At 71.1% G+C, this 57,027-nt stretch carries 49 protein-coding genes (2 of these 49 running past the window's edge); 20 read left to right on the top strand and 29 right to left on the bottom strand.

Annotated elements, in window-relative coordinates; all coding sequences use genetic code 11:
• A protein-coding gene (gene dnaE / locus JHB91_RS03715; RefSeq protein WP_199471558.1) for a DNA polymerase III subunit alpha crosses the window boundary here: on the top strand, positions 1-1,613 show its 3' portion. The gene continues 1,948 nt to the left of window position 1, outside the view; only the last 1,613 of its 3,561 coding nucleotides appear in the window; its start codon lies beyond the left edge, outside the window; the stop codon is at positions 1,611-1,613.
• Between the two features lie 86 nt (positions 1,614-1,699).
• The gene (locus tag JHB91_RS03720; protein WP_199471560.1) at positions 1,700-2,659 is read left to right on the top strand and encodes an acetyl-CoA carboxylase carboxyltransferase subunit alpha; all 960 of its coding nucleotides are present in this window, start codon (positions 1,700-1,702) and stop codon (positions 2,657-2,659) included.
• Positions 2,660-2,685: 26 nt separating this feature from the next.
• Here JHB91_RS03720 and JHB91_RS03725 read toward each other — a convergent pair whose 3' ends face one another.
• Positions 2,686-3,753 carry an NADH:flavin oxidoreductase/NADH oxidase gene (locus JHB91_RS03725; RefSeq protein ID WP_199471562.1) on the bottom strand — a complete coding sequence of 356 codons (1,068 nt, stop codon included), beginning with the start codon at positions 3,751-3,753 and terminating at the stop codon, positions 2,686-2,688.
• 104 nt (positions 3,754-3,857) lie between these two features.
• On the opposite strand from JHB91_RS03725, the gene tilS reads away from it, so the two are divergent.
• From tilS to ispA, 3 genes are read left to right on the top strand one after another with little or no spacing between them, the layout of a single operon-like run.
• Positions 3,858-5,213, top strand: coding sequence for a tRNA lysidine(34) synthetase TilS (gene tilS, locus JHB91_RS03730; protein WP_199471564.1), 1,356 nt, complete (start codon positions 3,858-3,860; stop codon positions 5,211-5,213).
• 9 nt (positions 5,214-5,222) lie between these two features.
• Positions 5,223-5,492: an exodeoxyribonuclease VII small subunit gene (locus tag JHB91_RS03735; RefSeq protein WP_199471567.1), complete on the top strand. Its 270-nt coding sequence runs from the start codon at positions 5,223-5,225 to the stop codon at positions 5,490-5,492.
• Complete coding sequence (gene ispA, locus JHB91_RS03740; protein WP_199471570.1) at positions 5,485-6,378, top strand: (2E,6E)-farnesyl diphosphate synthase; 894 nt, start codon at positions 5,485-5,487, stop codon at positions 6,376-6,378. Before JHB91_RS03735 ends, ispA begins: the two co-directional genes overlap by 8 nt.
• A 10-nt stretch (positions 6,379-6,388) precedes the next feature.
• Here the strand turns inward: ispA and JHB91_RS03745 are convergent, their stop codons facing one another.
• On the bottom strand, positions 6,389-6,832 hold the full coding sequence (locus tag JHB91_RS03745; protein ID WP_199372522.1) for a DUF4870 domain-containing protein: 444 nt from the start codon (positions 6,830-6,832) through the stop codon (positions 6,389-6,391).
• Between the two features lie 114 nt (positions 6,833-6,946).
• Positions 6,947-8,260: a metalloprotease PmbA gene (gene pmbA / locus JHB91_RS03750; protein ID WP_233398596.1), complete on the bottom strand. Its 1,314-nt coding sequence runs from the start codon at positions 8,258-8,260 to the stop codon at positions 6,947-6,949.
• Between the two features lie 90 nt (positions 8,261-8,350).
• Between pmbA and yjgA the strand changes: the two genes are divergently transcribed.
• Positions 8,351-8,944 carry a ribosome biogenesis factor YjgA gene (gene yjgA, locus JHB91_RS03755; RefSeq protein WP_199471574.1) on the top strand — a complete coding sequence of 198 codons (594 nt, stop codon included), beginning with the start codon at positions 8,351-8,353 and terminating at the stop codon, positions 8,942-8,944.
• Positions 8,945-8,973: 29 nt separating this feature from the next.
• Here yjgA and tldD read toward each other — a convergent pair whose 3' ends face one another.
• From tldD to JHB91_RS03775, 4 genes are read right to left on the bottom strand one after another with little or no spacing between them, the layout of a single operon-like run.
• Positions 8,974-10,419, bottom strand: coding sequence for a metalloprotease TldD (gene tldD / locus JHB91_RS03760; protein WP_199472643.1), 1,446 nt, complete (start codon positions 10,417-10,419; stop codon positions 8,974-8,976).
• A gap of 50 nt (positions 10,420-10,469) precedes the next feature.
• Positions 10,470-14,333, bottom strand: coding sequence for a YhdP family protein (locus JHB91_RS03765; protein ID WP_199471576.1), 3,864 nt, complete (start codon positions 14,331-14,333; stop codon positions 10,470-10,472).
• A 27-nt stretch (positions 14,334-14,360) separates the two neighbouring features.
• Complete coding sequence (rng, locus tag JHB91_RS03770; RefSeq protein WP_199372519.1) at positions 14,361-15,842, bottom strand: ribonuclease G; 1,482 nt, start codon at positions 15,840-15,842, stop codon at positions 14,361-14,363.
• Positions 15,839-16,435, bottom strand: a complete 597-nt coding sequence (locus tag JHB91_RS03775; protein ID WP_199471578.1) for a Maf family nucleotide pyrophosphatase — start codon at positions 16,433-16,435, stop codon at positions 15,839-15,841. Before JHB91_RS03775 ends, rng begins: the two co-directional genes overlap by 4 nt.
• Before the next feature lie 121 nt (positions 16,436-16,556).
• Here JHB91_RS03775 and JHB91_RS03780 point away from each other — a divergent pair, with 121 nt between their 5' ends.
• From JHB91_RS03780 to JHB91_RS03790, 3 genes are all read left to right on the top strand, one after another.
• Entirely contained in the window at positions 16,557-17,288 is a 732-nt protein-coding gene (locus JHB91_RS03780; protein ID WP_199471580.1) for an SIMPL domain-containing protein, read from the top strand.
• Position 17,289: 1 nt separating this feature from the next.
• Complete coding sequence (locus JHB91_RS03785; RefSeq protein WP_199471582.1) at positions 17,290-17,478, top strand: hypothetical protein; 189 nt, start codon at positions 17,290-17,292, stop codon at positions 17,476-17,478.
• Between the two features lie 196 nt (positions 17,479-17,674).
• The gene (locus JHB91_RS03790; protein WP_199372515.1) at positions 17,675-18,346 is read left to right on the top strand and encodes an energy transducer TonB; all 672 of its coding nucleotides are present in this window, start codon (positions 17,675-17,677) and stop codon (positions 18,344-18,346) included.
• A gap of 12 nt (positions 18,347-18,358) precedes the next feature.
• Here the strand turns inward: JHB91_RS03790 and rlmH are convergent, their stop codons facing one another.
• The 6 genes from rlmH to leuS are packed head-to-tail and all read right to left on the bottom strand — an operon-like array spanning position 18,359 to position 24,455.
• Positions 18,359-18,829, bottom strand: coding sequence for a 23S rRNA (pseudouridine(1915)-N(3))-methyltransferase RlmH (rlmH, locus tag JHB91_RS03795; protein WP_199372514.1), 471 nt, complete (start codon positions 18,827-18,829; stop codon positions 18,359-18,361).
• Between the two features lie 31 nt (positions 18,830-18,860).
• The gene (rsfS, locus tag JHB91_RS03800) at positions 18,861-19,307 is read right to left on the bottom strand and encodes a ribosome silencing factor (RefSeq protein WP_199372513.1); all 447 of its coding nucleotides are present in this window, start codon (positions 19,305-19,307) and stop codon (positions 18,861-18,863) included.
• A gap of 28 nt (positions 19,308-19,335) precedes the next feature.
• Positions 19,336-20,019 (bottom strand): nicotinate-nucleotide adenylyltransferase, encoded by a 684-nt coding sequence (gene nadD, locus JHB91_RS03805; RefSeq protein WP_199372512.1) that lies wholly within the window; start codon positions 20,017-20,019, stop codon positions 19,336-19,338.
• Entirely contained in the window at positions 20,016-21,053 is a 1,038-nt protein-coding gene (holA, locus tag JHB91_RS03810; protein WP_199372511.1) for a DNA polymerase III subunit delta, read from the bottom strand. Before holA ends, nadD begins: the two co-directional genes overlap by 4 nt.
• Before the next feature lie 19 nt (positions 21,054-21,072).
• Positions 21,073-21,654: an LPS assembly lipoprotein LptE gene (gene lptE, locus JHB91_RS03815; RefSeq protein WP_199372510.1), complete on the bottom strand. Its 582-nt coding sequence runs from the start codon at positions 21,652-21,654 to the stop codon at positions 21,073-21,075.
• Between the two features lie 50 nt (positions 21,655-21,704).
• Complete coding sequence (leuS, locus tag JHB91_RS03820; protein WP_199471585.1) at positions 21,705-24,455, bottom strand: leucine--tRNA ligase; 2,751 nt, start codon at positions 24,453-24,455, stop codon at positions 21,705-21,707.
• 95 nt (positions 24,456-24,550) lie between these two features.
• On the opposite strand from leuS, the gene JHB91_RS03825 reads away from it, so the two are divergent.
• Positions 24,551-26,293, top strand: coding sequence for a diguanylate cyclase (locus JHB91_RS03825; RefSeq protein ID WP_199471588.1), 1,743 nt, complete (start codon positions 24,551-24,553; stop codon positions 26,291-26,293).
• Positions 26,294-26,303: 10 nt separating this feature from the next.
• On the opposite strand, the gene JHB91_RS03830 is transcribed toward JHB91_RS03825, so the two are convergent.
• Complete coding sequence (locus JHB91_RS03830) at positions 26,304-26,933, bottom strand: DUF998 domain-containing protein (protein WP_233398507.1); 630 nt, start codon at positions 26,931-26,933, stop codon at positions 26,304-26,306.
• 123 nt (positions 26,934-27,056) lie between these two features.
• On the opposite strand from JHB91_RS03830, the gene trxA reads away from it, so the two are divergent.
• From trxA to JHB91_RS03845, 3 genes are all read left to right on the top strand, one after another.
• Positions 27,057-27,929: a thioredoxin gene (gene trxA, locus JHB91_RS03835; protein ID WP_199471594.1), complete on the top strand. Its 873-nt coding sequence runs from the start codon at positions 27,057-27,059 to the stop codon at positions 27,927-27,929.
• A gap of 4 nt (positions 27,930-27,933) precedes the next feature.
• Complete coding sequence (locus JHB91_RS03840; RefSeq protein ID WP_199471597.1) at positions 27,934-28,401, top strand: DUF4442 domain-containing protein; 468 nt, start codon at positions 27,934-27,936, stop codon at positions 28,399-28,401.
• A 72-nt stretch (positions 28,402-28,473) separates the two neighbouring features.
• Entirely contained in the window at positions 28,474-30,543 is a 2,070-nt protein-coding gene (locus tag JHB91_RS03845) for a bifunctional serine/threonine-protein kinase/formylglycine-generating enzyme family protein (protein WP_199471600.1), read from the top strand.
• 82 nt (positions 30,544-30,625) lie between these two features.
• Here the strand turns inward: JHB91_RS03845 and JHB91_RS03850 are convergent, their stop codons facing one another.
• The gene (locus tag JHB91_RS03850) at positions 30,626-31,978 is read right to left on the bottom strand and encodes a DEAD/DEAH box helicase (protein ID WP_199471601.1); all 1,353 of its coding nucleotides are present in this window, start codon (positions 31,976-31,978) and stop codon (positions 30,626-30,628) included.
• A gap of 337 nt (positions 31,979-32,315) precedes the next feature.
• On the opposite strand from JHB91_RS03850, the gene JHB91_RS03855 reads away from it, so the two are divergent.
• The 3 genes from JHB91_RS03855 (at position 32,316) to JHB91_RS03865 (ending at position 38,548) form a co-directional block, all read left to right on the top strand.
• On the top strand, positions 32,316-34,187 hold the full coding sequence (locus tag JHB91_RS03855; protein WP_199471603.1) for a monovalent cation:proton antiporter-2 (CPA2) family protein: 1,872 nt from the start codon (positions 32,316-32,318) through the stop codon (positions 34,185-34,187).
• A gap of 133 nt (positions 34,188-34,320) precedes the next feature.
• Complete coding sequence (locus JHB91_RS03860) at positions 34,321-36,405, top strand: M13-type metalloendopeptidase (RefSeq protein ID WP_199472644.1); 2,085 nt, start codon at positions 34,321-34,323, stop codon at positions 36,403-36,405.
• 136 nt (positions 36,406-36,541) lie between these two features.
• The gene (locus JHB91_RS03865) at positions 36,542-38,548 is read left to right on the top strand and encodes a M13 family metallopeptidase (RefSeq protein WP_199471606.1); all 2,007 of its coding nucleotides are present in this window, start codon (positions 36,542-36,544) and stop codon (positions 38,546-38,548) included.
• 24 nt (positions 38,549-38,572) lie between these two features.
• Here JHB91_RS03865 and JHB91_RS03870 read toward each other — a convergent pair whose 3' ends face one another.
• Together JHB91_RS03870 and JHB91_RS03875 are read right to left on the bottom strand one after the other, a co-directional pair.
• A complete protein-coding gene (locus JHB91_RS03870) occupies positions 38,573-39,226 on the bottom strand; it encodes a rhomboid family intramembrane serine protease (RefSeq protein WP_199372500.1) in 654 nt (217 codons plus the stop codon).
• 64 nt (positions 39,227-39,290) lie between these two features.
• Positions 39,291-39,623, bottom strand: coding sequence for an MGMT family protein (locus tag JHB91_RS03875; protein ID WP_199372499.1), 333 nt, complete (start codon positions 39,621-39,623; stop codon positions 39,291-39,293).
• A 41-nt stretch (positions 39,624-39,664) separates the two neighbouring features.
• On the opposite strand from JHB91_RS03875, the gene JHB91_RS03880 reads away from it, so the two are divergent.
• Positions 39,665-40,075 carry a hypothetical protein gene (locus tag JHB91_RS03880; RefSeq protein WP_182821513.1) on the top strand — a complete coding sequence of 137 codons (411 nt, stop codon included), beginning with the start codon at positions 39,665-39,667 and terminating at the stop codon, positions 40,073-40,075.
• A 30-nt stretch (positions 40,076-40,105) separates the two neighbouring features.
• Here JHB91_RS03880 and JHB91_RS03885 read toward each other — a convergent pair whose 3' ends face one another.
• Together JHB91_RS03885 and JHB91_RS03890 are read right to left on the bottom strand one after the other, a co-directional pair.
• Positions 40,106-41,218 (bottom strand): inorganic phosphate transporter, encoded by a 1,113-nt coding sequence (locus JHB91_RS03885; protein ID WP_199372498.1) that lies wholly within the window; start codon positions 41,216-41,218, stop codon positions 40,106-40,108.
• Between the two features lie 9 nt (positions 41,219-41,227).
• Positions 41,228-41,854 carry a DUF47 family protein gene (locus JHB91_RS03890; RefSeq protein ID WP_199372497.1) on the bottom strand — a complete coding sequence of 209 codons (627 nt, stop codon included), beginning with the start codon at positions 41,852-41,854 and terminating at the stop codon, positions 41,228-41,230.
• Positions 41,855-42,130: 276 nt separating this feature from the next.
• Between JHB91_RS03890 and JHB91_RS03895 the strand changes: the two genes are divergently transcribed.
• Positions 42,131-43,441, top strand: coding sequence for a hemolysin family protein (locus JHB91_RS03895; protein ID WP_199372496.1), 1,311 nt, complete (start codon positions 42,131-42,133; stop codon positions 43,439-43,441).
• Positions 43,434-44,084 (top strand): exopolysaccharide biosynthesis protein, encoded by a 651-nt coding sequence (locus tag JHB91_RS03900; protein ID WP_199372495.1) that lies wholly within the window; start codon positions 43,434-43,436, stop codon positions 44,082-44,084. The genes JHB91_RS03895 and JHB91_RS03900 overlap by 8 nt, the downstream gene beginning before the upstream one ends.
• A 4-nt stretch (positions 44,085-44,088) precedes the next feature.
• On the opposite strand, the gene JHB91_RS03905 is transcribed toward JHB91_RS03900, so the two are convergent.
• The 3 genes from JHB91_RS03905 to JHB91_RS03915 form a co-directional block, all read right to left on the bottom strand.
• Positions 44,089-46,218 carry a GGDEF domain-containing phosphodiesterase gene (locus JHB91_RS03905; RefSeq protein ID WP_199372494.1) on the bottom strand — a complete coding sequence of 710 codons (2,130 nt, stop codon included), beginning with the start codon at positions 46,216-46,218 and terminating at the stop codon, positions 44,089-44,091.
• Positions 46,215-47,102, bottom strand: a complete 888-nt coding sequence (locus JHB91_RS03910) for a phosphate/phosphite/phosphonate ABC transporter substrate-binding protein (protein ID WP_199472645.1) — start codon at positions 47,100-47,102, stop codon at positions 46,215-46,217. The genes JHB91_RS03905 and JHB91_RS03910 overlap by 4 nt, the downstream gene beginning before the upstream one ends.
• A 113-nt stretch (positions 47,103-47,215) precedes the next feature.
• Positions 47,216-47,995, bottom strand: a complete 780-nt coding sequence (locus tag JHB91_RS03915; RefSeq protein ID WP_199471608.1) for an RNA methyltransferase — start codon at positions 47,993-47,995, stop codon at positions 47,216-47,218.
• 87 nt (positions 47,996-48,082) lie between these two features.
• Here JHB91_RS03915 and JHB91_RS03920 point away from each other — a divergent pair, with 87 nt between their 5' ends.
• Positions 48,083-48,907 carry an inositol monophosphatase family protein gene (locus JHB91_RS03920; protein WP_199372492.1) on the top strand — a complete coding sequence of 275 codons (825 nt, stop codon included), beginning with the start codon at positions 48,083-48,085 and terminating at the stop codon, positions 48,905-48,907.
• A gap of 426 nt (positions 48,908-49,333) precedes the next feature.
• Here the strand turns inward: JHB91_RS03920 and secF are convergent, their stop codons facing one another.
• The 7 genes from secF to JHB91_RS03955 form a co-directional block, all read right to left on the bottom strand.
• Entirely contained in the window at positions 49,334-50,299 is a 966-nt protein-coding gene (secF, locus tag JHB91_RS03925; RefSeq protein ID WP_199372491.1) for a protein translocase subunit SecF, read from the bottom strand.
• Positions 50,300-50,312: 13 nt separating this feature from the next.
• On the bottom strand, positions 50,313-52,175 hold the full coding sequence (gene secD / locus JHB91_RS03930; RefSeq protein ID WP_199471610.1) for a protein translocase subunit SecD: 1,863 nt from the start codon (positions 52,173-52,175) through the stop codon (positions 50,313-50,315).
• Between the two features lie 99 nt (positions 52,176-52,274).
• Positions 52,275-52,625, bottom strand: a complete 351-nt coding sequence (gene yajC / locus JHB91_RS03935) for a preprotein translocase subunit YajC (RefSeq protein ID WP_182821537.1) — start codon at positions 52,623-52,625, stop codon at positions 52,275-52,277.
• Between the two features lie 88 nt (positions 52,626-52,713).
• Positions 52,714-53,856: a tRNA guanosine(34) transglycosylase Tgt gene (gene tgt / locus JHB91_RS03940; RefSeq protein WP_199471612.1), complete on the bottom strand. Its 1,143-nt coding sequence runs from the start codon at positions 53,854-53,856 to the stop codon at positions 52,714-52,716.
• A 70-nt stretch (positions 53,857-53,926) separates the two neighbouring features.
• Entirely contained in the window at positions 53,927-54,919 is a 993-nt protein-coding gene (locus tag JHB91_RS03945; protein ID WP_199372488.1) for an ABC transporter ATP-binding protein, read from the bottom strand.
• On the bottom strand, positions 54,916-56,601 hold the full coding sequence (locus JHB91_RS03950) for an iron ABC transporter permease (RefSeq protein WP_199471614.1): 1,686 nt from the start codon (positions 56,599-56,601) through the stop codon (positions 54,916-54,918). Before JHB91_RS03950 ends, JHB91_RS03945 begins: the two co-directional genes overlap by 4 nt.
• Positions 56,602-56,645: 44 nt before the next feature.
• Positions 56,646-57,027, bottom strand: partial view of a Fe(3+) ABC transporter substrate-binding protein gene (locus tag JHB91_RS03955; protein WP_199471616.1) — the 3' portion only. The gene runs 710 nt beyond the window's last position; only the last 382 of its 1,092 coding nucleotides appear in the window; the start codon falls outside the window, past its right edge; the stop codon is at positions 56,646-56,648.

A 57,027-nucleotide genomic window follows, 5' to 3' on the forward strand; every position in this document is an offset into this window, starting at 1 on the left:
TCCGCCCCGGCCCGCTCGGTTCGGGCATGGACAAGGACTGGGTGGACCGCAAGCACGGCAATGCCGTGGTCACCTATCCGCATCCGTCGCTGGAAACGGTGCTCAAGCCGACCTATGGGGTGATCGTCTACCAGGAACAGGTGATGCAGATCGCCCAGGTCCTGGCCGGCTACTCGCTGGGCGGCGCGGACCTGCTGCGCCGCGCGATGGGCAAGAAGAACGCCGCGGAGATGGCGAAGGAGCGCGCCAAGTTCGAGGCCGGTGCCTCCGGCAACGGCGTCGACCCGAAGGTGGCGACGCAGATCTTCGACCTGATGGAGAAGTTCGCCGAGTACGGCTTCAACAAGTCGCACTCGGCCGCCTATGCGCTGGTCGCCTACCAGACCGCATGGCTGAAGGTGCACCACCCGGCGGAGTTCATGGCCGCGGTGCTGTCGTCGGACATGGACAACACCGACAAGGTGGTGATGTTCCTCGACGAGGCGCGCAAGCTCGGGCTGGACGTGCAGCCGCCGGACGTCAACGCGTCGGGGTACATGTTCGAAGCCATGGATGGCGGCACGCTGCGCTATGGGCTGGGCGCGGTGAAGGGCGTCGGCCAGGGCGCGTGCGAGGCGATCGCGGAGGAGCGCCGCAAGGGCGGTCCCTACGTGGACCTGCTCGACTTCTGCCGGCGCGTGGAATCCGCGCGCCTCAACCGGCGCACGCTGGAGGCGCTGGTCAATGCCGGTGCGCTCGACGCGCTGGGCCTCAACCGCGCTTCGCTGACCCTGCAGCTTCCGGAGGTGCTGAAGGCCACCGAACAGCTGGCGCGCGAGCGCGAGGCCGGGCAGGCCTCGCTGTTCGGCGGGTTCGCCGAGCCGCAGGCGGCGGCGCGCATCGAGCTGCGCGAGACCGCGGAATGGCCGCTGCAGCAGAAGCTGGCGGGCGAGCGCGAGACGCTTGGCCACTACCTGAGCGGCCATCCACTGGACCCGTACCGCGAAGAGCTGAAGGGCCTCGTCGGTTGCGACCTCGGCCAGCTCGATGCGCTGTGGGAGTCGGGCGCATCGTCACGCGGCGGCGGCAAGGATGGCGGCCGCGGCGGCTGGCGCCAGGAGGTCACGGTGGTGGTCGCCGGCCAGGTCGCCGGCATGCGCAAGCGCGGCGAGTCGCAGGCGTTCGTGCACATCGAGGACGGGCGCGGGCGCCTGGAATGCGCGTTCTTCTCCGAGGCCTGGTTCGAGAACGCGGCGCTGCTCACCCGCGATCGCATCGTGATCGTCGAAGGCGGGCTGCGCGAGGACGAGTTCAGCGGCGGGTTTTCGCTGCGCGCGCGCCGCGCCTGGGATTTCCAGCAGGTCTGCGAGCAGGCCGCGCAACGCATGTCGCTGCGCCTCGACCTGCGCGTGGCCGGCGTGCTGGAACGCGTCGAGACATTGCTGGCGCGCCACCGTCCCGGCCCCACTCCGCTGCGCTACGACCTGCTTCTCGCCAGCGGGGCGGCCGGCAGCCTCGACGTCAACGGCACGCAGTCGGTGCGCGTGGATCCGGCCATGGTCGGCGAGCTGCGCGCGCAGCCGGGCGTCAAGGCGGTGCGCGTGGCGGTGGGCCCGCGGCCCTGGTCGCAGTAGGCGACGCACTACCGACCGCACGCCCGGGTACGGCCTTCGCGGGCGCCGTCGGCTAGACTGGCCGCTTTCCCGCGCCAAGACTGTCGATGAACCCGAACTACCTCGACTTCGAACAACCCATCGCCGACCTCGAGGCGAGGATCCAGGACCTTCGCCGCGCCGGGTCCGGCTCGGCGGTCAACGTCGACGCCGAACTGCGCACGCTGCAGGACAAGCTGCGCCTGCGCACCGCGCAGATCTTCCGCGACCTGTCGCCGTGGCAGGTGTCGCAGCTCGCGCGCCACCCTGCGCGGCCGTACACCAACGACTACATCCGCTTCATCTGCGACGAGTTCCAGGAGCTGGCCGGTGACCGCGCGTACGCCGACGACCCGGCGATCGTCGGCGGGCTGGGCCGCATCAACGGCCGTTCGGTGATGATCATCGGCCACCAGAAAGGCCGCGACACCAAGGCCAAGGTGCGCCGCAACTTCGGCATGCCGCGCCCCGAGGGCTACCGCAAGGCGCTGCGCCTGATGAAGATGGCGGAGCGCTTCAAGCTGCCGCTGCTGACCTTCATCGACACGCCCGGCGCCTACCCCGGCATCGGCGCCGAAGAGCGCGGCCAGTCCGAGGCGATCGCCCGCAACCTGATGGAAATGGCCGAGCTGCGCACGCCCATCCTGTGCACGGTGATCGGCGAAGGCGGCTCCGGCGGCGCGCTCGCGGTCGGCGTGGGCGACCGCACGCTGATGCTGGAATACAGCACCTACTCGGTGATCTCGCCCGAGGGCTGCGCCTCGATCCTGTGGAAGGACGCCGGCAAGGCGCGCGACGCCGCCGAACAGCTGGGCCTCACCGCCAAGCGCCTGCTGGGCCTTGGCCTGGTGGACAAGCTGGTGCGCGAGCCGATCGGCGGCGCGCACCGCAATCCGAAGCAGATGGCCAAGCGCCTGAAGGCCGTGCTGCTCAACGAGCTCGACGCCTTCGAGGGCATGTCCAGCGACCAGCTGCTGGACAGGCGCTACAAGCGCCTGCGCAGCTACGGCGCCTACGAAGCCGCCTGATCGGTTGGCACGCGCGCCTGGGCCGCCTAGCCGCCCCACGCGCGCTGGTACTGCACCGGCACCACGGGCGTGACGCCCAGAAGCCTCGCGGCGCGCATCGGGAAGTACGGATCGCGCAGTGATTCGCGAGCCAACAGCACCACGTCGGCGTCGCCCGAGGCCACGATCCGCTCGGCCTGCGCCGCTTCGGTCACCAGGCCGACGGCGCCGGTGGCGATATCCGCCTCGCCGCGGATGCGCGCCGCGAACGGCACCTGGTAGCCGGGTCCGGGTTCGATCTGCTGGCGCCGGTCCAGTCCGCCGCTGGACGCGTCGATCAGGTCCACGCCCAGCGCCTTGACGCTGCGCGCCAGCTCCACGCTCTGCTCGACGTCCCAGCCGCCATCGACCCAATCGGTGGCCGAGATCCGCATCCACAGCGGCAGGCGTTCCGGCCAGACCTCGCGCACCGCAGACACCACGTCGCGGACGATCCGCGTGCGGCCCTCGAAGCCGCCGCCCCAGGCATCGCCGCGCCGGTTGGCGAGCGGCGACAGGAACTGATGCAGCAGGTAGCCGTGCGCGGCGTGGATCTCGACGAGCTTGAAGTCGGCTTCCAGCGCACGCGCCGCTGCGGCGCGGAAACCAGCGACCACGCGCGCGATTCCCTCCGCATCGAGCTCCTGCGGCTGCGGGTAGTGGTCGGCATAGGCCGCGGCCGACGGCGCCACGACCGTCCAGCCGCCGTCGGCGACCGGCACCGCGCCATCGCCACGCCACGGCGCGTGCGTGCTGGCCTTGCGCCCGGCATGCGCCAACTGCATCGCCGGCACCGCGCCCTGTGCGGCAATGAACCGCGCGATCGGCGCCCAGGCCGCGGCCTGGGCTTCGTTCCACATGCCGGCATCCTGCGGCGAGATGCGTCCCTCGGGGCAGACCGCGGCCGCCTCGGTCATCACCACGCCGGCGCCACCCGCGGCGCGGCTGCCGAGGTGCACCAGGTGCCAGTCGCCCGGCAGGCCGTCGACCGATGAGTACATGCACATCGGCGAGACGGCGATGCGGTTGCGCAGGACGATGTCGCGCTGGCGCAGTGGCTGGAACAGCTGGCTCATCGGGGTCTTCCGCGGACGTGGCGGACCACTGTAGGCCGAGTGCGCTCCCGGGCGTGCGGGCGCTGGCGGATCACTGCATCGCGGGCACATGGCAACATCGCGGGATGGCCTCGCCTCCGCCCTCCGACCGCATCGCCTTGCCCGATTGCCCGGTGGCCACCGGCGCGGTGCTGGTGGCCCTGAGCGGCGGGCTGGATTCCACGGTGCTGCTGCACCTGCTGGCCGCGGACGCCTCGATCCGCGCGCGCGGCCTGCGCGCGGTCCACGTCCACCACGGGCTGCACGCCGATGCCGACGCCTGGGCCGTCCACTGCGCGCGCGCCTGCACCGCGCTCGACGTGCCGCTGCAGGTGGCGCGGGTCGACGTGGCACGTGACGCCGGGCGCGGGCTGGAGGCTGCGGCGCGCGCGGCGCGGCACGCCGCTTTCGCCGACGCGCTGGGCCACGGCGAGGTGCTCGCGCTGGCGCACCATCGCGACGACCAGGCCGAGACGTTCCTGCTGCGCGCGCTGCGCGCGTCCGGCCCCGACGGCCTCGCGTCGATGCGTGCCTGGCGCGGCTTCGCGGCCGGCTGGCTGTGGCGCCCGCTGCTGGCGCTGCCGCGCGCCACGCTGCATGCCTGGGCCATGCGCCACGGCCTGGCGTGGCTTGAGGATCCGGCAAACGCGGACCCGGCCCACGACCGCAACTACCTGCGCCACCAGGTCATGCCGCTGCTGCGCGCACGCTGGCCGGAGGCCGATGCTGCGCTCGCGCGCTCGGCAACGCTGTCCGCCGAAGCGAGCGACCTTCTGGCCCAGGGTGACCACGCGGCCCTGGCTGCGGCGCGCGACGCCGGACAAACGGACCGCACACAGCGCGAAACCGCAGCCGCCCCGCCAGTCGACCCGGGCCTGTCCATCACCGTCCTGCAGGCGCTGCCCGCGGCGCGGCGCGCGCGCGTGCTGCGCGCCTGGATCATCGAGCTTGCACTGCCCCCGCTGCCGGCAACCGGCGTCGCGCAGATCACGGCCGACCTGCTGCACGCGCGCAACGACAGCGTGGCGGCCTTTGCATGGTCGGACGCCGTGGTCCACGCCTGGCGCGGCCGCCTGCATGCCGGCCAGCGGCTGCCTCCGCTTCCCGCGGACTGGGAGGCCGGGTGGGACGGGCGCGCGCCACTGCCGCTGCCCGGCGGCGGCGCGCTGTCCCTTGTCGGCGCGGAAGGTTTCGATACCCCGCTGAAAGCGCATGCGCGGCGCGGCGGCGAACGCATCGTGCTCCCTGGCCGCACGCATTCGCACGCGCTGAAAGACCTGCTCCAGGCAGGTGCGCTGCCGCCCTGGCAACGCGCGCGCATGCCGCTGCTGTCCGCGCCCGACGGCACCCTGCTCGCCGCCGGTGACGCAGTGCTCTCGGCACGCCTGGAGACGTGGCTTCGCGCCCGCGGCGCCGGCGTGCGCTGGTGGCACATGGCGTAAACTGGCGCCATGCCACGCAAGCCCGCCACCACCAACGACACCTCGCCCGTCGCCGACTTCGAAGCTTCGCTCGACCTGCTCGAGCAGCTCGTCGAGAAGATGGAACACGGCGAGATGAGCCTCGAGGATTCGCTCGCCGCGTATGAGCGCGGCGTCGGCCTCTACCGCCGCTGCCAGCAGGCGCTTGAACAGGCCGAGCTTCGCGTGCGCCTGCTTACCGATCCACAGCAGCCGGAGCGCGCAGAACCCTTCCCGGGCCGCGATATCGACGATGCCTGACCCGGAGGCGAGGGCGGCCCGGCTCGAGGCGTGGCGCCAGCGCATCGACGCCGTCCTCGAGCGCACACTGGACCAACACCCGGCTGCCGAACCACGCCTGCACGCGGCCATGCGCCATGCCGTGCTGCTCGGCGGCAAGCGCATGCGCCCGCTGCTGGTCTACGCCACCGGCACCGCGTTCGGCGCGGGCGAGGACGCGCTGGATGCCGCCGCCGCGGCGATCGAGCTGATGCACGCCTATTCGCTGGTGCATGACGACCTGCCGGCGATGGACGACGACGCCCTGCGGCGTGGCCAGCCGACCGTGCATGTCGCCTTCGACGAGGCCACCGCGATCCTCGCCGGCGACGCGCTGCAGGCGCTGGCGTTCGCGGTGCTGGCGGATGCCGCGGTGAACGACGCCTCGCGCGTGGCGATGCTGCGCGAGCTCGCCGCGGCGGCCGGTGGTGCCGGCATGTGTGGCGGGCAGGCGCTCGACCTCGCCGCCACGGGCGACACATCGGCCACGCTGGCCGCGCTGGAGCACCTGCATGCGCTCAAGACCGGCGCGCTGATCCGCGCGGCCGTGCGCATGGGGGCGATCGCCGCCGGCGCCGATGCCGACGCGCGCATGCGCCTGGATGCCTACGCCGACGCGCTCGGCCTGGCATTCCAGGTGCGCGACGACCTGCTCGATGTCGAAGGCGACAGCGCCACCCTCGGCAAGACCGCCGGCAAGGACGCGGCACAGGACAAGGTCACGTTCCCGGCGCTGGTCGGCCTCGATGCGTCACGCGAGCGCCTCGCCACGCTGGCGGCCGCGATCCGCTACGCGCTGGCGCCCTTCGGCCCGCGCGCGGCGATCCTCGCCACGCTCGCCGAGTTCGCGATCAAGCGCAGGCACTGACGCGCGCGGATCAGAACAGGCGCATTGTCAGCGGGTAGCGATAGGCCTCGCCGTTCCACGCCTTCACCGCGGCGATGATGCTGCACACCAGCCACATCAGCGCGATCGCGGCCATCGCGACCATCAGCACCAGGCCGGCAGGCGCGGTGAGGATGATGCCGATGCCGAGCGTAAGCACCGTGGCCCCGACCAGCACCACGCCGATCGCGAACGCGATGCAGGCGTAGATGAACATGCTGAGGTTGAAGTTCAGCGCCTCGCGGGCGTGGGTGGCGACAAACGAGGAATCGCCGCGCTTGAGCAGGTAGACGGCGCCCGCGCCCAGCATGCCGGCCACGCCGGCGATCCAGCTGGTGCACAGCGCAAGGACCAGGGCGGCAATGTGCGCCAGCGCCGCCCACTGGCGCTCGCTGCCGGTGGCGGGGGTGCTGGCGAGATGGGTGGTCTGTTGCATCGCGGTCTCCTGGCCGGTGCATCCGGCATCCCCATAGCATGGGGATGCCGCGATGGAGCGCAACCCAACCGATGGCACCCGGTGCCGCCGTGGCGTCAGGCGCGCGTCAGCGGCTCATTCACCCGCGACGGTCATGCCGCCGATGAGGATCGAACCCGTGCGGATGTGCGAGCGGGTGTCGACGTCGCGCCCCACCGCTTCGATGCCGGCGAACATCTCGCGCAGCTTGCCGGCGATGGTGATGCCGTCCACCGGGAAGGCGATCGCGCCGTCCTCGATCCAGAACCCCGCGGCGCCGCGCGAATAGTCGCCGGTGACGGTGTTCACGCCCTGCCCCATCAACTCGGTGACCAGCAGGCCGCGGCCCATGCCGCGCAGCATGTCGTCGAGGTCGCCGGCATTGGCGGCCACCTCCAAGTTGTGCACGCCGCCGGCGTTGCCCGTGGTCTGCAGCCCGAGCTTGCGCGCCGAATAGCTGCCAAGCACGTAGCGCTGCAGCACGCCGCCTGCGACCAGCGGCGATTCGCGGGTGGCCACGCCCTCGCTGTCGTAGGCCGACGAGCGCAGCCCGCGCTGCAGGAACGGCCGCTCGTCGATCGCGAACCAGTCGGGGAAGAGCTGCTCGCCGACGCTGTCCACCAGGAAGCTCGCACCGCGGTACAGCGCGCCGCCGGAGACCGCACCCAGCAGGTGTCCAACCAGCGAACGCGCGACCTCGGAGGCGAACAGCACCGGATAGCGGCCGGTGGCCAGCGGCCTGGGATCGAGGCGCGCGGCGGCGCGCTGCGCGGCGAGGCGGCCGATGGCGGCCGGCGACTGCAGATCGTCGGCGGCGAGCGCCACGCTGTACCAGCCGTCGCGCTGCATGGCATCGCCTTCGCCGGCGATCAGCGCGCAGCCGATGCTGTGGTGGCTGTCGCGCTCGGCGCCCACGAAGCCGTGGCTGTTGGCATAGACGCTGAGCGACGTGCCGCTGCCGACCGACGCACCGTCGGAGTTGGCGATGCGCGGATCGGCGTCACGGCCGGCCTGCTCGCAGGCCAGCGCCAGGTCGATCGCGTGGTCGGCGTCCAGCGCCCAGGGGTGCCAGGTGTCGAATTCGCGCACCTCGCGCGCCATCAACGCCGCGTCGGCGAGGCCGGCCGCGTCGTCATCCTCGGTATGGCGCGCGATCGCGCAGGCCTGCGCCACGGTTGCCTCCAGGCTCTCCGGCCGCAGGTCGGCGGTGCTCGCGCTGCCCTTGCGCTGGCCGAAGTACACGGTCACGCCGATGCCGCGGTCATGCGTGGATTCGACCGTCTCCACCGCGCCCATGCGCACGTTGACGTTCAGGCCGCGCTCCTCGGAACACGACACCTCGGCCTGGCTGGCGCCGGCGGCGCGCGCGCGGTCGAGCAGTTCCGCGGTGATGCCCTGGAGCTGCGCCAGGCGCTCGCGGCTGTCGTCCGTGGCGGGCGGGACTACGGTCGGCTGGGTCTGCAATGGATTATCCTTCATGGTCTATACGGGGTGCGGCACATGCGCGGAAAGAACGAAGACACCGGCGAATTCCTTGGCGAGAGCCGCAGCGCGCAGCGCCGCGAGGCGCTCGACGTGCTGGCGCTCGCGCAGCAGCTGGTGGCGCTGGACCCGGGCCGCCTGGACAAGCTGCCGCTGGGCGACGACCTGCCGGAGTTCATCGAACGGGCGCGGCGCATCACCTCGCACATCGCGCGCAAGCGCGAGATCGCATTCCTGGCCAAGCAGCTGCGCCGCGAGGACGACGAGGCGCTGGACGCGATCCGCGACGCGCTTGAAGTGGACGGTGAAGCCGCGCGCATCGATGCCGCGCGCCTGCACCGTGCCGAAGACTGGCGCGAGCGCCTGCTCGGCGACGACGGCGACGCCGCGCTGGCAGCGCTGCTGGAAGAATTCCCCGGCGCCGACCGCCAGCGCCTGCGGCAGCTGGTGCGCAACGCGCTGGCCGAACGCAAGGCGAACAAGCCGCCGCGCGCGTTCCGCGAGCTGTTCCGCGAAGTGCGCGCGCTGCTGCAGCCGGCCGACAGCCAGGACGACCACTTCGGTGAAGGTGACGGCGACGGCGACCGGGAAGGCGACGACACCACGCCCTGACGGGGTATCGCCGGGATCGCGCGCCGGCATCAGGCGCGCGTGCCGCCGACAGTGATGCCGTCCACGAGCAGCGACGGCTGGCCCACGCCCACCGGCACGCTCTGGCCGTCCTTGCCGCAGACGCCCACGCCGTCGTCCAGCGCCATGTCATGCCCGACCATGCGCACCTTCTGCATCGTTTCCGGGCCATTGCCGATCAGCGTGGCGCCCTTCACCGGCGCGGTGACCTTGCCGTCCTCGATCAGGTAGGCCTCGGTGGCCGAGAACACGTACTTGCCGCTGGTGATGTCGACCTGGCCGCCGCCGAAGTTGACCGCGTACAGGCCCTTCTTCACCGAACGGATCATGTCCGCCGGGTCGTCCTGGCCGGCGCGCATGTAGGTGTTGGTCATGCGCGGCATCACCAGGTGCGCGAAGGACTCGCGGCGGCCGTTGCCGGTGGGCGCCACGCCCATCAGGCGCGCGTTGAGCGTGTCCTGCATGTAGCCGGTGAGCACGCCGTCCTCGATCAGCGTGGTGCACTGCGTCGGCGTGCCCTCGTCGTCGACGTTGAGCGAGCCGCGGCGATTGTCCAGCGTGCCGTCGTCGACGATGGTCACGCCCGGCGCGGCGACGCGCTGGCCCATGCGCCCGGCATAGGTGCTGGTGCCCTTGCGGTTGAAGTCGCCCTCCAGGCCATGGCCGACCGCCTCGTGCAGCAGCACGCCGGGCCAGCCGGGGCCGAGCACGACCGGCATGATGCCGGCCGGCGCATCGATGGCGTCGAGGTTGACCAGCGCCTGGCGCAGCGCCTCGCGCGCGAACTGCTCCGGTCGGCCATCGCCGAGCAGTTCCTCGTAGGAGTAGCGGCCACCGTAGCCGGCGTAGCCGCTCTCGCGGCGGCCGCCCTGCTCCACGATCACCTGCACGTTGAGCCGCACCAGCGGACGCACGTCGCCGGCGACCACGCCGTCCGAGCGCGCCACGAGGATCGTGTCGACGCCGCCCGACAGGCTCACCATCACCTGCTTCACGCGCGGGTCGGCCGCGCGCAGCAGGCGGTCGACCCGCCGCAGCGCCTCGACCTTGGCGTCGTTGCCCATGGCATCGATCGGGTCGGTGGCCGCGTACAGCGAGCGCGTGCCCGCCGGCACCAGCGTCTTCGCCGCGTGCTCATGGCCGCTGCGCGCAATCGCGCGCGCCGACTGCGCCGCCGCAAGCAGCGCCGCGCCGTTGATGTCATCGGAATAGGCGAACCCGGTCTTCTCGCCGCTGATCGCGCGCACGCCCACGCCCTGCTCGATCGAATGCGAGCCGTCCTTGACGATGCCGTCCTCGACCGTCCAGCTCTCGCGGCGTGCGTGCTGGAAATACAGGTCGCCGAAATCGATGCCCGGCCCCAGCAGCTGGCCGAACGCGCGTTCGAGGCCCCCGCCGTCGAGGCCCGCGGGCAGCAGCAGGCGGGCTTCGGCAAGGGCAAGGGCTTGGGTCATCAGGTGGAGTCCGGGAAGGCGTTGCAGGGGAGATGCGGGCGTACGCCAGCGAATCAACCCGACGCGGGCACCACCGGACCCGCGCGCTCCGCTGGCGGCGGCTCGCGCACCTGCACCTCGACCTTCGGATCCTTCCACGGCCCGGTGACGTGGTAGACCTTGGCGCCCACGCGGCCCAGCGGCCGCTCGAACACCGCGTTGGCCACGGCACCCACGGCGGCACCGACCGGCCCGGCGGTGAGCGCACCGACCGCGGTGAGCAGACCGCCGGTGCGCGGCACCACCTCGATCACCTGGTCGTAGGTCTGCGCGCGCAGGTCGGCCGTGCCGCGGATGCTGATTTCAGCCGCGGCGCCATCGATCAGCATGTCGTCGCTGCGCGCCTGCCCGGCGCCGAACGCGACCGTGCCGCCGATGCGGTTGAACGCGAAGCCCTTGGCGAAGAAGTCGCGGAAGTCCAGGGTGAGGCGCCTCGGCAGTTCGGTGATGCTGAGCAGGCCGAGGACCCGGCCGGCGCCGGGCTCGACTTCCACCAGGCGGCCATCCTTCACCGTCAACGCCAGGCTGCCCTCGAGGGCGTCGAGCCGGAAACCGGCCGGGCCGCCCGGCCAGGTCGCGTCGAAGTCCGCTTCGCCTTCGCCACCGTCGAGGCGCTGGCCCAGGCCGAAGCCGGACAGCAGTGCGCCGAAGTCGCGACTTGCCAGCGACACCTTCACGCGCGTGCGCGCGGCCTGGCCGCGCCCCAGCCAATCGCCTTCGACCTCGACACGCTGCCTGCCCCGCACCGCATGGAACTCCTGCACCAGCAGCCCGTCCGCCGTCTGGCGCGTGCGCAGCCGGGCCGTGCCCAGCGCGGCAGCGCCGAACCGCAGGTCGTCGACGGTGATGTCCAGCGGCGGGATGCGCGCCGGGTCGATGTCATCGGCGGCCGCGGCCTCGCCCTCCCCGTCGGCGCTCGGCGTGCCACCGCCCGCGCGCGCACCGGGTGCGGGAAAATGCAGCCGCTGCAGGTGCGCGGTCAGCGCTGCGCCGGATCGTCGCGGCAGCAACAGGCCACCGGCCAGCGCCGGCCCGTCGAAGCGCACCGAGGTTCCCGCCGCCACCGGCTCGGCCAGCACGCGCGTCTGCGTGAAGCCGCTGCCCAGCAGCTGCAGGCGACCGGCCAACACGTCGATCCGGCGCAGTGCGAGCCCTTCGCCAGCGTCGGCGTCCGCGTCGCCACCACCCGCCAGGCTCGCCCAGTCGAGCGCGTCCAGCACCGGCGTGCTCCCGGTGACGACCAGGCCCGACGCCGGAGGCTCGCCGTCCATGCGCCCGCGGCCCAGCACCGCGCGCACCCCGGTCTGGTTGCCGCGGCTGCGCGCGCGCAAGGCGACCCGGTTGCCCAGGGCCACGTCCACGTCGCCCTCGCCCAGTGGCAGGTCGACATCGATGCGTGCCGCCAACGGCGTGGCCGCCGGCTTGTCGAGCGGCGCCGGCAGCATCAGCTGCGTGCCCACCAGGTCCGATCGCAGCTGCAGCCGTCCGCCGCCTCCGTCGCTGCCGGCATCCACCGGGATCGCCACTGCGAGTGTCCACTGCGATCGCCCGCGCAGGCGATCGCCGAGCCAGGCCAGCTGCGGCGCACGGGCGGCGAGTTCGGACGCGGCCAGGCTGGCGCCGAGCTCGGCCTCGAAGGCGTTGCCGCGATCGGCGACATGCCCGGTGCCGGCACGCAGGGCCAGCGTGCCGGCCAGGCCTTCGCGGCGCACGCGAAGCGCATTGGCAACGAAACCGTTCTGGTCGTAGCGTGCCTCGCCGCGGACATCGTCGAACGCGACGTCCCAGCGTTTTTCGCCCAGCGTCGCGCCTTCCAGCAGCACGCGCCCGGAAACCGCCGGCCGTATCGGGTGCTGGTGCAGCGGCAGGTCCAGGGCGAACGCCGCGCGCATGGGGCCGGCGGCGGACAGTCCCTGCAGCAGCGCTTCGCGGCCCTCGCGCAGCGGGCTGGCGCGCAGCAGCACGAGGACCGGCGCAGCATCGCCGGCGATGTCGGCGCGGACCAGCAGCGGCGCATCGCCGAAATGGGCGATGCGGCCGGACAGTGTCGGCAGCGGCACTCCGGCCAGCTGCGCACGTCCCGACACCGAAAATCCATCGGCGATGAAGTCGACCACGCCGTCGAGGCCGTTCGCGGCCGGCCAGTCGGGATCGAAGCGCAGCACCACGTCGTCGAGCCCCGCGCGCGCGTGGAACAGCCCAGGACCGGCGGTCTTGCCCGCGGCGCTGAACGGCCAGTCGTCGAGGTCGCCGGACAGCACGGCACGCCCGCCGCGCACGTGGCCGCCGACCAGGGCCGTGTCCAGCCAGTCCACCGCCGCCCGCGGCATGCGGTGGCGGACCCAGAAGCGCTTGGCCACCGGGATGTGGGCATCGTCGATGGCCGCCGCCAGATCCACGCGCGGGCGCGTGCCGTCGCCCTGGAAGACCAGGCCACCGCGCACATCGGCGCCGTAGCCTTCGCCGCTGACGCGCAGCGCCGGCGTATCGACGTGCCAGCCCCCGGTGTCGCGCCAGGCCGTCACCCTGCCCGCGAGGCGCACCGCGTGCGCCGGCGGGCCGAAGCCGCGCGGCCAGTCGAAGCGCGTGACGGCCTTGCGGTCGAACGCGAACGTCACGCCGTCGGCGTCGCCGACCAGGGTGCCGGAGAGTCCGGACACGCCAGGGGCATCGCCGACCGCGTCGAACCGCAGGTCCTCCACCTGCGCGCGCGCACGGAAGCGGCCGCTGGCATCGCCCGCGACCTCCACATCACGCAGCACGCCACCCGGACGCGTGTCGAGAAGCCAGTCGGAGAGTGCGGGCGGCATGGCGCCTGCGAGCGCGGCCAGCGCCAGCAGCGGTCCGGCATCGATGCGTTCGGCCACCAGCGCGCGACGCGCACCGTCGGCGACCAGCAGGCCGTCGAGCACCTGCGCATCCGCGCCGGCCCCGACCCGCAGCCGCGGCGCGTCGACGCGCCAGCCGCCCGCGAGCGCGAGCCAGCGGGCGTCGATCTCGACGCGACCGAAATCAAGCGATGGCGCGGCGGAGCCCGCCACTGCGTTGCCGCGCAGGCGCACACCATCCAGTTTTCCGGAGACCCGGAGGTCGGTGACACGGTTGCCGCGCAGGTCCGCCCATACCTGGATCCTGCCGGTTCCCGCCGCCGTCCCCACGCCCACCGCGCGCAGCCCCGACCAGGCCGCCAGGTCGGCATCGCGCAGCGCCAGCCAGGCGCGGCCATCGCCACGGCTGCGATCGAGATCGGCCGAAATGTCCAGCGGCGAGACGCCCTTGCGCATCCATGCGCGCGCCGCGACGCGCACGCGCTCACCGTCCACGCGCAGGCGCAGGTCGACCTCGCTCAGGGCCGCATCGATGCCGAGCGCGGGGGCCAGCACCGCCAGGCGGCCATCGATGACCTGCAGCTCGCCGAGGCCTTCGAGTGCGGCGAAGGGATCGCCACCCGACTGCGCCTGGCCCGGCAGGCCGCGGACCTGCCAGCGCCCGTCATCGTCGCGCTCCAGCGTGAGCTCCAGCCCGCGCAGCCGCAGCTCGGTGAACGAGCGCCCGGGCAACAGGCCGGCGTATTGGGAGACCAGGACTTCCGCCGCGCCGATCGGGATCGCGTGCGGGCCGTCGCCGATGCGCAGGCCGTCCAGTCGCAGCAGCGGGCCGCGCCGGGTCCACTCGGTCTCCACGTGGTCGAACGCGACCGTGCGCCCGGCGCGCTCGCCCAGCCAGGCGGCGATGTGGTCGGGGTGGCGCTCGGCCAACGGCAGCAGCTGGCTGGTGATGCCGGCGCCCAGCGCCATCAGCACCAGGCCGATCGCCAGTACATACCAGGCGCCGCGCCTTGCGACGCGCAGGCCACGGCGCAGCGGCGTCGGCGGCATCAGGCCCACGCCGCGCGCCCGGCGTGGCTAGAGCAGCACCACATCGAATTGTTCCTGGAAATACTGCTCGTCGGCCTGGAAGCGGATCGACTTGCCCAGGAACTCCTCGAGTTCGGCGACCGCCGCCGACTCCTCTTCGGTGATCCGGGTGACGACTTTCGGCGAGGCGATCACCAGCAGGCGCTCGGCGTCGAACTGGCGCACCGCGCGCACGATCTCGCGGAAGATCTCGTAGGTCACGGTCTCGTCGGTCTTGAGCATGCCGCGCCCGCCGCACTCGTGGCAGGTCTCGCTCAACTGGCGCTCCAGGCTTTCCACCGTGCGCTTGCGCGTCATCTCCACCAGGCCCAGCGGCGAGAAGTCGTAGACCGTGGTCTTGGCGTGGTCGCGCAGCAGCGATTTTTCCAGCGTGCGCAGCACCTGGCGGCGATGCTCGGCATCGACCATGTCGATGAAGTCGATGATGATGATGCCGCCCAGGTTGCGCAGCCTGAGCTGGCGCGCGACCGCCTGCGCGGCTTCCAGATTCGTGCGGTACACCGTCTCCTCGAGGTTGCGCTGGCCGAGGAACGAGCCGGTGTTCACGTCGACCGTGGTCATCGCCTCGGTCTGGTCGATGACCAGGTAGCCGCCGGACTTCAGCGGCACCTGCTTCTCCAGCGCGCGGCCGATCTCGTCCTCGACGCCGTACAGGTCGAACACCGGGCGCGCGCCGCTGTAGTGCTCGATCCGCTCGGCGAGCCCGGGCATGTACTGCGCGGCGAACACCTGCAGGCGATCGCAGGTCTCGCGCGAATCCACCTTCACCTTTTCCACGTCGCGGCGCATCAGGTCGCGCACCGCGCGCATCGGCAGGGTCAGGTCCTCGTAGACGCAGGTGCCGACGCGCGCGCTGGCCACCTGCCCTTCGACCAGCAGCCAGGCGCGTGCCAGGTAGGCGATGTCCTCGGCCAGCGCTTCAGAAGGCTGGCCCTCGGCGTTGGTGCGCACGATGTAGCCGTGCTGGTTGCCCGCCGAGAACCCGGTCACCAGCGACTTGAGGCGCGCACGCTCGGCTTCGTCCTCGATCCGCGCGGACACGCCGACCACGGTCGACTGCGGCAACAGCACCAGGTAGCGCGACGGGATGCTGATCTGCATCGTCAACCGCGCGCCCTTGGTGCCGATCGGATCCTTGACCACCTGGACCACGATGTCCTGGCCGTCGCGCAGCAGCTCGCTGATCGGCGGCGTGGCCGCGGGCTGCGGCGGCTCGTCGCCGACCAGCTCGGGCGGGCGCAACGAGCGCATCACGTCGTTGGCATGCAGGAACGCGGCGCGCTCCAGCCCGATGTCGACGAAGGCCGCCTGCATGCCGGGCATCACCCGCTGCACCTTGCCCTTGTAGATGTTGCCGACCACACCACGCCGCCAGCCGCGTTCGATGTGCAGCTCCTGCAGCATGCCGTTCTCGACCACGGCCACGCGCGTCTCGCGCGGAGTCACGTTGACCAGGATCTCCTCGCTCATGCCCGGCCGCCGGCGCGCGGCGTGCGCGCGTTGATCCCGAAGCCGCGCAGCAGTTCGGCGGTCTCGTGCAAGGGCAGGCCCATCACCCCGGAATAGCTGCCCGCCAACCGTGCGACAAAGCGTTCGGCGCCGCCCTGGATGGCGTACGCGCCGGCGCGGCCCATCGGCTCGCCGCTGGCAACGTAGTCCGCGATGTCCTCGTCCGAGAGGTCTGCGAACGTGACGTCGGTCGCCACCAGCACCGAAGCCTCGCGCCCCGCCGACACCAGCGAGACCGCGGTCAGGACCTGGTGGCTGCGCCCGGACAGGCGGCGCAGCATCGCCGCCGCCTCGGCGGCGTCCGCGGGCTTGCCGAACACCGTGTCATCGAGCACCACTTCGGTATCCGAGCCCAGCACCACCGCAGCGGGCACCGCGACCACGCGCAGCAGCCCGGCCCCGGCCTTCTCGCGCGCGACGCGGGCCACGTAGCTGGCCGGCGCTTCGCCCGCCGCACGCACTTCGGCGACTTCGACATCGAGCACGCCGAAGTCGAGGCCAAGGCGCGCGAGCAGTTCGCGGCGGCGGGGGGATTGCGAGGCAAGATGCAGCATCCGGCAAGGATACCGCGCATGAACGCCGGCCCGACGCGCGTGCGCCGGCCAACCCCGGAGCGGCTCACGACCCGTTCACTGCATGAGCAAGACCCTTGTTCCCTTCGTTCTGGAGACCACGATGCCCCATTCCGCCCTGCGCCCGCTGCTGCTCGCCTGCGCCCTCGCCCTCGGTACCACCGCCATGACCGCTTCCGCACAGACTCCGGCCATGCAGGCCGCCAGCGATGCCACCCTGCTGTCGGTCTCGGCGCGCGGCCAGGCGAGCCGGGTGCCCGATGTCGCCACCGCATCCGCCGGCGTGGTTACCCAGGCCACCGACGCCAGCGCGGCGATGCGCGCCAACGCCGCACAGATGACCAGGGTGATGGCCGCCATCCGCGACGCGGGCGTGGCGGAAAAGGACATCCGCACCACGGGGATCAGCGTCAATCCCGAATACCGCTACGCGGAAAACAAGGCGCCGGAAATCACCGGCTACCGCGCCAGCAACACGGTCAGCATCAAGGTCCGCGACATCGACCGCCTCGGCAAGGTGCTCGACGCGCTGGTCGCCAGCGGCGCCAACGACATCAACGGCCCCGCGTTCGAGATCGACCAGCCCGAGGCGGTCTACGACGAGGCGCGCCGTGCCGCGCTCGACCTCGCGCGCGCGCGCGCCGCGATGTATGCCAAGTCGCTGGACCTGCGTGTCCGCCGCATCGTCAGCATCAGCGAAGGCGGCGGCTTCCAGCCCCCCCAACCGATGATGATGATGAAGTCGATGGCACGCGATGCCGAGTCCACACCGGTGTCGCCGGGCGAGACCACGCTGGATGCGAACCTCGACGTGGTCTTCGAACTGGGGCGCTGACATGGGCGGATCCGATCGCAAGCAGGCGCCGCCCTCCCCCGACCCGCGCCCGGGCAAGAACCCGGGCTACGCCGAACCGCAGCCGCGTGATCGCACCGATGCGGGCCGCGGTGCAAAGCCTCGCCCGGACCCCGAAGACGGCGGCCTGGCACCCGACCGCGAAAACGACCCCGCGCCCGGCGGCGACTGAGTCCCCGCCGCACTGATCCGCCGCCGGTCGCCTGCGGGCGGCCGTGCGTCGCTGCGCGCCTTGCCGCGACGCGATGGACCGGGCAGCTTGGACGCGTAGTCCAGTCGCGCCACGCGGCCCAGACAACCCCTCGGCCGCGTCCCGCGCGTTGGCATGCATGCCGGACATCAGCCGGTGCATCCGAGGGAGGTGGTCCATGGTCCTGCATCCCGTTATCCACGGTCGCGACGCCGCACGCCCCGATCCTGTCCGTATCGCGGGCATCAGCGGCACCCTGCTGCTGAACTCGGCGGCGTTCCTGCTGCTGCTGGCGCCGATGACCCGGACGCTCGAGGTGCCTCGCGCCGAGGCGCCGCCGGTCGTGGTGCTGGTCCCCGACCGGCCGAAGCCGCCTGATCCGCCGCCGGTCGAAGTGGCGGTGGTGCGCCCGCAGCCCACCGCCCCCGCGCCAACATTCGCCCCGCGCATCGAGGCGCCCGCCATGCCGCCGGCAATAGTGGTGGAACACGGCAGCGTCGCGGTGGATCCGGAGCCTATGGCCGAATCCGCCGCCGCCGGCAGCGTGCTGCCGGCACACGGCCCGGTCACCGGCATGCGCCTCGAGTACGGCGAGGCGAGTGCTCCGCCCTACCCGCGCGATGCGCTGCGCGATGGCGCCGAAGGTACGGTGATGCTGCAGGTCCTGGTGGGGGTCGACGGTCGGCCGCTGGAGGTCACGATCCACGCCGGCAGCGGCCATCGCCGGCTCGACGAGGCCGCGCGCCGCCACGTGCTGCGCCACTGGCGCTTCCGTCCGGCGCTGCGCGGTGGCGAGCCGGTGCAGGCGCTGGGCCTGGTGCCGATCGAGTTCGTCCTCGACCGCGGCTGAGCCCCACCGCGCCTAGGCGCGGTGGTAGGGATGGTTGGCGAGCAGCGCGGCCGCACGGTACAGCTGCTCCGCCAGCACCAGGCGCACCAGCATGTGCGGCAGCGTCAGCGGGCCCAGCGACCAGGTTTCGTCGGCGCGGGCCAGCACCTCGTCGGCGTGGCCCTCGGGCCCGCCGACGAGGAAGGCGAGGTCGCGCCCCTGCCCCCGCCAGTGCTCAAGCCGGGTCGCCAGCGCTTCCGAGTCCCAGGCGCGCCCGCGGCTATCCAGCGCCACCACGTGCACGTCCCGCGGCAGCGCGGCGAGCACGCGCTGGCCTTCATCGCTGGTCGCGCGCACCGCATCGCGGCCCTTGCCGCGCAGGCCGGGCGTGATTTCGACAAGTTCCAGCGGCAGCCAGTGCGACAGCCGCTTGCGGTATTCGGCAAAGCCCTCCGACACCCAGCCCGGGGGGCGCTCGCCAACGGCGACCAGGCGCGCTTTCATCGGCTCCGCGCGGCGGCCGCCAACAGGCGGATCAGCCCCGCGTCTGGCGGGGCGCGGCGCCTGCGTCGTGGCCGGCATCGGCGTCGGCGTCGCGGCCCGGCGGCTCGTCGCCCACGGTCCACAGGCGCTCGAGCGCATAGAACTCGCGTACCCGCGGCAGCATCAGGTGCACCACCACGTCGCCCAGGTCGACCAGCACCCACTCGGCCTCACGCTCGCCCTCCACGCCCAGCGGCTGGCAGTCGAGGCGCTTGGCGAAGCGGACCACCTCGTTGGCGATCGCCTTGACGTGCCGCGTGGAGGTGCCGGATGCCACCACCATGTAGTCACAGACGCTGGTCTTGCCGCGGACATCGATCTCCACGACGTCCTGGGCCTTCAGTTCGGCGACCGCCTCGAGCACGGTGGCCAGCAGCACTTCGACTGCGGGGGGCGGGTTGGGCAGACTGGTCTTGATGACTTGGGTGGGGGTGGTCAATGGGGTCGACTCGTTGGCGTGGCGGCGATTATAGCGAAGCGGCGGTCCCGGACCCGGGCCCGCCGACATACAGCCGATGTTGGCGGATATGTGCGGCAACGGCCGCCGGCACCATCGGCGGCCAATCCTCCCCGGCGGCGATGCGGCGCCGCACTTCGGTGGAGGATTCGTCGCGCAGTTCGGGCAAGGCGAGCACGGCGTAGCCACCGGCCGGTGAATCCGCAAGCGCGCTGGCCTCGCGGCGCCGGAACTCGATGCCACGGTGCACCGTGAACGCCAGGCGCTCCACGGTCGCCGCGTCCAGCGGCGCACCCGGGCGCTCCACGGCGAGCACGTGGCCGTGCGCGAACAGCTCCCGCCAGCGGTGCCAGCGGTCGAGCTGCAGCAGCGAATCGCCACCGACCACCCAGGCGATCGGCCGGTGCGGGCCCTGTTCGGCACGGATCAGGCGCAGGGTGTCCACGCTGTACGACGGCCCGTCCCGGCGCAGTTCGCGCCGATCGACCCGCATCCCCGGCTCGCCCGCGATTGCCAGCTCCAGCATCTCCGCGCGCGCCTCGGCGTCGGCGTGCGTGCGCGCCTTGTGCGGCGGATCCGCGGCGGGCAGCAGCACGACTTCGGCGCCAAGCCGGTCGCGCACCGCGCACGCGATGGCCACGTGGCCGAGATGCACCGGGTCGAAGCTGCCGCCGTAGCAGGCCAGCAATGTCACGCCGCGAGCAGCGGCAGCGCGCGCGCGTCGGCGACCGCGAGCAGCAGGCGCTCCAGCACCTGCCAGGCGTCGCCCTCGCCGCGCCCCTTGGCGATGCGGTCGATCCGTCCGGCCACGGCCACGAAGCGCTCCCAGCGCGCCGCCGGATGGCGTGCCAGCGCGCGCTTGTACGCCGCCTGCTTCGCATCCCAGACCCGCTGCACCTTGAATTCCGCGGCCAGGTTGCCGCCACGCGCCTGCACCCGCGCCAGCGCCGCCGCGCGCTGCAGCTCCATCACCACCATGCCCATCAGCGCCGGGACCGCTTCGCCCTCGGCGCGCAGCCCTGCGAGCATGCGCACGGCCTGCGCGCCTTCGCCGTTGAGCGCGGCGTCGACCAGGCGGAACACGTCGAAGCGCGCGGCGTCGGCCACCAGCACCTGCATGCGCGCGGCATCGATCACGCCACCCTCGGCCAGCAGCACCAGCTTGTCGATCTCCTGAGCGGCGGCCAGCAGGTTGCCGTCGACGCGTTCAACCAGCAGCTGCACGGCGTCGCGATCGGCGCGCACGCCGCGCCGCCGCAGCCGGGCCTCGACCCAGCCGTGCAGCTCATGCGGCTTGATCGCCCAGGCCACGGCAATGGAACCGGCACGCGCGACCGCCTCGCTCCACTTGCCGCCGTGCTTGCCACTCCATTCGCCGCCGGTGACCAGCAGGCAGGTATCGGGCGGCGGGTCGGCGCAGTAGGCGGTGATGACCTCGGCGCCCTGCTTGCCCGGCTTGGTGGTGGGCAGGCGCACCTCGATCACGCGCCGTGCCGAGAACAGGCTGGGCGCGCGCAGGCTCGCCTCGAGCCCGTCCCAGTCGATGTCACGACCTTCGACATCGAACACCTCGCGCTCGGCGAAGCCCTCTTCGCGCGCCCGGGCGCGGATCGCATCCGCCGCCTCGAGCACGCGCAGGGTTTCCGGGCCGGCGACCAGGTAGACCGGCGCCAGGGGCGCTCCGGCAAGCCCGGTGGCCAGCTGCTCCGGCGTCAGTTCCCTGGCCATCGCCGCCGATCCAGCCCGCTCAGGGCGTGCCGGCGGCGGGATCGTCGACGGCGGGCGCGACGGCCGGAACCGCGCGGCCGGCTTCGGCTTCGACCGCACGGCTGCGGGTGACCGCATCGATGCGACGCAGCACGGATGACGCCATCTCGCGCTGCAGCTCGCGTGACAGCAGCTCGCGCTCGCTCTCCGAGCCGGTGGAATCCTGGGGCAGCGATACGTAGTCACGCGACAGCTCGATCACCTGCTGCGGCACCAGCATGCCGCCGCTGCCGTCGACCAGCGAGAACACCGCCGCGTAACGCAGCGTGTATTCCTGGGCGCGACCGAACTGGTCGACGCTGAGCGGCTGCGACTCCCACTGTTCGGAGTGGATCCGCAGGACGGAGGCGCCGGGGCTGTCGCCGGTCGGCACTTCGATGCCGGCACGCTCCAGCGAGCGCGACAGCGACTGCGCCAGCGCGCTGTAGGGGTCCTGCGCGGTCACCCGCACCCGGTCCAGGTCCGGCGGCAGCGTGAGCGCGTCGCGAAGGTGGAAACCGCAGGCGGGGAGCGCGAGTACCAGCAGCGCCAGTACGAAGCTACGGAGATGGGAACGGGTCATCGGCGGAGTCTGTACGAGGCGGCCAAGCGCGGCAAGCGGGGACGTCGCGTTCATGAAGCCACCACGTTGACGATCTTGCCGGGCACCACGATCACCTTGCGCACCGACAGCCCTTCCAGCATGCGGGCGACGCCGGGCTCGGCGAGCGCGGTGGCCTCGATGACCTCGCGCGCGGCATCGGCGGCGACTTCGATGGTGCCGCGCAGCTTGCCGTTCACTTGCACCGCGAGGGTCAGCGCGTCGCGCACCAGCGCCGCCGGATCGACGACCGGGAACGCGACGTCCTCCAGCACCGTCTCCGCATGGCCGAGGACCTGCCACAGCGCATGGCAGGCGTGCGGCGTCACCGGATTCAGCAGCAGCACCATCGCCGAGAGCGCCTCGTGGCGCACGGCGCGGCCGCCCGGCGACGCGTCGTCGAACTTCGCTACGTGGTTCATGAACTCCATCAGCGCGGCAATCGCGGTATTGAAGCTGTGGCGGCGGCCGTAGTCGTCGCCGACCTTCTGGATGGTCTCGTGCAGCTGGCGCCGCAGGGTGCGCTGCGCGGCCGTGGGTGGCGACACGTCCCCCGCAGGCAAGGGAAGCGTGTCGGCGTGCTTCTGGACCTCGCGCCAGAAGCGCCGCATGAAGCGCGACATGCCCTCCACGCCGGCCTCGTTCCACTCCAGCGAGAGCGTCGGCGGCGAGGCGAACATCGAGAACAGGCGCACGGTGTCCGCGCCGTACTTGTCGACCATCGACTGCGGATCGACGCCGTTGTTCTTCGACTTCGACATCTTCTCGGTGCCGCCGACGGACACCGGCTGCCCGTCGCTGCGCAGGTGCGCGCCCACCACGCGGCCGCGCTCGTCGCGCTCCACCTCGACATCCGCCGGGTTGATCCAGTCGCGCGCGCCGTTGGCGGCCTCGCGGTAATAGGTGTCGGCGACCACCATGCCCTGGGTCAGCAGGTTGACCGCGGGTTCGTCGCTGTCCACCAGGCCCTGGTCACGCAGCAGCTTGTGGAAGAAGCGGAAATACAGCAGGTGCAGGATGGCGTGCTCGATGCCGCCGATGTACTGGTCGACCGGCGTCCAGTACCTGCCGCGCGCATCCACCATGTCGGCGGCGCCCGGCGAGGTGTAGCGGGCGTAGTACCAGCTCGACTCCATGAAGGTGTCGAAGGTGTCGGTTTCGCGCTCGGCCGGCTGGCCGCACGTCGGGCAGCTGGTGCGGCGCCATTCCGGGTTGGACTTGAGCGGCGACTGCACCGTTCCGGAGGCGAAGGCGGCCTCGACATCCTCCGGCAGCACCACCGGCAGCTGGTCCTCGGGCACCGGCACCGCGCCGCAGGCACCGCAGTAGACCACCGGAATCGGGCAGCCCCAGTAGCGCTGGCGGCTGACGCCCCAGTCGCGCAGGCGGAAGTTGACGCGCTTGCGACCGCTGCCTTCGGCTTCGAAGCGCGCCGCCAGCGCCGCGAAGGCGGCGTCGAAATCCATGCCGTCGTAGTCGCCGGAATTCACCAGCGTGCCGCGCTCGGTGTACGCGCCGCGCTGCTCGATGCCGTCCAGGAAATCGCGGACCATCGCCACCGCGGCCGAGGTGTCCCAGGCGTCGACCGAACCGCCGGCCAGCGCCGCCTGGAACGGATCGGCGTCATGGGCGACGTCGCTGGCCACCTCGCGCAGCGCATCGGCCACGCCCGGCGGCACGATCACCGGATGCACGGGCAGTCCATAGGCCTTGGCGAACTCCCAGTCGCGCTGGTCGTGCGCCGGCACCGCCATCACCGCGCCGGTCCCGTAACCCATCAGCACGAAGTTGGCGACGTAGATCGGCACGTCCTCGCCGGTGACCGGATGGATGGCCCACTGACCGGTGGCCATGCCGCGCTTTTCCTGCGCCTCGAGCTCGACTTCCGACACCCCGCCCTGGCGCAGGTCGGCGAGGAACGCGGCCAGCTCGGGATTGCCCTGCGCGGCCTTCAGCGCCAGCGGGTGCTCGCCGGCGATGCTGATGAAGGTCGCGCCCATCAGCGTGTCCGGGCGCGTGGTGTAGACCACCAGCGGGGCGTCCTCACCGTCCACGTGGAAGGCGATTTCCAGCCCTTCGCTGCGGCCGATCCAGTTGCGCTGCATGGTCTTGACCGGGTCAGGCCAGCCGTCGAGCGTGTCCAGCCCGTCGAGGAGCTCCTGGGCGTAGTCGGTGATGCGCAGGAACCACTGCGGGATCTCGCGTTTCTCCACTACAGCACCCGAGCGCCAGCCGCGGCCGTCGATGACCTGTTCGTTGGCGAGCACGGTCTGGTCGACCGGATCCCAGTTCACCACCGAGTTGCGGCGGTAGGCCAGGCCCTTTTCCATCAGCCGCACGAACATGCGCTGCTCGTGGACGTAGTAGTCGGGATTGCAGGTGGCGAACTCGCGCGACCAGTCGATCGCGTAGCCCAGCGACTTCAGCTGGGTCCGCATGTGGTCGATGTTGGCGTAGGTCCACTTCGCCGGCGCGGTGCGGTTCTTGATCGCCGCGTTTTCGGCAGGCAGGCCGAACGCATCCCAGCCCATCGGCTGCAGCACGTTGTGGCCGGTCATGCGCTTGTGGCGGCTGATCACGTCGCTGATCGTGTAGTTGCGCACGTGGCCCATGTGCAGCGCGCCCGACGGGTACGGCAGCATCGCCAGGCAGTAGAACTTCGGCTTGGCACTGTCCTCGGACACCTCGAACGCGCGCTCCCGCTCCCAGAAGCCCTGCGCCGCCGCCTCGACGGCCTGTGGCTGGTAGCTGGAAGGATCGGGGCTTTCGGAGGTGTTGGACACGTGGCGGGAACCGGTGGGAGGGGGCCCGGAAGCCTACCGCAGCGCACCCCGGGCCGCCATGCGCTTGCCGCTGGCGTACGCGCGGCGATGGCACAATGCCGCAACTCCCGTGCGAGCCCACCCCCGTGCCGCAGGCGTCTGTCTCCAGGCTGCGCCCCTACCGCACACCTGCGTTCGCCCTGGCGCTCGCGCTGCTGGTCGGTGTCTGCCTGGCTACGGTGCTGGGCGTCAGGGGCCTGGTGGAGAGCCGGGACTGGGTGGAACACAGCTACAAGGTGATCGCCGCGCTCGACCAGGTCCAGTCCACGCTCCACGGCGCGGAAGCCGGCGCGCGCGGATACCGCCTTGCCGGGCACCCGGGAATGCTGGCCGAGTACATGGCCAACATGGAGGACAACGAACGCGCGCGCGAAGCGCTGGTCGTCGCTGCCGCGGACAATCCCACGCAACTGGGCCTGGCCAGGCGCATCGACGCCCTGTCGGAGACGCGGATCGCCGAACTGCAGCGGCTGGTCGACATCCAGCAGCGCGACGGCGCGCCTGCGGCCATCCGCGCCATGCGCCCCGCTGAAAGCGTGGCCGCCCACCAGGTGTTCATTGCCACCAGCACTGCATTGCGCGCCGAGGAAACGCGCCTGCTGGAGGAGCGACTCGGCACCAGCCGGCGCAACGCCGTCCTGCTGATCAGCTTCGTGGTGCTCGGGCTGGCGGTGTCGCTGGGGCTGATGATCGCGCTGCTGCGCAGCCTGACCGTCGAAAACAGCCGCAGTCGTCACCTCGAGGCGGAGGCGCGCATGGCCATCGCGCGCACCGAGTGCGCGCAGGCGCGCGCCGAACGTCTCGGCGCTCAGCGCCAGAAGCTGGGTGCCTACGCCGGCATGCTGCAGAGCTGCCAGAACCTCGATGAAGCCATGGAGGCCACGGCGTTCACCCTGCGGCAGCTGGTGCCGTGGCTGGGGGGGCGCTGCTACGTGGCCCGGGCGTCGCGCGATTTCCTGGAGACCGCCGCGCACTTCGGCCAGGAAGCGGTCGCCAGTGGCGACCTGATCGCACCCGGCGACTGCTGGGGCATTCGCCGCGGCCAGCCGCACCACGTCGACGGACACAGCGGCGGGCAGCGCTGCGCCCATCTCGACCACACCGGCAGCCTGGCCGGCGTGTCGTCGCTGTGCGTGCCGCTGGTCGCGCAGGGCGACACCCTGGGCATGCTCCACGTCAACGCCCAGGCCAATGGCAATGAGGACGACAACGACGTCGAGATGGTCACCTCGGTCGGCGAGCAGCTGGCCATGGCGATCGCCAACCTGCGCCTGCGTGAAACGCTGCGCGTGCAGTCGCTGCGCGATCCGCTGACCGGCCTGTTCAACCGCCGCTACCTCGAAGAGAACCTCGCCCGCGAACTGCAGCGCTGCGAGCGCCGCAACCTGCCGCTGTCGCTGCTGATGATCGATGTCGACAACTTCAAGCGCTTCAACGACCAGCATGGCCACGCTGCGGGCGATGCCGTGCTGTCGCACGTCGGTCGCACGCTGGAGGCGCTGGTGCGCGGCGAGGACCTTGCGTGCCGCTATGGCGGCGAGGAATTCACCCTGATCCTGCCCGAGGCGGACGCGGCCACCGCGATCACCCGCGCCGAGACCATCCGCCGCACCGTGGCGATGACCACCCTGCTGCACATGGGCCAGACCCTCGGGCCGGTGACGCTCTCGATCGGCGTGGCCAGCTTTCCGGCCGACGGCGCCACGCCGGAAGTGCTGCTCGGCCTGGCGGACGCATCGCTCTATCGCGCCAAGGCCGAAGGGCGCGACCGCGTGGTGCACGCCACCGCCACCAGCTGAGGCCGCACCGCTATCCGGCTTGCCGCGTGCGTCGATCGCCGGTGACGGCCGTCCAGCCCACCCATGCAAGCCAGGCGAACCACGCGGCGAACGCGATGCGCTGCACCAGCGCCGCCGGCATGGCATCGCCCGCCAGCGAGGCAAACACCAGCACCGCGACCCCAGCCGCTGCATGCAGGGCCGCAGTCGCCCGACGGACGCGCGCGCCAGCCAGCGCCAGCAGTGCCGTCGCGGCCACGAAGGCGATTTCCCAGATGGCCCACGCCGCGCCGTGCAGGCGGCTGCGCGCCTGGTCGGGCGCGTCAAGGTCCAGCGGCAGCAGGCCCTGCGCGACGAACGCGAGCGCCGCCAGCAGCGCCAGGGTCCAGCCGAGGCGCGCGGCAAGCGCTGCGTGCCCGGCCAATGCACCACGCGCACGCAGCGCCAGCATCGCGGCCAGCGCCCCGGGAATGACGAACGCAAGCAAATTGAAGCCCAGTGCGCGCGGCACGCCGGTCGCGCCCAGCACCGCGACCGGATGCAGGTGCTGCGCGAAGCCATCCAGCGCCAGGCCGAATCCGCCGAGCGCCAGCGCGAAGCAGCCCGCCGCGGCAACGCCCGCCCAGCGCCATGCATCGCGCCGCCTTGCATGCGTGTCCAACCTGTTCCGCGCTGTCGCCATGCGCCCATGTGCCTGGTCCGGGGGAGCGGCATCGTCGCCCCGCGCGCTTGCAAACGGCAAGCGCTGGCACAATCTCCTGTCGATCGCCGATTGGATCCCGCCATGTCCCCGCACACCGCTTCGCCCCACGTCTTCGATGCCACCGCCGACAACTTCGAGGCGGAAGTCCTTGAGCGCTCGCTGCGCACGCCGGTCCTGATCGACTTCTGGGCCGAATGGTGCGGCCCGTGCAAGACCGTGGGGCCGATCCTCGAAAAGCTCGCGGCGGACTACAACGGCGCCTTCGTGCTGGCCAAGATCGACGTCGACAGCCAGCAGGAGCTGGCCGGTGCGTTCCAGGTCCGCTCCATCCCCACCATCATCCTGGTCAAGGACGGGCAGCCGGTCGACGGGTTCCCCGGCGCGCTGCCCGAGGGGCAGCTTCGCGAGTTCCTGAAGCAGCACGGCATCGAGCCGGCCGCCGCCGAAGCCGAGGCAGCCGAGGCCGCCCCGCCGCCGCCCGATCCGCATGCCGAGGTCCTGCGCCTGCGACACGCGAGCGAAGCCGCGCCGGCCGATGACGCGCTGAAGCTCGAGCTCGCACTCGCACTGCTCGCCACCGGAGTCACCCAGGAGGCCAGCCAGCTGCTGGACGCCCTGCCCGCCAATCTCGCCACCGACGACCGCGCGGTGCGTGCACGCGCCAGCCTGGACTTCGCCGCGCTGCTGCGCGATGCGCCGTCGGTCGAGGTGCTGGAGATGGCGATTTCCCGTGACCCCGCCGACCTGCGCGCGCGCCACCTGCTCGGCGCGCAGCACATCGTGGCCGGCCGCCACGAAGCGGCGCTGCAGCAGTTCATGGAAATGCTGCGCCGCGACCGCGCCTTCGACGACGGCCTGCCGCGCAAGGCGCTGATCGAGGCGTTCCGCGTCATCGACGATGACGCGCTCGTCGCCCGCTACCGCCGGCAGATGTCGGCGCTGCTGCTGTCCTGACGGCGTGCGCGCGTCCACGCTGCGGTGGGGCATGAACCTGTGGCCGCCGTTCCTGTTCGCCGGGATCCGCATCACCGCGATCTCGGATGACTTCCGCCATGCGCGCGTGCGCATGCGCCAGCACTGGTTCAACCGCAACTACGTCGGCACGCATTTCGGCGGCAGCCTGTTCGCGATGACCGACCCGTTCTGGATGCTGCTGACCATGCGCTCGCTGGGCCGCGGCTACATGGTCTGGGACCAGGCCGCGGAGATCCGCTTCGTGAAGCCCGGCCGCGGCACCGTCGAGGCGAGCTTCGACCTTGGCGACGACGTGCTCGAGGCGATGCGCACGGCGACCGCCGACGGCGGCAAGCACCTGCAGTGGTTCGACACCCGGGTCCACGACGCCGATGGCGACGTGGTGGCCACGGTGCGCAAGCAGGTCTATGTGCGCCGCAAGCAGGCCGCGAACGGAGGCGCCGGGGCGTGACCCGGGTCGCATCGCGCTTCATGCGCGCCTGACACGCAGCCGGTATCCTCGCTGGTGCCACAGGGGGGCCTGATGTCGCAAGCCAATGATCACGGCGTACATGCGCCGATGCCAATGCCGATGCCGGAGATATCCGGCTATCGACTCACGCGCGTGCTCGGCGCGGGCGGCATGTCCACCGTCTACCTCGGGGAGCAGCGCTCGCTGGGCCGCGAGGTGGCGATCAAGGTCATGCTGCCCGACGCGCTGACCGACGAGGTCAGCCGCCGTCGCTTCGAGAACGAAGCGCGCACCGTTGCCCGCCTGGACCACCCCAACATCGTCGGCATCCACGACGTCGGCCGCACCAGCGAAGGCCTGCCCTACTACTCGATGCCGCACATGGCCCACGGCCACCTCGGCCAGCGCGACCTGCGCGGCAAGGAACCGCAGGTGCGAACCATCCTGCAGGCACTGCTGGAGGCGCTCCGCCATGCCCACGCGCGCGGCATCGTGCATCGCGACGTCAAGGCCGAGAACGTCCTGTTCGACGACACCGACCGCCCGCAGCTGGCCGATTTCGGCATCGCCCTGCGCCGCGGCTACGGGTCGCGCGTCACCACCGCGGGGCTGGCCGTGGGCAGTACCGCCTACATGCCTCCCGAGCAGGCGCGCGGTGAGGCGGTGGATGCCCGCGCCGACCTGTACAGCGTCGGCGTGCTGGCCTGGGAGATGCTGGTCGGGTCGCTGCCCTACAACGCACCCGATGCGCTGTCGATGGCGGTCATGCACGTCCAGGACCCGATCCCCCGCCTGCCGCGCGAGCTGCGCCACTGGCAGGGGTTCATCGACCGCGCCCTGTCGAAATCGCCGGATCGGCGCTTCGGCGATGCCGCCCAGATGCTCGCCGCGCTGGACAAGGTGGTCGAGCGCAGCGGGCGCGGACCTGCCGACGTCGGCCATGAGCTGGGCAAGCGCCTGCGCGCCCTGCCCGCCATGGTCTGGCTGGTCGCGGGGCTGGTGGTCGCCGCGGGAATCGGCCTGGCCACGCGCGAGAGTGACGGGCGGCAGGCGTTCTATCGCGCCGCCGGCGGCGACGGCACGGCGTCAGCCACGACGGCGGGCATCGGGTCGCTGTCCACCGGCATCGGCGCCGCGAAGCGGAATGCCATGCCCGGCAACCCCGACGACGCGCTGCTGCGCGCCGCCCCCGAGTCCGACGCAGAAACCTGGCTGGTGGCGGCCGACCGCCAGCTGCGCGAGCGCAAGCTCACCGCGCCCGCCGGCGACAACGCCTATACCAGCGTGCTCAACGCCTGGCAGGCCGACAGCGGCCATCTGAAGATCGCCGAGTCCGCGGATGCACTGATTGCCGCGCTTGGCCGCGAGGCCGAGCGCGAGATCCTCGGCGGCGACGATGCCCGCGCCCGCAGCAGCGTCATGCAGGCGACCCAACTGGCGTCGCGCACCGCGCGTGCCGACGGCGCGGCACTGGCGGCCCTGCGCGAGCGCGCGCGCAAGGCGATCTCGACGCGGGTCGACGCCGCAGCGTCCGAGTACGACCGCACCGCTGCGCTGGCGGCGGTGGAGTCGGGGCGCAGGATGGGCCTGGAGACGCGTGCATTGGCGGCGCTCGACGCGCGCGCGCGCAAGATCCCGCTGCCCGGCGAACGCATCGAAGGCGGGAGCATCGACACCGTCCTGGTGCAGCAGGGCGGCATGCGCCTGGCGGCGATGCGCCGCGCGGTCAGCCGCGCCGACTACACCGCATTTGCGTCCGCGACCGGCCGCGAACCGGCGCGCTGCCGCGAGCGGGCATCGTTGCTGCGCGTGATGGCGCCGCGCAGCTGGCGCAGCCCCGGCTTTGACCAGGGCGCGGGCGACGCCGTGGTCTGCGTGTCCTGGGACGACGCATCCGCGTACGCGAACTGGGCCGGCAAGCGCGACGGCCGTTCATACCGCCTGCCGACGTCGTCGGAGTGGCGCCGCCTGCCCGCGACCGCGAGCGGCCCGCGTGCGGTGGCCGAGTGGAACGTCGATTGCAGCGGCAACTGCGAGTACCGCGTGACCAGCGGCGGCAGCTGGCGCGACGACGCCGGCAACCGGCGCGAGGGCGGCCGCGGCTACGACGACGTCGGGTTCCGCCTCGTCCGCGACCTCTGATCCGCGCGGCGCTGCCAGTCTGCAAATGAAAACGCCACCGGGCGGCTGCCCGGTGGCGTCTTGGCGTTGCCCTGGCCTGGAATCAGGCGCGCGTATCGCGCCTGCCCGCACCCGGGCCGCGGCCGCGGCTGCCGGGGACCTGCGGTCCGGCATGCGACTGCGCACTGCGCGGCTGCGCCTTGCCATGGCCACGATGCGCCGATGGCCGCGCCGGACGCTGGTCGCCCGCGGGGCGCCCGCCACGGCCACCGTTCGGCGGCCTCGGCGCGTCGAGGCGGATCGGACGGCTCGGCTCGAAGCCGGGCACCACCACCATCTCGATCTCGGCCTTGAGCATCTTCTGGATGTCGCGCAGCAGCGCGCCCTCTTCCGGGGACACCAGCGACAGCGCCTCGCCGGTCGCGCCGGCGCGGCCGGTGCGGCCGATGCGGTGCACGTAGTCCTCGGCCACCATCGGCAGGTCGTGGTTGATCACCAGCGGCAGGTTCGGGATGTCCAGGCCGCGCGCGGCGACGTCGGTGGCCACGAGGATGCGGGCACGCCCGGACTTGAACGCGTCGAGCGCCTTCTGCCGCTGCGCCTGGCTCTTGTTGCCATGGATCGCCACCGACGGCAGGCCGGACTTCTCCAGCTGTTCGGCCAGGCGATTGCAGCCGTGCTTGGTCTTGCCGAAGATCAGCACCTGCTCGGTGTGGCGCTTGGACAGGATGTCGACCAGCAGGTCGCGCTTGGCGGCCGAGTCGACCGGGTGGGCACGGTGCACGATGGTGTCGGCGATGGTGTTCTGCGCAGCCACCTCGACCTGGCGCGGATCACGCATGAATTCCAGCGCCAGCGCCTTGATGCGCGCCTCGAACGTGGCCGAGAACAGCAGCGTCTGGCGCTCCTTGGGCACGCGCGCGAGCACGCGCTTGATCGACGGCAGGAAGCCCATGTCGAGCATGCGGTCGGCTTCGTCGAGGATCAGCATCTCGACCGCGTCGAGCTTGGCGTGGCCGGACTGCATGTGGTCGAGCAGGCGACCCGGGCAGGCGACGAGGATGTCCACGCCGCGGCGCAGGTTGTCGATCTGCGGCTGCATGCCGGCGCCACCGAAGATCGTGGTGACGTTGAGCTTCATGTGGTGGCCGTATTCCTTGATGCTCTCGGCAACCTGCACCGCGAGCTCGCGGGTCGGCACCAGCACCAGCGCGCGCGGCTTGCGCGGGCCACGGGCGGGGGTTTCCTTGCCCAGGCGCTGCAGCAGCGGCAGGCCGAAGGCGGCGGTCTTGCCGGTGCCGGTCTGGGCCGCGCCGAGCACGTCATGGCCGGCGAGGATCAGCGGGATGGCCTGTTCCTGGATCGGGGTGGGCTGGGTGTAGCCGCTGGCGGCAAGCGCGCGCAGCAGGCCTTGCGAGAGCCCAAGGCTCTCGAAAGTCCGGATATCGGACGTCATGGAACAACTCCTGGTTCGACAGTTCGCCCGGCGATTTCCGTGATCCGCGCGGCGGGCAATCAATTTTTGACGGCGACCGGAGGGACCGGGCCGTGTCTGCGCTACGAAAGACGTGCGGGAGTAAAAGAGGCCGTGGTGTCGCCCTGGGGCGGCCGCGGCTTGGCAATGACCGGAGATACGGACTGCCGTGCGCCAACCCGGGCATCATACGGCATGAATGCGCTGTCCGTGGCATGCGGCGGCGCGGACAGCCTGTCCGGTTCATGGCACGACGCCGGCGCGGCGCGCGCGCATACTCGGCCGACCCGCCTCCGGACGCCACACGCGCGCTGAACCGATGCCGCTGGACGCCGCCACCGACACCTCGCAACTCGTCCCCGTGGTGGCGCTGCTCGGCGCGGCGGTGATCGCCGTGCCGCTGTTCCGCCGGCTCGGACTGGGCTCGGTGCTGGGCTACCTGGCGGCGGGCATGGTGATCGGCCCGTTCGGGTTCGGCTGGTTCGTGCGACCCGCGGCGATCCTGCACGTCGCCGAACTCGGCGTGGTGATGTTCCTGTTCGTGGTCGGCCTGGAGATGCGCCCCTCGCACCTGTGGAGCCTGCGCCGGCAGATCTTCGGGCTCGGGCCGCTGCAGATCGCGAGCTGTGCCGCCGCGCTGGCCGGCGTCGGCCTGCTGCTCGGGCTGCCCACGCCGGTGGCGTTGATCGGCGCGGCCGGCTTCGTGCTGACTTCCACCGCGATCGTGATGCAGGTGCTGGCCGAGCGCGGCGACATCGCCACCCCGCGCGGGCAGAAAATGGTGTCGATCCTGCTGTTCGAGGACCTGCTGATCGTGCCCCTGCTGGCGCTGGTGGCGTTCATGTCGCCGCTGCCCGAGGCCGGTGGCGGCGCTTCGCGGCTGGCATCGGTGGCCATGGCGGTCGCCGCGCTGGTCGCCTTGGTGGTCGCCGGGCTGTACCTGCTCAACCCGCTGTTCCGCCTGCTGGCGGCGTCGCGTGCGCGCGAACTGATGACCGCAGCCGCCCTGCTGGTGGTGCTGGGCGCAGCGCTGCTGATGGAGATGGGCGGGCTGTCGATGGCCATGGGCGCGTTCCTGGCGGGCGTACTGCTGTCGGAGTCCACCTTCCGCCACGAGCTCGAGGCCGACATCGAGCCGTTCCGCGGCCTGCTGCTCGGCCTGTTCTTCCTCGCCGTGGGCATGTCGCTCGACCTGGCGGCGGTGGCCGCGGACTGGCGCCTGGTGGCGCTCGCGGTGCCGGCGATGATGCTGGCCAAGGCGCTGTGCATCTACCTGGTGGCGCGGTTCATGCGCAGCAGCCATGCCAACGCCCTGGACCGCGCCGTGCTGATGGCGCAGGGCGGCGAGTTCGCGTTCGTGCTCTTCGCCGCCGCCGAATCCGCCGGGATCATCGGCGGCGGCGCCAACGACAGCCTGACTGCGATCGTGGTCCTGTCGATGGCCCTCACCCCGCTCGCGGTGCTGCTGGTCCGGCGCGGGACGCGGGCCGCGAACGCGTCGCTGGACGGCATCGATGCGGCCTCCGGCCAGAGCGGCAGCGTGCTGATCATCGGCTTCGGTCGCTTCGGGCAGGTGGTCAGCCAGTCGCTGCTGGCGCGCGACATCGACGTGACCATCATCGACAGCGACGTCGACATGATCCGCAACGCGGCGGGCTTCGGCTTCAAGGTCTACTACGGCGATGGCACCCGCCTCGACGTGCTGCGTGCCTCGGGCGCCGGCAGCGCGCGCGCGATCGCGGTCTGCGTCGACGACCAGGGCGCGGCCGACCGCATCGCCGCGCTGGCGCGCAACGCGTTCCCGCAGGCGCGCCTGCTGGTGCGCGCCTACGACCGCGTGCACGCCCTGCAGCTCGCCATCGCGGGCGTCGACTACTCGGTGCGCGAGACCTTCGAATCCGCGGTGCAGTTCGGCGAGGCGGCGCTGCGCCAGCTCGACGTGGATCCGGCCGAGGCGGCGCGCGTCACCGCCGAAGTCCGCCGCCTCGAGGCCGAGCGCTTCCAGCTGGAGCTCTCGGCCGGCATCGGCGCCGGCATCGGCATGATGCGCACCAACACCGGCGCCGGGCCCAAGCCCACGCCGCTCACCACACCGCGCCGCCAGGCGCAGGTGCTGAACCCGGAGGGCGAGGCGGGCCCAGGCGCGCAGGCACCCGAGGCCGAGGAGACCGATGGCGCGCCCACGCCATGACCTCCGACACCCTTTCCGCCACGCCGGCGAGGCGTAAAGTTGCGCGTCGGCCCGGATAGGGGCCGCGCCCTTTCCCATGCCCAGTCGGGCGGAGCACACCGTGAGCCACAAGTCCAAATCCACGCCCCAGATCCTGCTGCTGTCGCTGGCGGTCACCGTCGCGCTCGCCGCGTGCCAGCGCGAGGCGGCCGCCCCGGTCGCAACCACCGCAACCCCCGACGCCGCGCCGGCGCCCGCCACGCTGACGCTCGATGAATCCAAGCTTCCCGGTGTCAACAGCTTCAAGGCCTCGGACCTTGATCCGTCGGTCGAGGCCTGCGTCGACTTCGGCGGGCACGTCAACGGCACCTGGCTTGCCGCCAACCCGATCCCGGGCGACCGCACCTCGTGGGGCGCGTTCGAGATGCTCGACGAACGCTCGCAGGCCGTGCAGCGCCAGCTGGCCGAGCAGGCCGCGGCCATGCCCGGCGCCGGCGGCGTGGAGGCCATCGTCGGCAACTTCTGGTCCACCGGCATGGACGCGGAGAAAATCAACGCCCAGGGCATCGCCCCGATCCAGGGCGAGCTGGATGCGATCGCCGCGCTCGACAGCCAGGACAAGATCGTCGGATACCTGCGCACCAGCGCGGCCAAGGGCCAGAACACCCTGTTCGGCTTCGGGGCCGAGGCGGACTTCAAGAAGTCCGACATGAACATGGCCTACGCCATGCAGGGCGGCCTGGGCCTCCCCGACCGTGGCTATTACTTCGACGCCGACAAGAAGGACAAGCTCGACGCCTACCAGCAGCACATCGCCAAGGTGCTGGAGCTGTCCGGCGTTGCCGCCGCCGATGCGCAGGCCCAGGCCAAGGACGTGATCGCGTTTGAAACCCGCCTGGCCAAGCCGTCCAAGTCGAGCGAGGAGATGTCGCGCGACGTGTCGCTGTATTACAACCCGGTGAGCATCGCCGACGCCGACAAGCTGACCCCGAACTTCCCGTGGGCGCCGTTCTTCGAGTCGCAGGGCGTGGCCACGCCGGCGACGTTCTCGCTGGCGATCCCGGCGTTCCACGCCGAGATCAGCAAGATGCTGGCCGACGTACCGCCGGCGCAGTGGCAGGCCTACCTGCGCTTCCACGCGGTCGACGGCGCGTCGCCCTACCTGTCCGACGCGTTCGCGCAGGAACACTTCAACTTCTACAGCCAGGTGCTGCGCGGCCAGAAGGAAATGAAGGAGCGCGGCAAGCGCGTGCTCGACGTCATCGAGACGCAGGCCGGCGAGGCGCTGGGCCAGATGTACGTGAAGGTGGCGTTCCCGGCCGAGTCCAAGGCGCAGATGGAGACCCTGGTCAAGAACCTGAGCGACGCGCTGAAGCTGCGCATCGAGAACCTGGCCTGGATGTCGGACGAGACCAAGGCCAAGGCCATGGAGAAGTGGGCCAGCTTCACGCCCAAGATCGGCTACCCGGACAAGTGGCGTGACTGGAACGGCCTGACCACCGGCCGCGACAGCTACATCGGCAACGTGCTGGCCGCCAACGAGTTCAACTACAAGTGGAACCTGTCCAAGATCGGCAAGCCCGTGGACAAGACCGAATGGGGCATGCCGCCGCAGATGGTCAACGCCTACTACAACCCGCTGCAGAACGAGATCGTGTTCCCGGCGGCGATCCTGCAGCCGCCGTTCTTCGACCCGGCGGCGCCGGCGGAGATGAACTACGGCGGCATCGGCGCGGTGATCGGCCACGAGATGATCCACGGCTATGACGACCAGGGCAGCCGCTTCGGTCCCACCGGCAACTTCGAGAACTGGTGGAGCGAGGCGGATGCCAGCGGCTTCAAGAAGCTCACCGACCAGCTCGTGGCGCAGTTCGACGGCTACGAGGCGGTGCCGGGCAAGAAGGTCAACGGCAAGCTGACCCTCGGCGAGAACATCGCCGACCTCGGCGGCCTGGCGGTGGCCTACGACGCGATGAAGAAGGCGACCGACGGCACGACCGATGCCGGCACCGATGGCCTGACGCGCGACCAGCGCTTCTTCGCCAACTGGGCCACGGTGTGGCGTCGCAACTTCACCGACCAGGAGCTGGCGGTGCGCCTGAACACCGACCCGCATGCGCCGGCCAACTTCCGCGCCATCGGTGCGCCGTCGAACCTTGGTTCGTTCGCCGCCGCGTACTCGTGCAAGCCGGGCCAGCCGATGGTGCGCAGCGGCAAGGACCAGGTCGTCATCTGGTAAGCGCCTGACGCGAGCAATGCGTGAAGGAAGGCCCGGCAAACGCCGGGCCTTCCGCGTTTGCGGGGCTGCGAGCGGAGTTCATGGCCTGCCCTGCACGGCTTGGTAGACTGCCGCGATCCCACTGCTGGACCTTCAGATGCCGAAGCACAAGCCGCTCGTCCTTGCCCTCGCCGCCAGCCTGCTGCTTGGCCTCGCCGCCCCCGACGCCGACGCACAGCGCCGCCGCGCCGCCAAGGCGCCGGCCGGCCCGACCGCCTGCGGTGATTTCTATGCCTTCACCAACAAGGACTGGCTGGCCGCCACGCCGGTGCCGGCGACCGGCACGATCTCGGCCTTCGGCGAACTGCAGCAGCGCGTGCTCGAGCAGCAGCGCGAACTGCTGTCGACCGCGATGACCGCACCGCAGGGCAACGTGCAGAAGCTGCTCGGCGATTTCTGGGCCAGCGGGCTGGACGAAGCCGCGGTGGAAGCCGATGGCGCCAACCCGATCGCACCGCTGCTCGACCGCATCAACGGCATCAAGCGCGCCAAGGACATCCCGCCGTCGATCGCCGCGCTGCACCAGGTCGGGATCCCGGTGGCGTTCAACTTCAGCGCCGACGTCGACCTGGCCGATCTCGAGCGCCACGTCGGCTACTTCGCGCAGGGCGGCACCGGCCTGCCCGACCCGGCCTATTACACCCGCGAGGATGCCGACGCGCGCGCGCTGCTCGGCCGCTACAACAACTACGTGCAGAAGATCCTCGCCCTCACCGGCACCGCCGAGAAGGACCTGGCCGCCGAAGCGCAGCAGGTGATCGACCTGGAGACCCGCATCGCGCGCGCCTCCAGGCCCATCCCCTCGCTGCGCGATCCGCGCCGGAACTACGCGCTGGTCGCCACCGACACGCTCGGCAAGACCTACAAGCGCCTGCAGCTGGATGCCTTCCTGACCGCCCAGGGCGTCACCGACGACAGCGTGTCGATCGCCAACCCCGAGCTGTTCGCGGCGCTTGACGGCCTGGTCGGCAGCCTGAAGCCGGCGCAGTGGAAGACCTACCTGCGCTTCCAGGTCGGCGACGCCATGGCGCCGTACCTGTCGAAGGGGTTCCGCGACGCCGAATTCGACTTCCGCGGCCGCGTGCTGCGCGGCGAGACCCAGCAGCCCAGCCGCGAGCTGCTCACGCTGGCGGCGATCAACCACGCCGCCGGACAGATGGTGGCGCGCGAGTACGTCGGCCGCTACCTGCCCGAGGCCAGCCGCACGCGTGCCGAAACCATTGCCGGCGAAGTCCGCGATGCCCTCGTCCGCTCGCTCGACCGCAACGCCTGGATGGACGACGCCACCAAGGCCGAGGCCGGCAAGAAGCTCGCTGCGCTGAAGATCGAAGTCGGTGCGCCGCGTCGCGACGTCGACTACACCGTGCAGCCGATGGGCCGCGGCAGCTTCGGCGGCAACATGCTGATCGCGTCCACCTGGCACCACCGCGAGGAAATGAAACGCATCGGCCGCGGCAACGCCCAGCGCCGCTGGGGGGTGCAGCCGCACCAGCCCGCGCTGGCCTACGACGCCGCCCACAACCGGCTGGTCATTTCCGCCGCCGTGCTGCAGGCACCGGTGCTGGACATGTCCCGTGACGGCGCCGCGCATTACGGCACCTTGGGCGCCCTGGTGGCGCATGAGTTGAGCCACGCGATCGACGGCAAGGGCCGCATGCTCGACGCCTCCGGCACCGTGCGCGACTGGTGGACGCCGGGCACCAACGCCGCGTGGAGCGACCGCCTCAACCGCCTGTCGGCGCAGTACGGTACGTACGACGTCCCCAACCTCGCAGGCCGCAAGGTCAACGCCACGCTGACGCGCGACGAGAATGCCGCCGACCTGGCCGCGGTCGAGCTGGCCTGGGATGCGCTGCAGCACGCGCAGCCGGCGCTGGAAAAGGACGGCAGGCAGGCGTTCTACGCCGCATGGGCCGGGCTGTGGCGCCAGCAGCCGTCGGCCGCCTTCGCCGAACAGCAGGCGGCCAGCGAATCGCATGCGCCGGGCAAGTGGCGCGCCAACGGTCCGCTGGCCAACCAGCCGGCCTTCAGCGAGCTGTTCGCCTGCAAGGCCGGCGACGCCATGCGCCGCAAGGACGAGGAACGGGTCTCGCTCTGGCGCTGACCGCGCCAGCCACGCGACGGGTATTCAGAACCGTCGCGTGGGCGCGCGCCGCTTGAACGGCGGCTGGCCGCGCCAGTTGCGGATCAGCAGCCAGCCGAACAGCATGCCGCCGAGGTGCGCGAAATGCGCCACCCCGGACTGCGTGCCGGTGATGCCCATCAGCAGTTCGATCGCGCCGTAGACCAGCACCAGCGTGCGCGCCTTCATCGGGATCGGCGGGATCAGCAGCATCACCCGCTGGTTCGGGAACAGCATGCCGTAGGCGAGCAGCAGCCCGAACACGCCGCCCGACGCGCCCACCGTGGGGAACGCGCCACTGCCCTGCGACACCGCCCAGCTCACCACCCCGAGCTGGCACAGCCCCGCGCCCGCCACGCACACCAGGAAGTAGGTCAGGAAGCGCTTCTGGCCCCAGGTGTATTCGAGCTGCGCGCCGAACATCACCAGCGCCAGCATGTTGAACAGCAGGTGCGCCAGGTTGCCGTGCAGGAAGCCATAGGTCAGCAGCTGCCAAGGCTGGAACGTGTGCGCGCCGGCCATCAGGTCGAAGGCATTGGTGCCCAGCGGCCACAGCATCAGCGGTGCGAACGCCACGCTGCCCAGCACCGACTGCAGCAGGAACACACCGGCGTTGGCGATCAACAGCCCCTTGGTGACGGGCGGCAGGTTGTTGAGCATTCCCGATCCTTGCACGGACAGACTCCATGATAACGGTTGCGCACACGCGATCCGGTCGTGGCGCTCACGCCGGGCCCCAGATGTCGGCGTCGAGCGAGCGTGCCGCGCGCGGCATGCGCACCCTGCCCTCCACTACCGCGACGCCTTCGGCGCGCAAGCGCCTCGCCTGCTCGATCCACTGCGCGGAGTCGCGCGGGAACGCGATCCGCCCGTCGCTGCGCAGCACGCGATGCCAGGGCAGGCGCGGATCGTCGTTGCCGGCCAGCACGCGCGCCGCGAGCCGCGCACGCCCCGGCAGGCCCGCACGGCGCGCCACCTCGCCATATCCCGCCACCTCGCCCGCGGGGATCGCGCGCACGGCGGCAAGGATCAGTTCGGCGGCGGTCGGCGCGTCCATTGCGCTAGCATAGCCAGCACGTCCTTCCCCCGGTCCCCGCCATGCAGAACTTCGAACAGGTCCGCCGCCACGTTGCCGGCAACGGGTTCAAGGTGACCATGCAGGAGCCCTACGTGCTCTGCGTGGAGCTGTCGCTCGACGCCGGCCGTCGCCACCAGGCGATCTTCCTTTCCGAACTGCACGACGACGATGGCCGCTGCTACCTGCGCGCCAGCACCGCCGTCGCACCGATCACTGGCATCGATGCGCGCCGCGCGCTGTCCTTCAACTGGGGCACGCGCGTCGGCTACCTCGCGATCGGCGAACTCGACGGCGTGCCCTACCTGCAGCTGTGCGAGAACCGCCCGTACGAGAGCCTGGACGCGGCCGAGCTCGGCCGCCTGGTGCTGGAGATCGGCGGCATGGGCGACCGCCTGGAGCGCGCGCTCGGCGCCGACGGCGACCTGCTCTGACAGACCGCCGGGTGCCGGCGGTCACGCCCCTCAGGCAAACAGCTTGAACAGCAGGTAGGCGATGCCACCCGACATCGGGATGGTCAGGATCCACGCCCACAGCATCTTGTGCACCACCGACCACTTGATGGCATTGAGCCGCTTGGCGGTGCCCACGCCCATGATCGCCGACGAGATGTTGTGCGTGGTCGACACCGGGATGCCCAGCGACGACGCCGCCAGGATCACCGAGGCCGCACTGGTCTCGGCCGCGAAGCCGTGGATCGGGTGCAGCTTCACCAGCTTGTGGCCCAGCGTCTTGATGATCCGCCAGCCGCCCGCGGCGGTGCCCGCGGCCATCACCAGCGCGCAGCTGATCTTGATCCAGGTGTCGATGTCACCCTCTGCCAGCGCCGCGTCCGAGGGGTGCAGGAAGGCCAGCCAAGCGGGCAGCGAGTCCAGGGTGCCGGCCGACTGCGCACTGACCAGCGCCAGGGCGATGATGCCCATGGTCTTCTGCGCATCGTTCATGCCGTGTGCGAAGCCCATGCCGGCGGCGCTGACGATCTGCGCCTTGCCGAAGAAGCCGTTGACCCAGCGCGGCCGGGCGATGCGCGCCAGCCAGCCGCCACTGCGCGCCATCATGGATATGGTGAAGAACAGCACCCCCATCAACAGGAAGCCCGCCGCGAACCCCAGCACCGGCGAACTCACCATCGGCACGATCACCTTCCACAGCACGCCGGCGCTCTGGTAGAGCGGCTCCGCCGGCTGCGACCAGATGATGCTGTCGAAATTGTTGGAGGCCGCGGCCAGTGCTGCGCCCATCAGCCCGCCGATCAGCGCGTGCGACGACGACGACGGCAGGCCCCACCACCATGTGATCAGGTTCCAGACGATGCCGCCGAGCAACGCGCACAGGATCAGCTGCGAACCGACGTCGACCACGCCGGCGTCGATCAGCCCCGAGGAGATGGTCTTGGCGACCGCGGTGCCGGCGAGCGCGCCGATCAGGTTCATGCCCGCCGCCATGCCGACCGCCTGCATCGGCGACAGCACCTTGGTGGCGACCACGGTGGCGATCGAGTTGGCGGTGTCGTGGAAGCCGTTGATGTACTCGAACGCGAGCGCCACCACGACCACGGTCATCACGAGGGCGAGCATGGCGCGGCCTCAGCTGTTCTTCAGCACGATGCCGAACGCGACCACGCCGGCCTCGCGGCAGCGGTCGATGGCTTTCTCGAGGATCTCGAAGAACTCCTTGAGCAGGAACATCTGCCGCGCATCGAGCTTGCCGGAGTAGATGTCGCGGTACAGCTCGAGCATCAGCCGGTCGGCCTCGTTCTCCAGCGCGCGCAGCTCGTCGTTGAGCGACTTCATCGGCTCGAGCTTCAGGTGGCGCAGCTGCTGGACCATCTTCAGCACCACGACGGCGGCCTGCTCCAGCATCGCCGCGCGCGGCGCGAAATCGATGTGCTCCAGGTGCTGGGTGGCCATCGAGTAGCGGTCGGCGAACTTCTCGATCTGCTTGGGAATCTTGTACAGCGCCGAACCCAGCGCCTCGATGTCCTCGCGCTCGATCGGGGTGATGAAGCTGTCCACCAGCGCCTGGCTGATCTTTTCAGAGGCTTCGCGCTCGCGCAGGCGGGCCAGCTTGAAGGCATCCAGGGCCGGCTGCCGGTCGGCTTCCTTCAACATCTGGTGCAGGGCGCGGGCCGCGTCCAGGGCGGCTTTTGCCGCTTCCTCGAGCAGCGTGTAGAACTGGTTGCCTTGGCCGAACATGGTCTGCAGGGAAAACATGGCGCGCTGCCTCGTCGCAGTCGAATGGGATACACCCGGCGTCGCGGGCGGCGAATTATGACTGTTTAAAGACCGTTGCGCCCGGCATTTCCCGTGTCGGGCTGCTGTCGTCGCGCCTGTTATGATCGCCCCGCGCACCGCGCGCCCCCTCCCCCGGAACCCGATGGAAAGCGAATCCAGACCGCCGCAGCGCCGCCAGGCCCCCGTGCCTGCCGCGCTGCCGACACGCCACGGGGGCCCGCGCCCCGCCGCTTGCCGACGACAGGATCCGCCGCCGTGCTCCAACTCCTGATCGTCATGGCGCTGATCGCGCTGAACGGCTTCTTCGCGATGTCGGAGATGGCGCTGGTCACCGCACGCACGTCACGGCTGCGGCAGCTGTCCGAGACCAGCCGCGGCGCACGCGCCGCGCTCAAGCTGGCCGAGCACCCCGACAACCTGCTGTCCACGGTGCAGATCGGCATCACCCTGATCGGCGTGCTCACCGGCGTGTTCGGCGGGGAAGCGATCGGGCAGATGATCGCCAGCTGGCTTGCCGACGTGTTCCCGACGGCCAGCGAGTACGCGCGCCCGATCGGCATCGGGACGGCGGTCGGGCTGATCACCGCCGGCTCGGTCATCTTCGGCGAGCTGATCCCCAAGCGCCTGGCGCTGACCAATGCGGAGGGCATTTCGATCGCGGTGGCGCTGCCGTTGCAGGCGCTGGCAACCGCCGCCAAGCCGGTGGTGGCCACGCTGGGCGCGATCAACCGCCTGGTGCTGCGCGTGCTGGGCATCCGCGACGACAACCGCAACGCGATCTCGGAAGAGGAGATCCGCATGCTGGTCAGCGAAGGCCACGAGCAGGGCGTGATCGACGCCGACGAGCGCAACATGATGAACCGCGTGCTGCGGCTCGGCGACCGTTTCGCGGAGAGCCTGATGACGCCGCGCACCCGCATCGCCTGGCTCGATGCCGCCAAGAGCTTCGAGGACAACCTGGCGATCATGCGCGCCACCCCGTTCTCGCGTTACCCGGTGTATCGCCGCGACGACAGCGACGTGGTCGGCGTGCTGGAGGTCAAGTCACTGATCGACCGCATCGACACGGGCGAGTTCGACCTGTTCAAGGACATGCGCGAACCGCTGTTCGTGTCCGAGTCCACGCCGGCGCTGAAGCTGGTGGAGATCCTGCGCGAGGGCCAGCAGTCGCTGGCACTGGTGGTGGACGAGTACGGCGACGTCACCGGCATCATCAGCGTCAACGACGTGCTCGAAGCCGTCATCGGCCGCACCTCCAGCGGCGAAGGTGCCGACTCGCACCCGCTGGTGGTCGAGCGCGAGGACGGCTCGTGGCTGGTCGATGGCGCGCTCGGCGCCGACTCGCTGCGCGAACTGCTGGGCGGAGGGCCGCTGCCCAACGAGGACGAACACGACTACAACACCGCAGCCGGCATGACCATCGCTCACTTCGGGCGCATCCCCAACGCGGGCGAACATTTCGAATGGGGTGTGTGGCGCATGGAGGTGGTCGACCTCGATGGCCCGCGCGTGGACAAGCTCCTGCTGCAGCGCACCGACGCCGCCAGTCCGGTCGGCGATGGCTGACCACGACGGCACGGGGCGCAGGACGCACGCGAAGCCGCCACAGGCCAGCGTGCGCACCCTCCTTGCGACACTGGTGGCCGGGCCGGAAGACGAGGCGCTGCCGCTGCGCACGCTTCTTGATGGCCTTGGCCGCAGCATGTTCGGGATGCTGCTGTTCATCGCCACGCTGCCGGCGTTCCTGCCCATTCCCGGCCTGGCCGGCGCGCTCAGCGGGCCGCTGGTGAGCCTGGTCGGGCTGCAGCTCCTGCTTGGCCTGCGTCGCCCCTGGCTGCCCGGCTTCGTTGCCAGGCGCGGTCCCAGGCGCGGCACCCTGGCGCGCTTCGAGCACAGGATCTCGCCCTGGCTGGCGCGCCTCGAACATCTGGTCCGGCCGCGCCTGGCGGGACTGATCGACCATCGCGCGGCCACCATGTTCACCGGCGTGCTGCTGGTGCTGCTGGGCGTGCTGCTGGCGTTGCCGATTCCGTTCACCAACTACGTGTTCGGCGTGTTGCTGCTGGCGTACGCGCTGGCGCTGCTGGAACGCGATGGCGTGCTGCTGCTGGTGTCGTGGGGCGCCGGCCTGGCGGCCATCGTGATCTTCGGCGTGACCGGCGGCACGCTCGCGGCATTGGCCACGGAATGGATCGACCGGCTCTTCTGACGCCTCAGGCCAGCAGGCGGCGGAAGTCGTGCACCGTCATCGGATAGCCCAGCCAGTAGCCCTGCGCAAGATCGCAGCCGCGCTCGCGCAGCACGTTGAACTGGCCTTCCTTTTCGACGCCCTCGGCGACCACAGTGATGCCGAGCGAGTGCGCCATGGCGATGATCGCGGTGGTGAGCGCCAGGTCGTCCGGATCGCGCAGTACGTCGGCGATGAAGCTGCGGTCGATCTTCACGCCATCCACCGGCACCCGCCGCAGGTGGCTCAGGCCGGAGAAGCCGGTGCCGAAATCGTCAAGCCAGACCTTCACCCCGGCGGTGCGCAGCCGTGACAGCAGGCTGCTGACCCGCAGTTCGTCGCCGATCACCGCGGTCTCGGTCAGTTCGACGTGCAGGCAGCCGGCTGGCAGGCCGGTTTCCTCCAGCACCCGCTCGACCTGTCCGGCGAGGTCGCCGGTGCGCAGCTGCCGCGCCGATACGTTGACCGAGACGAACAGCTCTTGGCCCGGGAAGTCGCGTCGCCAGCGCACCGCGTCCTGGCAGGCCGCGCGCAGCACCTGCGGGCCTATGACCTCGATCAGTCCGCTCTGCTCGGCGACGTCGATGAACACCGACGGGGCAACCATGCCGTGCTCCGGATGGTGCCAGCGCAGCAGCGCTTCGGCGCCGACCAGCCTGGTGTCCTCGAGCCGGAACACGGGTTGGTAGGCGATGCTCAGCTCACCGCGCTCCCACGCCCCGCGCAGGTCCTGTTCCATGCGCACGCGGCGCTCGACCGCCTGGTCCATCGCGCGGCTGTAGAAGCGGTAGCAGTTCTTGCCGGCCACCTTGGCCTGGTACATCGCGATGTCGCCGTTCTTCATCAGCATGCTGGCGCCGACCGCGTCGTCGGGGAACAGGGTGATGCCGATCGACGTCCCCAGGAACACCTGCCGGCCGCGCACCAGGATCGGACGGCTCAGCTCCGCCACCAGCGTCTCCGCCAGCCGGCTGGCCGCGGTGCGGATGCCGCCCGGGGCCAGCGCATCGGATTCGATCAGCACCACGAACTCGTCGCCGCCGAAGCGCGCGAGGTGCGCGCCCGCGCCGCCGTGGCGCTCCACCGCCTCCTGGATGCGCGTCGAGAACTGCACCAGCACCTCGTCGCCGGCGTCGTGGCCGAGGGTGTCGTTGATGCGCTTGAAGTCGTCGATGTCGGCGAACAGCAGCGCCAGCTGGCGACTGGCGCCGTGCAGCTCCATCAACCGGCGATCGAGCACCTCGCGGAACGCCAGCCGGTTCGACAGCCCGGTCAGCGCATCGGTGTAGGCCATGCGCCGCATCTCGCGGTCATGGCGCACGATGCTGTCGCCCATGCGCCCGAAGGCGCGCATCAGGTCGCCGAGCTCGTCGCGCCGACCATCCCTGGGGATGGCTGCGGCGAAATTGCCGGCTTCGATCTCGCGCGCGGCGTCGGCCAGCTGCCTGATCGGGCGCACCAGCGTGCGCTGCAACAGGAAGCTGATACCGCCGCCGAACACGACCAGCGCCGCCATCAACGCGGCGATCCAGCCGGCATGGCGGCGCCCGATCTCGCTCAGCCGCGCGCTCATGCCCTGCACCGCGCGCGCTTCGTCCTTGGCCACCGACGCCACCGAATAACCGATGCGCAAGCCACCGAGGCGCTGGTCGCCAAGCCGCACCGGCGTCGACACATCGAGGACGCTGTCGCTGGACTGCACGTGCGGACCGGTGCCGGCGATGGCCTCGTAGGCAAGCGCGTCGTCCATCACCTGACCGAACGTGGCGATGTCGCCCGATCCATCGTGGATCACCGCGCCCGTGTTGTCGTAGACCACGGCATAGGCGACATCGGGCTGTTTCATCACCGCGCGCAACAGGGCGCCGATCTGGTCCAGGTCGAAGTAGTACAGCGGGTTGACCAGGCTCGCCGCCAGCTGCACCACGGCGGCCTCGCCGCGTTCGGCCAGCCGGTCGAAGGCCAGCGCGTGCATCGACTCCTCGCTCAGCGCCAGCACCTCCTGGCGCATCACGTCCTGGCGATGCAGGACCAGTGCGACCACCCCCAGCACGACCAGCAGCGCAACCACCACCGCGGCCAGGAAGCGTGCATGCAACCCGTCGCGCAGCCTCATTCGATCTTCGCCCCGACACGCGACACGCCGGCACGCAGCAGGTCGAGCGAACGCGCGGTCGCGGCGTCCATCGGCAGGAACCGGGTGGTGTTGAAGAAGCGCAGCAGTGCCTCGCTGGCATCCGGATCGTTCGCTGCGGCGGCCAGCACCTCGCGCAGGCGTGCCTTGACCGCAGGATCCATGTCGCCGCGGGCCATCTCCAGCGCGCGCGGGAACTCGGGGGTGACATGGAACACCACCAGGTCGCCCCGGTAGCTGGCCGGCATGCGCTGCGCGCTGTCCCAGTCGAGATTGCTGAGCGCGCCGGCATCGACCAGCCGCTTGTGCACCCAGGTGGCGATGTTGAGCTCCGAGCGCGCGAACAGGTAGCCCACCGAGCCTTGCGCCGGGCGATCGCCCGGCGACAGCAGGATCTCCATGGGCAGGCCGCGGCTGATGAGCTCCATGGCCGGCAGGTAGTAGGCGCTGGTGGAGTTCAGGTTCTGGAAGGCGATGCTCCGCCCGCGCAGGTCGTCAAGGCTGTCGATGCCGCTGTCGCGGCGCGCGAAGAACACGGTGCGGTAGCTGCTCACGCCGCTGCGCTCGGTGAGCAGCAGCGGCTCCGCGCCCGCGCGCGTCTGCAGCTGCAGGGCGCTGGCCGTGGTCTCGGTGACCCAGTCGACGCGCCCACGGCGCAGGTAGCTCTCCATCTGCTTCAGGTCGCGCGCCATCAGGATGCGCCCCTCGCGGATGCCCACATCCGCCATCCGCGGCACCACGTAATCAAGCAGCGGCTTGAGCTGGTCGTAGTGCGCGGCGGGGTCGTCGCTGATGCGTCCCAGGACCAGCACGCCGGCATCGCTCGCCGCCGCCGTGTGCAGCAACGCGAGCAAGCACAGGACCATCGCGGCTGGCAGGTGGCGCAGTCGGCGGAACATCGCGGTCAAATGAGGCTCGCGTCACAGTGGCGGTGCAGCCTGGCAGCCTAGCGGAAATCACCTCCACTGGCACCTGCCGATCATTCCCCGGGGCCGGGCGGCGATGCCAGCCGCGCCATGCGCTGGGCGTCGGCCAGCACGCCGCGCAGCAGGCGCACCTCACGCGTGTCCAGGGCACAGCGCAGGAAGATGCGTCGCAGCTTGCGCAACGCCGACTCCGGTGCCCTGCCCTTGTGGAAATCGATTGCATCGAGGGTGTCGCCAAGCTGGGCGAAGAACCCCTCCAGCTCGGCGTGGCTGGCTGGAGGCTCGCGCTGCTCCTCCTGTGGCGCGAGGGCCACGGCATGGCCGCCGTCGGCCAGGGCCGCCATTCGCAGTTCGTAGGACAGCACCTGCACCGCGGCGGCCAGGTTGAGCGAGCTGTAGTCGGGATTGGCCGGGATATGCACCGCCGCATGGCACAGCTGCAGCTCGTCGTTGTCGAGCCCGGTGCGCTCGCGCCCGAACACCAGCGCCACCCGGGCACCGGAAGCCGCGGCGCCGTGCAGGCGCGCGGCAGCGGCACGCGGCGCCAGCTCCTCCAGCGCGATGCGCCGGCTGCGCGCGGTGCAGCCGAGCACCAGCGCGCAGTCGGCAACCGCTTCGGCGAGGCTTCCGACGATGCGCGCCGCGTCCAGCACGTCGTCCGCGCCCGCGGCCATCGCGATGGCATCGCCATGCGGATAGCGCTCCGGCGCCACCAGCACCAGGCGCTCCAGGCCCATGGTCTTGATCGCCCGCGCAGCCGCGCCGATGTTGCCCGGATGCTGGGTCCCGACGAGGACGATGCGGATTTCGCCGCCTTGCTGCGCGATGTTCATGGGTGCGAATGGTAAACTGCGCGACGGCCTCGAGCCGCCCGTTCTTTCCCCCTGCTGTCCATCCCAAGCGCCCGGAGCCTGCCCGCGATGCTACAACCTGCTGTCAACATCATGGTCAAGGCGGCCCGCGCCGGCGGCAACGTCCTGCTGCGCAACATGAACAAACTCGACGCACTCAACGTGGTCGAGAAGGAACGGATGGACTACGCCAGCGAGGTCGACGGACTGGCCGAAGCCGCCGTGATCAAGGAGCTGCGCCGCGCCTATCCCGAATACGCCGTGCTCGGCGAGGAAGGCGGGGCCATCAAGGGCAACCGCGGGCCGAGCCGCTACACCTGGGTCATCGACCCGCTGGACGGCACCAGCAACTACCTGCGCGGCTTCCCGCACTGGTGCGTCTCGATCGCGCTGTGCGAGGGTGCCGAGCCGCTGCACGCGGTGATCTTCGACCCGCTGCGCAACGAGCTGTTCACGGCCAGCCGCGGCAGCGGCGCGCAGCTCAACGGCCACCGCATCCGCATCGGCGAGCGCAAGGACCTGACCGGCGCCACCATCACCACCGGCTTCGCGCCGCGCGAACGCGCGCGCGTGGCGGCGCAGTTCGACTGCATGCGCCAGGTGCTGGCGACGGCCGAAGACATCCGCCGCACGGGCTCCGCCGCGCTCGACCTGGCGTACGTGGCCGCCGGGCGCACCGACGGCTACTTCGAGGCCGGCGTACAGGTCTGGGACGTCGCCGCCGGCATCCTGCTGGTCCGCGAGGCCGGTGGCCGCGTCAGTGATTTCCGCGGCGCCGCGCTTGGCCCGATGCACATCGCCATGCAGAGCCGCCAGGTGCTGGCCGGAAACCTCAAGCTGGCCGACGCGCTGCAGAAGACCATCGAAGCCTCGGGCTACGCCGCCGCGTTCTAAGCGGGACGCTGGCGCGGGTGCCGGGTACCAAGGCCCTTGAGGGCTCATGTCCCCCGGATCCGCCTGGCGGCGGATGCCTCCTCCTTGACTTCGCCCTCAAGGGCCTTGGCACCCGGTACGCCGCAGTACGCGGTGGTTCGAGGAGCAAAGGCCACAGCCCGGGGGGCACGCGCATGCTTCCTGCACCTGCAGCCAGCCCAGAGCCACGAAGTGGCCGGGAGGCTTTCGCGGGGAAGTAAAGGAGGAGGCGGCATCCGCCGCAGGCGGATCCGGGGGACATGAGCCGGGAAGGCCTCCCGGCCACTACCGGGCGCTCCACGCCCCTACCGCCCCCCCCGGAAACCGGAGAAGAAAAAACCCCGCGAGATGCGGGGTTTTTTGTCGTCGCACCCTGCCCCGCAATCCGGGGCAAGGAGTCGCGGGCGATCACGGCCTGCGTGCGAGTTCCGCGTCGTCGCGGGCTTTCGGCAGCAGGTCCTGCTTGGTGACCTTCAGGAAGCCCATGGTGAGCAGCGGGCAGGCCGCGAAGATCGACGACAGCGTGCCGAACACGATGCCGATCATCATCGCCGACGACATGCCCTGCAGCGAACCGCCGCCGTACAGGTACAGCGCGAACACCGTCAGGAACGCCGCCACCGAGGTGATGATGGTGCGCGACAGGGTCTGGTTGATCGACGCGTTCAACACCTCGTGCGGCGGCGCGCGCATGCTGCGGAAGTTCTCGCGCACGCGGTCGAAGACCACGATGGTGTCGTTGATCGAGAAGCCCATCACCGACAGCAGGCCGGCCAGCACGGTGAGGTCGAACTCGCGCCCGGTGAGTGCGAAGAAGCCCGCCACGATCAGCACGTCGTTCAACGTGGTGACGATGGCCGCGACCGCGAACTTCCACTCGAACCGGAAGCCGATGTAGATCAGAAAGCCGACCACCACGAACAGCAGCGCGTACAGGCCATTCCATGCGAGCTCGCGACCGACCTGCGGGCCCACGAACGCGTTGCTCTGGATGGTCGCCTGGTTGCCCTCGGCGGAGGCAGCCGCACGGACTTCCTCGGCGGTGCGCGCGTTGGCGTCGGCGCTGGTCTCGCCGTCGCGCGGCTGCAGGCGCACCAGCAGGTCGCTGCCGCTGCCGTAGGTCTGCACCTGCGCGCTGGCGTAGCCGGCCGCCTCCAGGCGTTCGCGCACGCCGTCGACGTCGGCCGCCTGCTGGAAGCGCAGCTCCACCACGGTGCCGCCGGTGAAATCCAGCGCGTAGTTGAAGCCGATGCCGGCGATCGCCGCGATCGAGCCGATGGTGAGCGCCAGCGAGACCAGCACCGACACCCAGCGCAGGCGCATGAAGTCGATGTTCGGGGTGGCCGGGATGAGCCGCAACGGGAAAATGGTCATGGTCGTGTTCCCGTCAGATGGGCAGGGTGGTGAGTTTCTTGCGGCCGCCATAGACCAGCGTGGCGATGCCGCGCGACACCGTCACCGCGGTGAACACCGAGGTCAGGATGCCGATCACCATCGTCACCGCGAAGCCCTTCAGCGGCCCGGTGCCGAACGCGAACAGCGCGATGCCGGCCAGCAGCGCGGTCATGTTGGAGTCGAAGATGGTGCCGGAGGCCTTGTCGTAGCCGGTGGCGATCGCCGCCCTCGCCGGCAACCCGGCGCGCAACTCCTCGCGTATGCGTTCGTTGATCAGCACGTTGGCGTCGACCGACATGCCGATCGACAGCGCCAGCCCGGCAAAGCCCGGCAGCGACATGGTGGCGCCGAACAGGCTCATCACCGCCACCACCATCAGCAGGTTGAGCAGCAGCGCGATGCAGGTGAACAGGCCGAACATGCGGTAGTAGATGCCGAAGAACAGCAGCGTGAACACGAAGGCGTACATCACCGCCTGGGTGCCGCGCTCCACGTTCTCCTTGCCCAGGCTCGGGCCGACGATGCGCTCCTCGATGAAGTCCATCGGTGCCGCCAGCGAACCGGAACGCAGCAGGCGCGCCAAGCCGTCGGCCTCGGCCTTCTCGAGGCCCGTGGTCTGGAACTGCTTGCCGAACACGCCGTTGATGTTGGCCACCGAGATCACTTCCTCGCTGACCCGGAAACTGCGCACTTCCTCGCCGGCGGCGTTGGTGGTCAGCTGCGGGATGCGCTCGATGTACACCACCGCCATCGGCTTGCCGACGCTCATCGAGGTGAAGTCGAACATGCGCTGGCCGCCGAGGTTGTTGAGCGTCACGCTCACCGCCGGCATGCCGTTCTCGTCGAGGGTCGACTGCGCGGTCACCATCTGCTCGCCGGAGGCGATCACGCGCTTGTTGAGCAGCACCGGGATCGGGCGGCCGTCGACGCCGACTTCGCGGCGGTAGTACACGCGCGCCTCGGGCGGCACGTTGCCGCTGGCGACGGCGTCGAAGGGATCGCCGTCCACAACCGCGCGGTATTCCAGCGTGGCGGTCGCGCCGATCATGCGCTTGGCCTCGGCGGTGTCCTGCACGCCGGGCAGCTGCACGACCACGCGGTCGGCGCCCTGGCGGGTGATCACCGGGTCGCCCACGCCGATCTCGTCGATGCGGTTGCGCAGCGTGGTGATGTTCTGGTCGATCGCGTCGGTGGAGATCTGGTTGAGCTCGGCGTCGGGCACGCGGACGGTGATGCGCTTGCCCACCGCCTCGCGCAGCAGCGTCGGCTGCGCGGTGGCCAGCAGGCCCATGGCGCGGTCGGCGTCGGCGGCGTCGGCGAGGCTGGCGACGGTCACGCCGCCGGCCGTGCGCTCGACCGAGTCGTAGCGGATGCGGTTGTCGCGCAGCACCGCGCGGATCTCGTCGGCGTAGGCGTCGAGGCGCTTGTCCAGCGCCGCCTTCTGGTCGACCTGCAGCACGAAATGCACGCCGCCCTGCAGGTCAAGGCCCAGCAGCATGGGCTTGGCGCCCACGGCTTCGAGCCAGGCCGGCACGGTGGACGCGAGATTCAGCGCGACGATGTAATCCTCACCCAGCACCGGACGCAGCGCGTCGGACACCAGGGTCTGGTCGGCCAGGCTGGTCAGCCGCACCATCATTTCCTTGTCGTCGGTGTCCACCGCCTTCGCGGTGACCCCCGCCTCGGCCAGCGCGGCGTCCACCTTGCCGCGCAGCTCGGCGCCGATGGTCGCGCCGCGGTTGGCGGTGATCTGTACGGAGGGATCCTGCGGATAGATGTTGGGCAGCGCGTACAGCGCGCTCAACAGCACCACGAGGAGGATGACGACGTACTTCCAGCGGGGAAATTCAAGCATGGCTTCGTCTTGCGGGAGGTCTTCCCGCGGACGGGAGCGACATGGTCGGGGCCCGGCGGCGGAACCGCGCGCCGGGCTCGGGGGAGCGTGTTCCGGCGGTCAGGCCGCCTTGAGCGTGCCCTTGGGCAGGACGTTGCCGACCGAACCCTTCTGCACGCGGATCTCGACGCCGTTGGCGATCTCGACGGTGAGGAAGCTGTCGCCGATGTTGCGCACCACGCCGGCGATGCCGCCGCTGGTGATCACCTCGTCGCCCACTGCAAGCTTCTCGAGCATGCCGCGATGCTCCTTGGCGCGCTTCATCTGCGGGCGGATCATCAGGAAGTACATGATCAGCAGCAGGATCACCGGGAACGCGAGGGTGGTCAGCATGCTCGGCGCCGCGGCGGGGGCGGCGGCCTGGGCATAGGCGGGGGCGATCAGCAGGTCGAGCGGGTTGGGCAGGCTCATGGGTTCATCCATCAAGGCGGAAATCAGCGGGGAAGTATGCCATGCGGCCGGCGGCGGGCGCTTTCAACGCCTGACGCAGGCCGCGCGGTCAGCCTGGCCGGGCGGCCGCGGCCGCGCGTACGGCATGGAAGGACTCGCGGAAGGCCTGGAAGGTTCCCGCCTCGATCGCCGCTCGCATCCCCGCCATCAGCGACTGGTAGTACCAGAGGTTGTGCAGGGTGCCGAGGATCGGGCCGAGCATCTCGTTGCAGCGGTCCAGGTGGCGCAGGTAGGCGCGGCTGTAGCCGCCGGCGCAGGTCGGGCAACCGCAGCCCTCCTCGATCGGCCCGTTGTCGCGGTCATGGCGGGCGTTGCGGATGCGCACCGTGCCGGTGGACGTGAAGTAATGGCCGTTGCGCGCGTTGCGGGTCGGCATGACGCAATCGAACATGTCGACGCCGCGCGCCACCGCTTCCACCAGGTCCTCGGGCCGGCCCACGCCCATCAGGTAGCGCGGATGGTCTTCCGGCAGCTGCGGGCAGGTGTGCTCCAGCATCGCGTTGCGCTCGGCCTCGGTCTCGCCCACCGCCAGGCCGCCGATCGCGTAGCCGTCGAAGCCGATCGCCTTCAGCCCTTCCGCCGACCGCGAGCGCAGGTCGTGGTGCACCCCGCCCTGCACGATGCCGAACAACGCCGCGTCGTTGCCCTCGTGGGCGCGCCGGGAGCGTTCGGCCCAGCGCAGCGACAGCTCCATCGAGCGATCCACCACGCCGGCGTCCACCGGCTTTCCGTCGACGTGCACCGGCGGACATTCGTCGAAGATCATCACGATGTCGGAGCCGAGCACCTTCTGGATGTGCATCGACTCCTCGGGCCCCAGGAACACCTTCGAGCCGTCGGTGGGCGCCGAGAAGGTCACGCCGGCTTCGGTGATCTTGCGGCGGTGCGCCAGCGAGAACACCTGGAAGCCGCCGGAGTCGGTGAGGATCGGCCCGTCCCAGCGCATGAAGCCGTGCAGGCCGCCGTGCGCTTCGATCACCTCCAGCCCCGGCCGCAGGTACAGGTGGAAGGTGTTGCCGAGGATGATCTGCGCCCCCAGCGCCTTGACCTGCTCCGGCAGCAGGCCCTTGACCGTGCCGTAGGTGCCGACCGGCATGAACGCCGGCGTTTCGATCACGCCACGCGGGAAGGTGAGGCGGCCGCGGCGGGCGCCGCCGTCGCGGGCGGACAACTGGAACTGCATGCGGGACATGGACGGTGCTGCCGGCGCGTGGACAAGGCCGGCCATTGTCGCGGATCAGGCGCGGCCGCGGAAACCGCGTTCAACGCGGGAAACGCACCAGGCCGTCTTCGTCCACGCGCAGGCTGATCCCGCCGCCTGGCGTGTGGGCTTCCAGGAGGTCGATCTCGACCACGTAACCACCGGGCAGGCGCACGCTGCCCGCGTGCCCCGGCCCGCGGAACCCGGCCGCCAGCAGCTCGCCGTGGATCGCGCCCGCCGCGTCCGGGTGCAGCGCGTCGGGACGCAGCAGCACGTCGTCGTCGCCCGGCAGCCCGAGCGACGAGGCCGGCACCAGCGTGCCGCGGCCGATGAAACCGGCCACGAAGCGGTCGGCCGGCCGCCGGTACAGCGCCTCGGCGGTGTCCCACTGCAGGATCCGGCCGCGGTCCATCACCCCGATGCGGTCGGCCATGGCGAATGCTTCCGCCTGGTCGTGGGTGACCATCAGCACCGTCGTGCCCGCGGCCTTGAGCAACGCGCGCAGTTCCAGCGCCAGGTGTTCGCGGGTATCGGTGTCGAGGTTGGAAAACGGCTCGTCGAGCAGCAGCAGCGCCGGGCCCGGCGCCAGCGCGCGCGCGAGTGCCACGCGCTGCTGCTGGCCGCCGGACAGCTCGTGGGGATAGGCCGCGGCCGACATCGACAGGCCGACAAGTGCGAGCAGCTCCGCCACCCGCGCGCCGCGCGCCGCGCGCTCCAGCCGCTGCAGGCCGAACGCGACGTTGGCCGCCACGTCGAGGTGCGGGAACAGCGCGTAGTCCTGGAACATCATGCCCACCCGGCGCTGCTCCGGCGGCAGCGACAGCCGTGTGCTGGACACGCAGTCGCCATCCAGGGTGATGGATCCGGCGCGCACCGGCTCGAAGCCGGCGATCGCACGCAGCACCGTGGTCTTGCCGCAGCCGGACGCGCCGAGCAGGCAGCCGATGGTGCCCGCCTCCAGTCGCAGCGAAAGGCCGTCGACCACCACCTTCGGCCCCCCGCGCGCCGGATAGGCCACGTCGATCACGTCCACGTCCAGCAGCGGTGCGCTCACGACGCGCGCTCCTTCCCGAAGCGCAGCCCTGTGCGCGCCAGCAGCACCACCGGCAACAGCCCCACCAGCACGATCAGCATTGCCGCCACCGCTCCCTCCTCGTAGGTGCCGCGCGATGCCTCGGCATACAGCCAGGTCGCCAGCGTCTCGAAATTCAGCGGCCGCAGCAGCAGCGTCGCCGACAGCTCCTTCATCGCGTCCACGAACACCAGCAGCGCGGCGGCGGCCAGAGACGGGCGCAGCAGCGGCAGGTGCACGCGGCGCAGGATGGCCCCCGCACGGTGCCCGAGGCTGGCCGCGGCCTGGTCGAGCGACGGCGGAATGCGCGCCAGGCCGGACTCGATGCCGCCGGCCGCGATCGCCAGGAAGCGCAGCATGTACACCAGCACCAGCGCCGCCACCGAGCCCATCAACAGCATCCGCGGCTCCATGCCAAACACGCGCAGCGCAAGGTTGGCGCCATCGTCGAACCACGCCAGCGGCATCAGCAGGCCGATCGCCAGCACCGTGCCGGGCACCGCGTAGCCGAGGCTTGCCGCACGCAGCCGCAGCGCGGCAGGGCGTTCTCGGCGACGGCCCTGCGCCAGGCGCAGCGCCCACGCCATCACCAGTCCCGCGAGCACCGTGGCCAGCGTCGCCGCCACCGCGACCAGCACCGTGTTGCGCGTGCTCGCCAGCAGCTGCGGGGACACCCCGCCGTCGCCCAGCCGCGCCATGGTTTCCGCCACCAGGTAGCCCGCGGGCAGCACGAAGCCCACCACCACCGGCAGCAGCGCCAGGGCGAAGGCCAGCGCGGCACGGCCACCGCGCAGCCGCAGGGGCTGCATCGGCCGCGGGCGCTGCCCGGACGCGTAGCGCTGCCGCCGGCGCGCGTGGCGCTCCAGCGCCAGCAGCGCCACCACCACCACCAGCATCGACAGCGCGATCTGCGCCGCGCCCGGCAGGTCGCTGCGCGTGATCCAGGTGGTGTAGACCGCCACCGTGAGCGTCTGCACGCCAAGGAATTCGGATGCCCCGATATCGTTGAGCGCCTCCATCAGCGCCAGTGCGGTACCCACCGCGATCGCCGGACGCGCCAGCGGCAGCGCCACGCGCCGGAACACCGCCGCCGGCGAGGCGCCCAGCGTGCGCGCGGCCTCGATCAGTCCGGCCGCCTGGGTCATGAACATCGCACGCGTGGTCAGGTACACGTAGGGGTAGAGCACGAAGCCGAGCAGCACGATGCAGCCGGCCAGCGAACGGATGTCGGGCAGGCGGAAGTCGCGCGGGCTGTCGTAGCCCAGCAGCGAGCGCACCATGCCCTGCACCGGCCCCAGCGGGTGCAGCAGGTCGAGGTAGGCGAACGCCACGATGTAGGTCGGCACCGCCAGCGGCAGCAGCAGCGCCCAGGCCAGCGTGCGTCGGCCGGGAAACTCGTAGGCGGTGACCAGCCAGGCCGCGCCGGTACCGATCGCGACCACCAGCACGCCTACGCCGGCCAGCAGCAGCAACGTGTTGCGGGCGGCGGTCGGCAGCACGTGCACCACCACGTGCGACCACATGCCGTTACTGCCCTGGAGTGCGGTCCAGGCCAGCGACAGCAGCGGCGACAGCACCACCGCGGCAATGCCCGCCGCGGCCAGCTGCCAGGGGTCCAGGCGGCGCAGCGCCGCGGCGGCACCGCGGCTTGCGTGAAGGTTCATGCCGAGAGGGCCGACCGGGCCGGCCAGGTTGGCCGGCGCCGTGCTCAATTGTCGAAGCCGACCTTGTCGACCAGCTCACTCGCCTGGCGGCGATGGCGCACGACCTCGGTCAACGGCAGCGGGTCGATGCGCAGCTCGCCGAAGCTCGCCACCACCGGATCAAGCTCCACGCCGGCCTTCACCGGGTACTCGTAGTTCGCGCGTGCATACAGACTCTGCGCCTCGTCGGAGACCAGGTACTCCATCAGCCGCACCGCGTTGTCGCGGTTCGGCGCATGGCGTGCCACGGCCGCTCCGCTGATGTTGACGTGCGTGCCGCCGCCATCGGCGCCGGCGAACACCGGGCGGATCACCTTGATGGCCTCGCCCCACTGGTGCTGCTCGGAACCGGGCTCGGCGTTCTTCATGCGACCGACGTAATACGCG

The sequence above is a fragment of the Luteimonas sp. MC1828 genome, from assembly GCF_016461615.1.
Taxonomy (GTDB): domain Bacteria; phylum Pseudomonadota; class Gammaproteobacteria; order Xanthomonadales; family Xanthomonadaceae; genus Luteimonas.

Excerpts from the sequence above, each read along its gene's own strand:
- JHB91_RS03885 (WP_199372498.1), bottom strand. The coding sequence starts at position 41,218 with ATGCTCGCCCTCGTGATGACCGTGGTCGTGGTGGCGCTCGCGTTCGAG.
- JHB91_RS03825 (WP_199471588.1), top strand. The coding sequence starts at position 24,551 with ATGCCGCAACTCCCGTGCGAGCCCACCCCCGTGCCGCAGGCGTCTGTC.
- JHB91_RS03780 (WP_199471580.1), top strand. The coding sequence starts at position 16,557 with ATGCCCCATTCCGCCCTGCGCCCGCTGCTGCTCGCCTGCGCCCTCGCC.
- JHB91_RS03865 (WP_199471606.1), top strand. The coding sequence starts at position 36,542 with ATGCCGAAGCACAAGCCGCTCGTCCTTGCCCTCGCCGCCAGCCTGCTG.
- JHB91_RS03735 (WP_199471567.1), top strand. The coding sequence starts at position 5,223 with ATGCCACGCAAGCCCGCCACCACCAACGACACCTCGCCCGTCGCCGAC.
- rng (WP_199372519.1), bottom strand. The coding sequence starts at position 15,842 with ATGAGCGAGGAGATCCTGGTCAACGTGACTCCGCGCGAGACGCGCGTG.
- JHB91_RS03775 (WP_199471578.1), bottom strand. The coding sequence starts at position 16,435 with ATGCTGCATCTTGCCTCGCAATCCCCCCGCCGCCGCGAACTGCTCGCG.
- holA (WP_199372511.1), bottom strand. The coding sequence starts at position 21,053 with ATGGCCAGGGAACTGACGCCGGAGCAGCTGGCCACCGGGCTTGCCGGA.
- JHB91_RS03870 (WP_199372500.1), bottom strand. The coding sequence starts at position 39,226 with ATGCTCAACAACCTGCCGCCCGTCACCAAGGGGCTGTTGATCGCCAAC.
- tilS (WP_199471564.1), top strand. The coding sequence starts at position 3,858 with ATGGCCTCGCCTCCGCCCTCCGACCGCATCGCCTTGCCCGATTGCCCG.
- tgt (WP_199471612.1), bottom strand. The coding sequence starts at position 53,856 with ATGTCCCGCATGCAGTTCCAGTTGTCCGCCCGCGACGGCGGCGCCCGC.
- JHB91_RS03910 (WP_199472645.1), bottom strand. The coding sequence starts at position 47,102 with ATGGTCCTGTGCTTGCTCGCGTTGCTGCACACGGCGGCGGCGAGCGAT.
- yajC (WP_182821537.1), bottom strand. The coding sequence starts at position 52,625 with ATGAGCCTGCCCAACCCGCTCGACCTGCTGATCGCCCCCGCCTATGCC.
- JHB91_RS03890 (WP_199372497.1), bottom strand. The coding sequence starts at position 41,854 with ATGTTTTCCCTGCAGACCATGTTCGGCCAAGGCAACCAGTTCTACACG.
- yjgA (WP_199471574.1), top strand. The coding sequence starts at position 8,351 with ATGCGCGGAAAGAACGAAGACACCGGCGAATTCCTTGGCGAGAGCCGC.
- secF (WP_199372491.1), bottom strand. The coding sequence starts at position 50,299 with ATGACCATTTTCCCGTTGCGGCTCATCCCGGCCACCCCGAACATCGAC.
- JHB91_RS03950 (WP_199471614.1), bottom strand. The coding sequence starts at position 56,601 with ATGAACCTTCACGCAAGCCGCGGTGCCGCCGCGGCGCTGCGCCGCCTG.
- secD (WP_199471610.1), bottom strand. The coding sequence starts at position 52,175 with ATGCTTGAATTTCCCCGCTGGAAGTACGTCGTCATCCTCCTCGTGGTG.
- JHB91_RS03720 (WP_199471560.1), top strand. The coding sequence starts at position 1,700 with ATGAACCCGAACTACCTCGACTTCGAACAACCCATCGCCGACCTCGAG.
- JHB91_RS03915 (WP_199471608.1), bottom strand. The coding sequence starts at position 47,995 with ATGAACATCGCGCAGCAAGGCGGCGAAATCCGCATCGTCCTCGTCGGG.
- JHB91_RS03765 (WP_199471576.1), bottom strand. The coding sequence starts at position 14,333 with ATGCCGCCGACGCCGCTGCGCCGTGGCCTGCGCGTCGCAAGGCGCGGC.
- JHB91_RS03855 (WP_199471603.1), top strand. The coding sequence starts at position 32,316 with ATGCCGCTGGACGCCGCCACCGACACCTCGCAACTCGTCCCCGTGGTG.
- JHB91_RS03900 (WP_199372495.1), top strand. The coding sequence starts at position 43,434 with ATGGCTGACCACGACGGCACGGGGCGCAGGACGCACGCGAAGCCGCCA.
- rlmH (WP_199372514.1), bottom strand. The coding sequence starts at position 18,829 with ATGAAAGCGCGCCTGGTCGCCGTTGGCGAGCGCCCCCCGGGCTGGGTG.
- JHB91_RS03920 (WP_199372492.1), top strand. The coding sequence starts at position 48,083 with ATGCTACAACCTGCTGTCAACATCATGGTCAAGGCGGCCCGCGCCGGC.
- JHB91_RS03905 (WP_199372494.1), bottom strand. The coding sequence starts at position 46,218 with ATGAGGCTGCGCGACGGGTTGCATGCACGCTTCCTGGCCGCGGTGGTG.
- lptE (WP_199372510.1), bottom strand. The coding sequence starts at position 21,654 with ATGACCCGTTCCCATCTCCGTAGCTTCGTACTGGCGCTGCTGGTACTC.
- trxA (WP_199471594.1), top strand. The coding sequence starts at position 27,057 with ATGTCCCCGCACACCGCTTCGCCCCACGTCTTCGATGCCACCGCCGAC.
- JHB91_RS03725 (WP_199471562.1), bottom strand. The coding sequence starts at position 3,753 with ATGAGCCAGCTGTTCCAGCCACTGCGCCAGCGCGACATCGTCCTGCGC.
- ispA (WP_199471570.1), top strand. The coding sequence starts at position 5,485 with ATGCCTGACCCGGAGGCGAGGGCGGCCCGGCTCGAGGCGTGGCGCCAG.
- JHB91_RS03845 (WP_199471600.1), top strand. The coding sequence starts at position 28,474 with ATGTCGCAAGCCAATGATCACGGCGTACATGCGCCGATGCCAATGCCG.
- JHB91_RS03875 (WP_199372499.1), bottom strand. The coding sequence starts at position 39,623 with ATGGACGCGCCGACCGCCGCCGAACTGATCCTTGCCGCCGTGCGCGCG.
- JHB91_RS03790 (WP_199372515.1), top strand. The coding sequence starts at position 17,675 with ATGGTCCTGCATCCCGTTATCCACGGTCGCGACGCCGCACGCCCCGAT.
- JHB91_RS03880 (WP_182821513.1), top strand. The coding sequence starts at position 39,665 with ATGCAGAACTTCGAACAGGTCCGCCGCCACGTTGCCGGCAACGGGTTC.
- JHB91_RS03785 (WP_199471582.1), top strand. The coding sequence starts at position 17,290 with ATGGGCGGATCCGATCGCAAGCAGGCGCCGCCCTCCCCCGACCCGCGC.
- JHB91_RS03850 (WP_199471601.1), bottom strand. The coding sequence starts at position 31,978 with ATGACGTCCGATATCCGGACTTTCGAGAGCCTTGGGCTCTCGCAAGGC.
- JHB91_RS03745 (WP_199372522.1), bottom strand. The coding sequence starts at position 6,832 with ATGCAACAGACCACCCATCTCGCCAGCACCCCCGCCACCGGCAGCGAG.